Raw genomic sequence first — 54,584 nt, forward strand, 5'->3', positions numbered from 1 at the left:
CTCCACGGCTACCTCGGCGACGTCCCGCCGGCCGAGTTCGAGGAGACGTTCTATGCTGGCCAAACCACCACCGATCAGCTGGTGGGAATCAAATAGCGCGAGTCTCCATCAGACCCAGGGCGCTTCACACCAAGCCAACGAGACGCCTTGGCTCCGTTCACTCGCTGGATGCGGCGACATCGGCTGAGTGCCCTCCGGGTCGAGTTTCGCCCTCACCGGCTCGAGGGCCGGGAGTACGCCTCCGACCACCGGTGGCAGATGGCCCGCAGGTTCCTCGCGTCCCCCGACATGGACGCGAAGACCCGGGTCGCGGGCTTGCTCGTGCTGCTCTACGGTGTGCAGCTGACACGCATCGTCACGATCCGCAGTGCGCAGGTCGACGCGACGTCGCGACCAGTGAAACTGACTATTGGATCCGAGCCGATCGAACTCCCCGATGTGCTCGGCGACGCGGTCCTCGTCCTCGTCGCCGAGGCCGCGAAGTACCGCGAGGGGTGGCTCTTCCCTGGTCGGAACCCCGGCAATCACCTGACGCCGGGGCCGCTGGGCCGCCGACTCCGGGACCAAGGACTTCGGTCAGGCAGCGCTCGCACGACAGCATTGATCGAGCTCAGTCGCCAGATGCACCCGCGGATCGTATCGGACTTGCTCGGGATCACTCCGGCATCCGCCGCCGCATGGTCACGCCTCGCCGGTGGCGATTGGACGGACTATCCCGGCCTCCGCTGATCGTCGATCGATCTGAGGTTGTGATCGCAGCCCGCGGCGTCGAACGCCCTGCTCCTGCAGGTCAGTGCCCCGCGCCGAGTCCGCCGGTGAGGCGGGCGTGGAACGCGGTCGTGTAGTCGTTCATGCCGACGAACTCGACGCTCTTGCCGTGCTGCTCGTACTTTGTCTCGATCGCATCGAGCGCGGCGACCGTAGAGGCATCCCAGACGTGCGATCTGGTCAGATCGATCACCACTCGCTCGGGATCGGCTGCGTACTCGAACAACGTCGTGAGGTCGTTGCTGGACGCGAACAGCAGCTGCCCCTCGACGGTGTACCGGGCGGCGTCGCCGTCTGCGTCCTGGACGATCTCGCGCTTGACGTCGATGAGGTGCGCGACACGGCGGACGAACATCACGGAGGCGACGAACACGCCTACCATGACGCCGATCGCGAGATTGTGGGTCGCGACGACCACGGCAACCGTGGCGACCATGACGAACGTCTCGCTCTTGGGCAGCCGCTTGAGGGTCGAGAGCCGGATGGAGTGCCAGTCGAACGTGCCGACAGAGACCATGATCATCACTGCGACGAGCGCCGCCATCGGGATGATCGCGACGACGTCGCCGAGCGCGACGATGAGAATCAGCAAGAACGCGCCCGCGAGGAACGTCGAGATGCGTGTGCGGGAGCCGGAGGCCTTCACGTTGATCATGGTCTGTCCGATCATCGCGCAGCCGCCCATGCCGCCGAAGAAGCCGGAGGCGATGTTCGCCACGCCCTGCCCCCAGGACTCTCGGGTCTTGTTCGAGTGCGTGTCGGTGACGTCGTCGACGAGCTTCGCCGTCATCAGCGATTCCATGAGCCCAACGAGGGCCATCGCGAACGCGTAGGGGGTGATGATCGTGAGCGTTTCCCAGGTGAGCGGCACGTTCGGGACGAACAGCTCCGGCAGGCTGCGAGGCAGCTCTCCCTGGTCTCCGACGGTCGGCACGTTGATCGCGAAGACCACGACCGCGGCGGTGACGACGACAATCGAGACCAGCGGGGCCGGGATCACCTTCGTGATCTTCGGCATGAAGACCATGATCAGCAGGCCGACGGCCACCAGCGGGTAGACCATCCAGGGCACGTCGATCAGCTGCGGCAGCTGCGCGGTGAAGATGAGGATCGCCAGGGCGTTGACGAAGCCGACCATGACGCTGCGCGGGATGAACCGCATGAGCTTCGCGACGCCGAACACCGCGAGCACGATCTGCAGCACACCGGCCAACATCACGGTGGCGATGAAGTAGTCCATGCCGTACTCGCGGGCCACCGGGGCGATGACCAAGGCGATCGCGCCAGTGGCGGCGGTGATCATCGCGGGCCTGCCGCCGACGAAGGCGATCGTCACGGCCATGATGAAGGACGAGAAGAGCCCGACCTTGGGGTCCACTCCGGCGATGATCGAGAAGCTGATGGCCTCGGGGATCAGGGCGAGGGCCACCACGAGGCCGCCGAGGACCTCGCGGGTGAGGATCTTCGGCGATTTCAGCGCCGTCAGCACCGACGGCTCGGTCCGGTACCTGTTCTTGTCGTCTGTGGTCGCAGGGGCGATCGCCATGCGTGACCTCCATCTATCGGGCGGTGCTCTCAGCGCGAGAGCGGAGAATGTCAGGGGCGCGATTCGCGCGGGCTCGCGATACCTGCGGAGAACCGCGCAGCGAGCGGATGCGTCCACTTCTGGTGGACACAGAAATCAACCCTAACGTAACGTGAGAGTTGGGTCGAACCGAGGAGGAACCCCCGTGCCCGAAGACGGAATGATGCACATCGGCGAGCTGGCAGAGCGAACGGAGCTGTCCCTGAGGACGCTGCGCCACTACGACGAGATTGGATTGCTTGAGCCTTCAGGTCGTTCTGAAGGCGGGTTCCGGCTCTACACCGAGGGCGACTATGAACGACTCATGCTTATCCGCAGGATGAAGCCTCTCGGCTATTCGTTGGAGCAGCTGAGGGATCTGCTGCGCGCGCTGGAGGCGACTCAGGCGGAAAGATACTCGGGAGCTGAGGCGATGCAGCTGCTCACCGAGTTCCTGACGGACGCGGAGCAGCGGCGGGCGAAGCTCGAGAAGCAGCTCGCCGCGGCCGACGAATTCATCGGCCTGCTCGGAGAGCGCATCAGGGCCTGATCACGCCCAGCCGAGGCCGATCCCGGCGACGCCCGCGACGACGCCTGCTGCGGCCCCGGCCAGAACTGCCATCCATGCCGGCAGCTTCCAGACTGTGAGCATGAGGAAGCACCCGAGCGCGATGATCAAGGGCGCAAGTCCGGTCACTCCAGAGGTGATCACCGGCGTCCACAGCGCTGCTGTGAGGATGCCGACGACCGCGGCATTCGCGCCTGTCATCGCTGACCTGACTGTCGGGTTCCCGCGCAGGCGCTCCCAGAACGGGAGCACGCCGACGAGGAGCAGCATGCCGGGCAGGAAGACCGCGACGAGGGCGAGGAGGGCCGCGAGGGGTGCCGCCCATCCGTCCTGCATCTCGAAGCCGAGGTAGGCGGCGAAAGTGAACAGCGGGCCGGGAACGGCCTGCGCCGCAGCGTAGCCGGCGAGGAACTGGTCGTGGCTGACCGCACCTGCGACGGCGGGCTCCGCCTGCAGCAGCGGAAGGACGACGTGTCCGCCTCCGAAGACGAGCGCTCCGGCCCGGGTGAAGGCGTCTGCGATCCCGAACCAGGCGTTGCGCGTCAGCACAGTGACGACGGGCAGCGCAGCGAGCAAGACGACGAGCACGATCAGGCACGAGGCCCCGAGACGCCTCGAGATGCGCACGGCGAGGGGGCCGGACGCCATGACGTCAATCTTCCGGCACCAGATAATCCCCGCGGCCAGGCCTATGAGGATCGCGGCGAGCTGGCCGAGGTTTCCGGGCAGCAGCAGGGCGAGCACCGCCGCGGAGACTCCGATCAGGGCCCGGCGGACGTCGGGCGTGAGGGTACGAGCCATTCCCAGGACGGCGTGCGCGACGACCGCCACGGCGACGGCTTTGAGACCCACGAGAAGACCCGCGCCTACCGGGCCCTCGAAGGTCACCGCGCCGATCGCGAAGAGCACGAGTAGCAGTGCGGACGGCAGTGTGAACGCAGCCCATGCCGCAAGAGCTCCACGGAAGCCTGCGCGCACGAGGCCAAGAGCGAAGCCCACCTGGCTCGACGCTGGCCCCGGGAGGAACTGGCACAAGGCGACGAGCTCGGCGTACTGCGCGTCGCTCACCCACTTCCGCTTGGACACGATCTCCTCGCGGAAGTACCCCAGATGCGCGACCGGTCCGCCGAACGAGGTCACGCCGAGCTTCGCGAACGCCCGGAATACCTCGCCGACGCGACCGCGCTCCGAGGACCGCCCCAGGTCCGCTCCCGCGCTCACTGCCCGAGGATCTCGGCGAGGAGCGCTTCGACGCGGCCCTTGATCTCGTCGCGGATCGGTCGCACCGATTCGATGCCCTGCCCGGCCGGGTCGTCGAGCCTCCAGTCCTCGTAGCGCTTTCCGGGGAAGAAGGGGCAGGCGTCGCCGCAGCCCATCGTGATCACCGCGTCGGATGCCTGCACGGCCTCCGTCGTCAGGATCTTCGGCTGCTCGGCGGTGATGTCGATCCCCACCTCGCGCATCGCCTCGACTGCGACGGGGTTGATCTGCTCGGCGGGGATGGAACCGGCGGAGCGGACCTCGACGCGGTCTCCCGCGAGCTCGCGGACCCAGCCGGCGGCCATCTGGGAGCGGCCAGCGTTGTGGACGCAGACGAAGAGGACGGAGGGCTTCTGGTCAGTCATGGTTGGTTCCTTCGGTCAGGGTGGCGAGGAGCTCGCGGACGCGGCTCTCGATGTCGTCTCGGATCGCGGCGACGCCGTCGGGCGACGCCAGCGCGGGGTCTCCGACGGCCCAGTCCTCGTACCGGACGCCGGGGATGATCGGGCAGACGTCGCCGCAGCCCATCGTCACGACCACGTCGGCAGCACGGACCGCATCGTCGGTCAGTGGCTTCGGGAACGCCGTCTCGGCTTCCTGCTCGCCTTCGATCTCGACGAGCAGGGAGCGGACGTGCGGATGCACGTCCGACGCTGGCGTCGATCCCGCGGAACGGGCGATGACCGTGCCGCCAGCGAGCTGGTTGACGAGCGCGGCGGCGAGCTGGGACCGGCCAGCGTTCGCGACGCAGACGAACAGCACCTGCGGCACGCCCGCACTACGGTCGCGGGTGAGGTCGGCGAGGCGCTGGCGGGCGAAGCGCTCGGTGAGCGGGATCATGTGCTGCGTGAGCTTCGCCGACCGGACGAGACCGGCGTAGGACTCCCGGACGATCGCGGTCACGAGATCCCGGTTCAGGTCCGACAGCTCGTCCGCGAGCTCCTCGGCGAGGTGGGTCACGCGGCCGTCCATGGCCTGCAGCGCTTCGGCGCGTTCGGCGTCGTCCTCGGTCGTGTCCAAGGCCGCTGCGGGGGCGAATGCGTCCAGGAGTGCCGTGACAGCGCCTCGGCGGGCCGGGGCGATCCGGTAGTAGACCCACGTGCCGCGCCGCTCGGAGAGCAGCATGCCCGTCTCCTTCAGCACCTTCAGATGGTGGGAGACCGTCGGCTGCGACACGTCGGCCAGTTCAGCGAGGTCGCACACGCACGCCTCGCCGCGCGGATCCGTGGCGATGGCCGAGAGCATCCGCAGACGCAGCGGGTCCGAGAGCGACTTCAGGGTTCCCGCGACCGCCGTCGCGGCGTCAAGCCCCATGGCGTGGCTCGCGGACGGCGCACAGGCCTCAGAATCGGTGATGAGAGCAGTGTCGGTCATGGCGTCCTCGAATCGGTGGCGTAGGGGTCGGTGCGGAACCAGGCGCGGGCCGCCCAGAGCGAGACGTAGACGAGACCGACAAGCACGGGCACCTCGATGAGCGGGCCGACGACGCCTGCCAGTGCCTGGCCGGACGCCGCGCCGAAGGTGCCGATCGCGACGGCGATGGCGAGCTCGAAGTTGTTGCCCGCGGCGGTGAACGCCAGCGTGGTCGACCGCGCGTAGCCCAGGCCGAGGCCCTTGCCGAGCAGGAGCCCGGCGCACCACATCAGCCCGAAGTAGACCAGCAGCGGTAGCGCGATCCGCGCGACGTCGAGCGGCTTCGCCAGCACCGCGTCGCCCTGGAGGGCGAACAGCAGCACGATCGTGAACAGCAGAGCATAGAGCGCCCACGGTCCGACCGCGGGGAGGAACTTCTCCTCGTACCAGGCGCGGCCGCGGCGCTTCTCGCCGATCCAGCGGGACGCGAAGCCCGCCACCAGCGGCACACCGAGGAACACGAGCACGTTCAGCGCGATCTGCCAGACCGAGACCTCGAGGCCTTGTGAGTCCAGGCCCAGCCATCCCGGCAGCACCGTGAGGTAGAACCAGCCGAGCACGGAGAACATCACGACCTGGAAAACCGAGTTGATCGCAACAAGCACCGCCGTGGCCTCGCGGTCACCGCAGGCCAGATCGTTCCAGATCACCACCATCGCGATGCACCGTGCGAGCCCGACGATGATCAGCCCCGTCCGGTACTCAGGCAGGTCGGGGAGGAAGATCCACGCGAGAGCGAACATCACCGCGGGTCCCACCAGCCAGTTCAGTACGAGGGAAGAGACGAGGAGCTTCTTGTCGCCGGTGACGGCAGCGATCTTGTCGTAACGGACCTTCGCGAGCACCGGGTACATCATCACCAGCAGCCCCAGCCCGATCGGGATCGAGATCCCGCCGACCTCAAGCTTCGCCAGCAGGCCTGACAGCGCCGGGACGAACCTGCCGAGCAACAGGCCCGCGACCATGGCGAGGCCGATCCACAGCGGCAGCCACCTGTCCAGGGTGGAGAGCCTCTTCGGGGAAGTGCGGATCAGGGTGTCCGTCATGCGAGCAGCTCCTCGATCTTCGCGGTGTAGACGGGCTTCGGGTGCGCGCCGATCAGCACATCCACGCGTTCGCCGTTCCGGTAGAAACCGAGGGCGGGGATCGAGGTCACACCGGCCGCGGTCACGGTCTCGGGGTTCTGGTCGGCGTCGACCTTCACGAACGTCACCCGGCCCGCGTACTCGCCGGCGAGCTGGTCCAGGATCGGGGCGATCGCCTTGCACGGGCCGCACCAGGTCGCCCAGATGTCGACGACGACGGGCAGCTCGGACTCGAGTACCTCCGCGCGGAAGCTGGCGTCGGTGACAGGTGTGACGGTGCTCATGCGGAGACCTCCAGAACAGGTACGGAAACGGACGCGGCTGCAAAGTTCGAGAGGTAGTGCTGGGCGTCCTGCGCGGCTGCGCAGCCGGTGCCCGCAGCGGTGATCGCCTGCCGATACGTGTGATCGACGAGATCCCCGGCCGCGAACACCCCAACCAGGTTCGTCCGCGTCGACGGATGATCGACCCGCACGTACCCGTCCACATCGGTATCGACCTGCCCGGTCACGAGCTCGGAGCGCGGGTCATGGCCGATCGCGACGAACACCCCCGTGACGTCAAGCGTGTGCTCCGCCCCGGTGACGCTGTCGCGAAGCGTCAGCCCGGTAACCTGATCGTCGCCGAGGATCGCAGCAACCTCGCTGTTCCAGGCGACCTCGATCTTCGGGTCATCCAGCACCCGCTGCGCCATGATCTTCGACGCACGGAACTCATCCCGGCGATGCACTACCGTCACCTTCGACGCAAACCTCGTGAGGAACAGAGCCTCCTCCATCGCGGAGTCCCCACCGCCGATCACGGCGATCTCCTTGTCGCGGAAGAAGAACCCGTCGCACGTCGCGCACCACGACACCCCATGCCCGGACAAGCGCTCCTCCTCAGGGAGGCCAAGCTTGCGGTACGCAGAACCCATCGTCAAGATCACTGCCCGCGCCCGGTACGTCGCCCCGGCACCGGTCTCGATGGTCTTCACGTCGCCGTCGAGATCAAGTCGGATCGCATCGTCGTAGACGATCTGAGCGCCGAACCGCTCCGCCTGCGCCCGCATCGACTCCATCAGCTCAGGACCCTGCACGCCGTCAACGAAACCCGGGAAGTTCTCCACCTCCGTGGTCGTCATCAATGCACCGCCCGCCGTCACCGAACCGGCGATCACGACCGGCGCAAGACCCGCACGGGCCGCGTAGACAGCTGCCGTGTATCCGGCGGGACCGGACCCGACGATGACCAGTTCGACCTCTTGATTCGACATGCTTCTATATTGACATCCATCAAACCAGCCCGCGAGTCCATGCAGACTTCGTCACCAGATGTTCACTTGCCGCGTTCGGCCAGGGGTCGCTAACACCGTTCACACCTGGCCTCAGCACCGTCGCTCAACCGACGCGAAAAGTGCACTCTTCAACAATCGGACCTACCAGTAGAGGACTTCGCAGGAGGATGCGGCCTCGTCGATCGTCCGGCCGTAGTCGGTTCCCTCTCCGAGCTCGACGATCCGCATGCGGGGGAGTGCCCGGCGCACCGTCGGGAGGATCTTTCCGGCACGCCCCGACCCCGAGGTCGGGTTGATGACGAGGGTCATCCCCGCGCCGTCGGGGCGCGGGGTGCCCGCACGCACGGTCAGATCGTCGAACGCAGGATCGACCCGCTCGGCGGGGACGACGCGCGTCGTCAGCCAGGCGATGGCCTCGCCGAGCGCGAAGCCCGCGACGACGTCGGACGGATAGTGCGCGCCGGTGGCGACCCGCGAGAAGCCGACGAGCCCGGCGAGCGTCCGCAGTGGTACCGAGAGGATCGGCCACTCCGCGCTCACCCCGGCGGCGAACGCCATCGCGCTGGCGGAGTGCCCGCTCGGGAACGAGGTCGAGGTCGGGATGCGATGCGCGAGGCGCTGCTGCGGCACCTGCGTGATCGACGGGCGGGGGCGTCGGTGCAGGCGCTTGGAGACCTGGTTCGCGATGAGGCTCGTGACCGCGATCGAGGCGAGACCCCGCACCGCCCCGCGTCGCGCACGCGGTCGCCCGGTGAGGGCGAGGAGGCCCGCGACGCCGATCCAGAGCATCGAGCGGTCCGCGGCGCGGGTGAGCGGCGGCATCGTGGCATCCAGCAGCGGACTCTGCGTGTGGGCGACGGCATCGAAGACGCTGATGTCGAGGGCGTCGACCTGACGCCGCACGCTCCGCCAGCGGCGTGCGTCCGCCGGATGGGCTCCCGCCCGCTCCGATATTCTCCGCCGCTTCGTCATCGCGCCTCCGTAAGTACTCACACCCATCCTGCCTCGTCGGGCTCGCTCTGCGCACCCGCGGCCCGCATCGCCCGGGGCGCACCTACACTGAGGGCATGACCTCTCCCGGCCAGCTCGCGCGTGTCGTGACAGTGTCCGACCGCTCGGCGGCCGGCGTCCGCGCGGACGTCTCGGGTCCGCGCGCCGCGGAGCTGCTGACTGCCGCGGGATGGCGGGCCGAGGTGGCCGTGGTGCCCGATGATGTCGTCGCGATCCAGGACGCGCTGCGTCGCGCGATCGGCGACGGTGCCCGGCTGATCATCACGACGGGCGGGACCGGTGTGTCTGCGCGCGACGTCACGCCCGAAGCGATGGAGGGCCTCTTCCAGCCCGAGGTCCCCGGCATCGCGGATGCGATCCGGCGAGCAGGGAGCGTGGCCGCGGCGATGCTCTCCCGGGGGCGCGCGGGTATCGTCGATGCCGCCCTCGTCGTCAATCTCGCCGGCTCTCCGGGCGCGGTGGCCGACGGCATCCCCGTCGTCCTGTCGGTCGCGCGCCACGTCCTCGCCCAGCTCGACGGCGAGGACCACGCGTGATCGTGCGGGCCGCCCTCGCCGATGCGCCGCTCGACGTCGCGGCGCACATCGCCGCGGTGGCGGATGCGCATTCGGGCGCCTCGGCCGTGTTCCTCGGCACGGTGCGCGACCACGATCCCGACGCGGACGGCGTCGTCGTGCGCCTCGATTACTCCGCCCACCCCGACGCCGCGCGCATCCTGACGGAGTTGGCGGAGAGCGTGGATGCCGACGGCCTCCGCATCGCGGTCAGCCACCGTGTCGGCTCCCTCGCGGTCGGGGAGACCGCGATCGTGTGCGCCGTCTCCAGCGCGCACCGCGCGGATGCCTTCGAGGTGTCGCGTGCGCTCGTCGAGCGGGTGAAGGCCGAGCTTCCGGTGTGGAAGAAGCAGATCGAGCGCGACGGCTCCGGTCAGGAGTCCGGCCGCTGGGTGGGGCTCGGGACCCTCGCGCGATGAGCATCTTCGACGGGCCTCTCACCGACCGCTTCGGGCGCGTCCATCGCGATCTGCGGATCTCTCTCACCGACAAGTGCAACCTGCGCTGCACCTACTGCATGCCCGCCGAGGGGGTGCCCTGGCTGGCGAAGCAGAATCTGCTGACGACCGACGAGATCGTCCGGGTCGCGGAGGTGCTCGCACGCCTCGGCATCGTCGAGGTGCGGCTCACCGGCGGCGAGCCGCTGCTCCGCCCCGATCTCGTGGATGTCGTCCGCCGGATGGCGGCGATCGAGGGGGTGGACGGACCGCTCCAGGTGTCCCTCACCACCAACGGCATCCGACTCGATCGCATCATGGACGACCTCGTCGCGGCCGGCCTGCAGCGGCTGAACATCAGCATCGACACCCTCGACGCCGCGCGCTTCGCCGAACTGACCCGCCGCGACCGGCTCGAGGACGTCCTGGCGGGGATCGAGGCCGCGCAGCGCAGCGGGCTCCGGCCGCTCAAGCTCAACACCGTCGCGATGCGCGGCGTCAACGATCACGAGCTGCGCGACCTCGTGCGCTTCGCGATCGCCCACGAGGCCGAACTGCGGTTCATCGAGCAGATGCCGCTCGATGCGGGCCACATCTGGTCGCGCGTCGAGATGGTGCGCGGCGAGGAGATCCTCGAGGAGCTCGGCCGGGAGTTCGACCTTCAGCCGTACGGCGAACGCGGGTCCAGCCCGGCGCAGGAGTACCTGGTCGACGGGGGCCCCACCGTCGTCGGGGTGATCGCGTCGGTGACGGCGCCGTTCTGCGGCGCCTGCGACCGCGTGCGGCTCACCGCGGACGGACAGCTCCGCAACTGCCTCTTCGCGCGGGAGGAATCCGACCTCCTCAGCCTCCTGCGCTCCGGGGGCAGCGACGAGGACACCGCCCGCATGCTCCGTAAGAACATCGAGGGCAAGCGCGCCGGCCACGGCATCGACGACCCCGGCTTCCTCCAGCCCGATCGCCCGATGTCCGCCATCGGCGGGTAGCGAGCGCAGGCGACGCGCTCAGCCGCCGGCGAACGGGGGGAGCACATCGACGGTCGCGGATGCCGGGATCGTGGCATCGTCCTCGGCGCGCTTCCCGTCGACCAGCAGGGCGCATCGCGACAGCACGTCCGCGAACTCGGCGCCGAACCGTTCGGCGAGAACCGTGCGCAGCGCACCGGCTGAGCGCGGGGCGGGATCGAGATGCTCGTCTTCGGTGCCGGCGGCATCCGCCGCGCCGGCGAACAGCCGGACCCTCATCCGGCCCACTCGGCGATCGCGGCGCGCGTCAGCTCCGCCGCCTCCTCGGGCGACCGGCCGTTCGCCACGGCGATCCCGAGCAGATAGGTCGTGAGCGGTCCGGCGGGGCGTACGACGCCGTGCGCCGCCTCGCGCGTCAGGTCGAGCAGGAGCGCCGTGGGCACCGATGACGGGTCGAGGTTGAGGCGAGACGCGAGCGTCTGCACCCAGGAATCGAGGACCGCGGGGGAATCCGCGGCGGGAGTGTCTGTCATGATCCCTCCTTCTCGTTTCGACGATAGTCCGCGATGGCGTCCCACGTGTCGAGGTCGAGGGCGGCATCGCCGACCGGCACGGGGGTGAGGCGAAGCGGCGCGAGGAGATCCCGCATCGAGACGCCGTCGAAGGAGCCCCGCGTGGAGAGGGCGCGGCGGAGCGCGGCGATCCGGTAGCGTCCGGCGAGCCACTGCATCCGGCCGTCGCCGTCCGTCGCGACGACGGCATCGGCGTCCCTCGGGATCGGGATGACACCGACAAGCGCCACCAGCTCTCCGGCCCGGGGGAGGTCGCAGGCCAGCAGCCAGGTTTCGGCGTCGGCCGCCGCGTCGGCGGGGAGCGCCGCCACGCCGGCCGCGACCGCTGCCGCGGGGCCGGACCACGGCGGCTCCTCGCGTACCACCCGGAGCCCGGCGCGGGCGAGCGTGGCGGGGCCCACGGCGATCACCGGGTCGCATGGGCGCACCGCGGCGTAGACGCGGTCGACGAGCGGGCCGCCTGCGACCTCCACCGCAGCCTTGTCCGCGCCGTCCAGCCGGCGCGCACGTCCGCCCCCCAGGATGACGGCGGCGGTCACTCCGGGCGCACCCACTCGCCGCTCTTGCCGCCGGTCTTGCGCTGCAGGGCGATCCGTTCGATCGTCACCGACTTGTCGAGGCCCTTCACCATGTCGACCAGGGCGAGCGCGGCGACGCCGACGGCGGTGAACGCCTCCATCTCGACGCCGGTGCGGTCGGCGGTGCGGACGGTCGCCTCGATGTGCACGCCATCGGCGGTGATCTTGAGATCGACCGTCGCGCCGTGCACTCCGATGATGTGGGCGAGGGGGAGGAGCTCGGCCGTGCGCTTGGCGCCCTGGATGCCGGCGATCCGCGCGACCGCGAGCACGTCGCCCTTCGGCACCGACCCGTCGCGGAGCGCGGCGATGACGGGCGGCGAGCACCGCACGAAGCCCGTCGCGGTCGCGGCGCGCACGGTCGGCTGCTTCTCGGTGACATCCACCATCCGGGCGTGTCCCGCCGCGTCGAGGTGGGTGAACCGGTCACTCACGAGAGCATCATCACGGTCACGTGGTCTCCTTCTTCGACCCGCTCGACGTCGGCGGGGATCACGGCGAACGCCTCGGCACGGGCGAGGGATGCCACCAGGTGCGACCCGCTGCCGCCGGCGGCCGACGGGCGGACGCCGCCCCCGTCGATGACGACGGGCAGCACCTGCGTGCGGCCGGGCGGCGTCGTCCAGGACTGACGGGCGGGCAGCGTCAGGCGCCGACGGTCGATCACCGAGAAGCCGGCGAGTCGGCGCAGCGCGGGTCGCACGAACATCTCGAACGACACGGCAACGCTCACGGGGTTCCCGGGCAGGCAGAAGACGAGCGCCCCGTCGGCGCGGGTGCCGAAGCCCTGCGGCTTCCCCGGCTGCATCGCGACGCTGTCGAAGCGGATGCCGTCGGCGCTCAGGACGGCCTTGACGACATCGAACGCGCCGACGCTCGCGCCTCCTGACAGGATCAGCACGTCGGCGTCGATCGTGCCCAGTGCGGCGCGTAGGGCGTCCGGGTCGTCGGGAATGGTCAGGACGGAGGGGACGTGCGCGCCCGCCTCGCGGACGGCGGCCGAGAGCAGCACCGAGTTCGACTCGGGGATCTGGCCGCGACGCGGCGTCGCCGACGGCGCGATGAGCTCGCTGCCGGTCGAGAGGATCGCGACGCGCGCAGGCCGATGCGCCTCGACGCGGTCGTACCCCGCTGAGGCGATCGTCGAGAGGGCGCGGGCATCGAGATCCGCTCCGGGGGCGACGACCTCGGTGCCCTCGGGAGCATCCCCGCCACGGCGGCGCACGTGCGCGCCGGGGGTGGGCGCCGCGAGGACGGTCACCCGCTCGGGGGCGTGCTCGCGCACCTGCGTGCCGAGATCGGTGGCCTCCAGCGGCACGATCGCGTCGGCGTCCGACGGCACGGGCGCGCCGGTCATGATGCGTGCGGATTCGCCGGGGGCGAGAGGCGGGTCCGCGTCGCTCCCGGCCGGGATGTCGGCGACCACCCGCAGGCTCGCGCCGGCGACGGCATCCTGAGCGCGGACGGCGTAGCCGTCCATGGCGGAGTTGTCGAAGAGCGGCACCGGCCAGCGGGTCGCGACCGGAGCCGCGAGCGCCCGGCCGAGCGCGTCGTGCAGCGACACGCTCTCCGACGGCAGAGTCGGAGTGGCGGAGAGGATGCGCTCCCGGTGCGCCTCGACGTCGATCACGTCGCCGTCGCCATGCTCTTCACCCACGCCTCGTAGCCGCCCGCGAGCACGCGGACATCGGCGTCCGGATGCGCTGCGGCGATCGCGCGCGCGGCGGAGCGGGCGCGCGGGCCGCGCTGACAGTAGACGATGACGGCGGCGTCGGCCGCGATCCCCTCGGGCGCGGCGAGGACCTCGGCGAGCGGGATCGTCACGGCGCCCGGGATCGTCCCGCGCACGGTCTCGAGATGCTCGCGGACATCGAGCAGCAGGGCGCCCGGCCCCTGCGCCGCCGACAGCTCTTCCGGCAGGACGACGCGCGCTCGCTCCGCGGCGGACGGGGCGAGCCGGATCTCGCGGGTACGCGCGGTGAGCGCGTCGATCACCAGCAGGCGACCGAGGAGCGGCTGTCCGATCCCGCAGACGAGCTTGGTCGCCTCGGCGACGAGGAGGGCGCCGACCTGACCGCAGAGTGCGCCGAGCACGCCGGCCTCGGCGCACGAGGGCACCGTGCCGGCGGGGGGCGCCTCGGGGAAGACGTCGCGCAGGGAGACGGGCTCGCCCGCGAGGGGGCGCGACCAGAACACGCTCACCTGCGCGTCGAAGCGCAGCACGGATCCCCACACGAGCGGCACGCCCAGCTCGTCGCATGCGTCGGCGACGGCGTAGCGGGTGGTGAAGCTGTCGCTCCCGTCGATCACCAGGTCGTAGTCGGCGAGCAGGTCGCGCGCGTTCGCGGCGGTGAGCCGCACGGTGTGCTCGATCACGTCGGCCGAAGGGGCGAGGGCGCGCACGCGGGTCGCAGCGACGGTGCTCTTCCGGCGCCCGATGTCCGCCGCGGCGAAGATCACCTGCCGCTGCAGGTTGCTCTCCTCGACGATGTCGTCGTCGATGATCGCGATCGTGCCGAACCCTGCGGCGGCGAGGTACAGCAGAACGGGTGAGCCGATCCCGCCCGCGCCGAGGACCGCGACACGCGCCGCGAACAGCCGGCGCTGCCCGACGTCGCCGATCTCGGGGAGCCGCGACTGACGAGCGCGGCGCAGCCGCTCGCTCTCCGGGAGCGCCACCACGGGTTCGACGAGGGGAGGCAGGGCCATGGTCTTACGGTAGCCCGTGACACGCGGAGCATCGCCGAGTCCGCCGTTCCGACCGCGAATGCGGGCTTCGCGACGACAATAGGGCGCAGATGCGGTGCTACCGTGAGGACATGACCGTGTTCCGTATTCGCGAGGCCGCGCGTGTCCTCGGCGTGAGCGACGACACGGTGCGTCGCTGGATCGACAGCGGAGCGCTCCGCTCCGAGCAGGACGGCGCCGGCCGCACCGTCGTCCCGGGCGTCGACCTCGCGGCGCAGCTGCGCGCCGATGCCCCCGAACTGGGCGCCGTCGGTCACGGATCGAGCGCGCGCAACCGCTTCTTCGGCATCGTCACCGCCATCACGGCGGATGCCGTCATGGCGCAGGTGGAGATGCAGTGCGGCCCTTTCCGCGTCGTCTCGCTGATGTCCGCCGAGGCCGTGCGCGAGATGGAGCTCGAGGTCGGATCGGCGGCGACGGCACTCGTGAAAGCCACCATGGTCATCATCGAGACGCCCTGACGGTCATCTCGTCCGTCCCGCTCACCCGCCGAGGAGAAATCATGCGCCCGTCCCGCCGAACGCCCACGATCGCCGCCCTCCTGCTCGTGGCAGCGGCCGCGCTCGCGCTCAGCGCGTGCGCGGGCCCCGCCGCGACCTCGCCGGCCGAGACGGCGGCCCGGACGGAGACGACCGCGCCCCAGGCTCCCCTGAAGATCTTCGCGGCCGCGTCTCTGCAGGCGTCCTTCGACGAACTGGCGGATGCGTTCACGGCGGCGGCGCCGGAGTACGCGGTCGACCCCATCGTGTACGACGGCTCGCAGGCGCTCGCGACCCAGATCCAGGACGGTGCCGACGTCGATGTCGTCGCTTTCGCGAGCGAGGCGAGCATCGCGCCCCTCACGGACGCGACGCTCGTGGGCGCGACGCGTCTGTTCGCGACGAACACCCTCCAGATCGCCGTGCCCGCGGGCAATCCGAAGGGCATCCGGACGCTGGGGGACCTCGCCGACCCGTCGACGAGCGTCGTGCTCTGCGCGGTCGAGGTGCCCTGCGGCGCCGCGTCGCAGAAGCTCCTCGCCGCCGCGGGCGTCGCGGTGACGCCGGTGAGCGAGGAGACGAGCGTCTCCGCGGTCGTCCGTCGCGTCGCGCAGGGTGAGGCGGATGCCGGGCTCGTCTACGCCACCGACATCCACGACTCGGCCGGCGTCCTGGAGGGCATCGAACCCGAGGGCGCGTCCGGTGTCGTCAATCGATACCCGATCGCCGTCGCCACGAACGCGCCGTCGACGGCGGCCGCCCAGGCGTTCGTCGACTTCGTCCTGTCGGATGCCGGGCAGCGGATCCTCGCCGCCCACGGCTTCGGAGCCGCGTGACCCTTCCCATCGGTGTCCGCGTCGCGGCGGGAGCAGGGGTCGCGCTCCTGCTCCTGCCGCTTCTCGGGCTCGTCGCCCGCGTGCACTGGGCGACGTTCTGGGACGATCTGCTCTCACCCGGCGCGCGCGACGCGCTCCTGCTGTCGGTCGTCACCGCGCTGGCGGCCACGATCGTGTGCGTCATCCTCGGCGTCCCCCTCGCGCTCGTGCTCGCCCGCGCGCAGGCGCGCCCCGCAGCGGTGCTGCGGACGCTCGTGCTCATTCCGCTCGTGCTGCCGCCGATGGTCGGAGGCCTCGCCCTCCTGTCGCTGCTCGGGCGATCGGGCCTCATCGGCAAGCCGCTGTTCGAGGCGACCGGCTTCAGCCTGCCCTACACGACCGCCGCGGTCGTCGTCGCGCAGGCGTTCGTCGCGCTGCCGTTCCTCGTCATCACGCTCGAGGGGGCGCTGCGCACGTCGGGCGTCGCGCACGAGCGCGTCGCCGCGAGCCTCGGAGCGAGCCCGTGGCGGGTGGTCACGCGCGTGACGCTGCCGCTGCTGCTGCCGGGTCTCGTCGCCGGGACGGCGCTGTGCTTCGCGCGCGCGATCGGCGAGTTCGGCGCGACCGCGCTGTTCGCCGGGAACGCGGTCGGGGTGACCCGCACCATGCCGCTCGCGATCTACACCGCCTTCAACGGGGTCGGCGTGAGCCAGGATGCCGCGCTGGCGCTGTCGCTCCTGCTGTTGGTGAGCGCCGGCATCCTCATCGCCGGTCTCCGGTCCTGGCGAGAGGACGCGGTCCGATGACCTCGGCCGCGCTGTGCGCCGACATCGAGGTCGCCCGTGGATTCCCCGTGCGTGCGGCCTTCGAGGTCCCCGCCGGCGGCCGTCTCGCGATCCTGGGACCGAACGGGGCGGGCAAGTCGACCGTCCTCGCAGCGCTCGCGGGGAACGCGCGGCTCGCCCGAGGGAGGGTCGAGCTCGGCGGCCGCGTGCTCGATGCACCGGGCGTCCGCGCTGTCCCGCCGCGCGCGCGGCGTGTGACGCTGCTGGATCAGAATCCGCGGCTGTTCCCCCACCTCGACCTCCGTCAGAACATCGCGTTCGGTCCCCGGGCGCGCGGGGTCGGCGCGCAGCGGGCGGCCGAGATCGCCGACGGCTGGCTCGAGCGGTTCGGCCTCGGAGGCCGGGCGGGGGATCGCCCGGAGAAGCTGTCCGGCGGGCAGGCGCAGCGCGTCGCGATCGCGCGGGCCTTCGCCGCGGAGCCCGAGCTGATCCTCCTCGACGAACCGTTCGCCGCGCTCGATGCCGCGGGCGCTCCGGACGTCCGCGGCATCCTCGCCGCGGAGCTGCGACGCACCGGCACCACGAGCGTCCTCGTCACGCACGATCTCGCTGACGCGTGGCAGTGGTCGGATCGGTGTCTCGTCATCGAGGCCGGCGAGATCGTCGCCGACACCTCGCCCGCAGCGATCGCCGAGCATCCGACCCATCCCTTCACGGCCGCGCTCGCGGGTTTCGGCATCGTGCGGGGAGTGTGGACCGGGAGCGGACTCGACGTCGACGGACGGATCCTCGAGGCCACGCCGGAGCGGACGGCGGATACCGCGGCCGCACCGATCGCTCCCGGCGTCAGCGCGTTCGCCGTGGTCGACCCGCGCACGGTGCGGATCGCTGCTCCCGGAGAGACCGGGGCCCTTCCGGGCACGGTGGTCGGCGTGCGCGTGCGCGCGGGCGTCGTGACGCTCTCGCACTCGACGGGCATCATCGCGGAGTACGGCGAATCGGGGATGCCGCAGGTGGGGGCCGAGCTGTGGCTGCGGCCCGCCGCGGTCATCGCACGCCCGGTGGCGGCGCAGCCCCCGGCGGCGCACCGCGGAGGTACGCTCGGGACGCATGGGGCGGATCACGACGCGGCGGCCGGTACTGAGGCTCACCCTCGAGGGTGAGGCGCGGCGGCGCGCCGACACCGTCGCGGTGGAGGAGCCGCTCGAGATCCGCGTCGTCGGCACGCCCCTCGCGGTCACGATGCGCACACCCGGCCACGATGTCGAACTGGCGGCGGGCTTCCTCGTCTCGGAGGGGATCATCGCCTCCCACGACGCGTTCCGATCCGCGATCCACTGCGGAGGCCCCGGGACGGGCGGCGCCGAGAACACCTACAACGTGCTCGATGTCGCGCTCGCACCGGGGGTCCCCGTGCCGGGGCCCGAGAGCGCCCGCGCCTTCTTCACGACGAGCTCCTGCGGCGTCTGCGGCAAGGCGAGCATCGACGCCGTCGAGACCGTGTCGCAGCACGATGTCGCCGCGGACCCGGTGACGGTGCTCGCCGAGGACCTCGCGGAGTATCCCGACCGGCTGCGCGCTCATCAGGAGGGGTTCGAGAAGACGGGGGGCCTGCACGCCGCGGCGCTCTTCGACGCCGCGACCGGCGACCTGCTCGTGGTGCGGGAGGACGTCGGCCGCCACAACGCCGTCGACAAGGTGGTCGGCTGGGCCGTGCTGAACGAGCGTCTCCCGCTGAACGGGACGGTGCTGCAGGTGTCGGGTCGCGCGAGCTTCGAGCTCGTCCAGAAGGCGACGATGGCCGGGATCCCGGTCTTGGCTGCGGTCTCGGCGCCCTCTTCGCTCGCCGTCGACCTCGCCGAGCGGGCGGGGCTCACCCTCATCGGGTTCCTGCGGGGTCGGTCGATGAACGTGTACAGCCGCGCCGACCGCCTCCGCGCGCGCGGGGCGGAGCTCGCCCGCGCGCTTCCCGCGCAGCCCCGCGGCGACACCGCGAGTCCCGTTGCCGACCGGTCCGGTTCGACGGATGATGAGGGTGGGGCCGCCCGCACGGCGGACGCCGCATTCGCAGAGGCGAGACCGGGGCAGGAGCGCGCATGACCAACGTGGAGGCGGCCACCCCGCCCGGAGCGGACCGCTCGCCCGCCGGCGTGGCGCTGGGCATCGTCCCGGAGGGGCGCCAGGGCGGCTACGGGCCCCTGACGGACAGGCCGTGGTCGATGGCGGCGCCGTACCACCACCCCGCCGCAGGGTGGGGCGCGGCGAAGTCCGTGGGCGAGATCCTTCTGCGTCAGCGCCAGCCCGTCGGCGGCACGAAGAGCATGTTCGTCATGAACCACCCCGTGCGCGGATTCGACTGCCCCGGATGCGCGTGGCCCGACGACAAGGGGGTCGCGCTCGACATCTGCGAGAACGGCATCAAGCACGTCACGTGGGAGATGACGGCGAAGCGCGTGGATGCCGCCTTCTTCGCCGCGCACACCGTCGCCGAGCTCGCCGGGTGGACGGACTTCGCCCTGGAGGATCAGGGCCGGCTCACGGAGCCGATGGTCTACGACCCGGAGACCGACACCTACGTGCCGATCTCGTGGGATGCCGCGTTCGCCCTCATCGGCGAGGAGCTGCGCGCGCTCGATCACCCCGACCAGGCCGCCTTCTACACCTCCGGACGGCTCAGCAACGAGGCGTCCTTCCTCTACCAGCTGATGGCCCGCGAGTTCGGCACGAACAACCTGCCGGACTGCTCGAACATGTGCCACGAGGCGTCGGGCCGCGCGCTGAAGGCCTCGATCGCGACCGGCAAGGGCACCGCCGACCTCGAGGACTGGGAGAGCTGCGACGCCCTGTTCGTCATCGGCGTGAACGCCGCCTCCAACGCGCCGCGCATGCTCACGAGCCTCGCCGAGGCCGTCCGCCGCGGCGCGCAGGTGGTGCACGTCAACCCGCTCGTGGAGGCGGGCGCGACCCGCACGATCGTTCCGCACGAGTTCGTGGACATGGCGCTGTTCCGCGCGACCGACACGAGCACCGACAACCTGCAGGTGCGGCCGGGGGGCGACCTCGCCCTCATCCGCGGCATGGCGAAGGTCGTCTTCGAGGCGGCGCAGTCGGATCCGAGCGTGCTCGATCACGAGTTCCTGCGCGCGTACACGAACGGCGCCGACGCCTACCGCGCCCTCGTCGAGGCGACGCCGTGGGCCGACCTCGTCCGGCAGTCGGGGCTCGCTGAGGCGGAGATCCGCCGGGCGGCGCAGATCTACCTCCGCGCCGAGCGCACCGTGATCAGCTGGTGCCTCGGCGTCAGCCAGCACGAGCACGGCGTCGACACGGTGCGTGAGATCGTGAACCTGCTCATGCTGCGGGGCAATATCGGCCGCCCCGGCACCGGCCCGTCACCGGTCCGCGGGCACAGCAACGTGCAGGGCAACCGCACCTGCGGGATCGACCACGACCCCGCAGAGGCATGGCTCGCGCGGCTGGACGAGGTGTGCGGCATCCGCTCGCCCCGCACCCACGGTCTCGACACGGTGCACACGATCGCGGCGATGAGCTCCGGTGCGGTGAGGGTGTTCATCGGAATGGGCGGCAATTTCGTCCGCGCCGCCCCCGACCCTGTGATGACGGCGGAGGGGATGCGGCGGTGCGCCCTCACGGTGCACGTCTCGACGAAGCTCAACCGCAGCCACCTCGTGCACGGACAGCGCGCCCTGATCCTGCCGTGCCTCGGCCGTACCGAGCGCGACGAGCAGGCGTCGGGTCGCCAGGGGATCTCGAGCGAGGACGCGATGAGCTCGGTGCAGCTGTCGATCGGTGTGCGCCGGCCGGCATCGCCGCACCTGCGCAGCGAGCCCGCGATCATCGCGGGGATCGCCCGCGCGACCCTGCCCGCCAGCGCGACGCCATGGGACGAGTACGTCGCCGACTACGACCGCATCCGCGACGTGATGGCGCAGGTGCTCCCGGGCTTCGAGGGGTTCAACGAGCTCGTGCGTCGGCCGTACGGGTTCCGCATCCCGCAGCCCGCGCGCGAGCGCGACTTCCGCACGCCGTCCGGCCGCGCCGAGTTCTCCCACGCACCCCTGCCGGACGTCATCCCCGAGGATGCCGACGTGCTCGTCCTCCAGACGATGCGCTCGCACGACCAGTGGAACACGACGATCTACTCGAACGATGACCGCTACCGCGGCGTGAAGAACATCCGTGAGCTCGTCCTCATGAACCGGAAGGACATGAAGGACCGCGGGCTCGCCGAGGGGGACCGGGTCGACATCGTCGCGACCTCCCGCGACGGCACCGAGCGTTCGCTCCACGGCTTCCGGGCGCTGTCGTACGACATGCCACGGGGGAGCGCCGCCGGGTACATGCCCGAGATGAACGTCCTGATCGGCGCGAAGGACTACAGCACGCAGAGCGATCAGCCGCTCATGAAGTCCATCCGCGTGCGCATCGCGCCGTCGACACGGTGAGGGCCGACCCGATCAGCGCATCGCGTCGCCGATGTACGAGTACTTGACGAACACCTCGCTCGCCCAGCCGGCCTCGTCCAGGACGCCCTGCACGGCGGAGAGCATGTACTTCGAATCCCACCCCATGTAGAGGTAGTGCCCCGGCGCGATCTCGTCCCATTGGCCGTTCCAGGCCATCGCCGGGTAGATCGGGCCCCCGCGCCGCGCGCTGAAGTCGAGGACGCTCTGGCGGGAGTGGTCGGACTCGGTCCAGAGCCTCCGGAAGATGCGGTTGAAGAGGTACCGCACGTCGGGGACCTCCCAGTGCTCCCCGCGGAACTCCACGTAGTCGAATTCGCGCTCCCACCCGCGCGGCCATCCGCGGCGCTTCCTGGCGTCGAGGATCGGGGTGAGGTCGTCGTCATCGATGCCGACGACGACGGGCCGGCGCCACACCTCGAGGAAGAGATCGGTGAGGTCCGCGGTCCGTGCCGAGATCGCCGCCGTGCTCCAGGCATCCGTGCGCGCGATCTCGCTCGTGATCGCGACCGTGCTGCGCCCGTAGGTCTCGCGCGCGAGGGGGAAGGGCGCGTCGAACGCCCGCTCGGCGAGCGCGGGCTCGAGCAGCGTCAGGTTGCCGAGGGTCTGCGTGAGCGCGCGGAAGCTGTTCTGCTCGTCCTCGGAGAGGTCCGCCCAGCGGCGTGCGCCATCGGGGGTCCAGTCGTCCGCGGGGGCGAGCGGCGTGATGTGGTCGAGCTCGAGCTCGGTGGGATCGACGCCCGCGAGCCGGCCGAGGACGTAGTGCGCGTGCGGCAGCTCGGCGTACTTCAGTCCGACGCGCGTGCGCTCGTCGGACGGGGTGATGCGCGCGATCGCGTGCACGAGCGCCGCGCGACCGTCCTCGGCCGCCCGGCACAGCCGTGCCACGAGCCGCTCGGTCGAGATGCCCGCGACGGTGCGCCGCAGGAGCAGCGACTGCAGGTGCTCGAGCGAGGCGATCAGGTCGCCGCGGGCGAGGTCGCCGTCCGCATACTCGCCGTACAGGCGCATCGCGAGGGGGGACATGCCCCGCCCGAAGGTCCCCAGGTACGCGACGTGGCGCGCGATCCCGGCGTCCGGGATGCCCCGCGGGTCCAGCAGCAGGCCGTAGATCTCGGCGAACGCCCGCCAGTGCGCGGCGCGCTCACGCAGAGTGCCGAGGTCGAGGCGGGGGAACTCGGTGCGGAAGGTGTCGTAGACGCCGCGGCCTCCCGCGATCGTGACCTCCCGCCCGGTCAGCATGACGAGGTAGTGGCGCCAGAAGGAGCCGATCTGCTCTCCGGTCGCGCGCTCGATCGGGATCCAGTACTCGTTCTCGATCTCGCTCTGCTGCGCGTGGGTCAGGCCCATCAGCACGTAGTTGTGGATGAGCTCGTGATCGCGCAGCGGCTCGCCGGTGGAGTTCAGACTCTCGAAGGTCTGCTGCGCGTTGGCACCGGGCCCGAGGCTGATCGAGACGTGCTCGAGCTTCGTGAGCCCGCGCCAGATGTCGGCGGCCTCGCCGGGGCGGATCTGGCTGCGGAAGAAGGCGTAGTTGTCGTCGAAGCGGGAGGAGCGGTCCGCGTCGCCGGGGGAGGGGCGTTCCAGGACGACGCTCTCGAAGACCTCCGCCCACGCCCGGTGCGGCCGCAGCTTCGTCCGACGCCCGTCCCCGGGGTGCACGAGCACGTGGCGAAGCTCGCCCGCGAGGGCCGGGTCCTCGTCGCGCAGGGTGTGGTGGAGGGCGGCGACGAGCAGCATGAGGGTCGTCAGGCGCTGCTGTCCGTCGATGAGAACGAGGTGATCGCCGTCCTCGTCCGAGACGGCCGCGGTGGAGAGGATCGAGCCGATGAAGTGGGTGTCGGAGGCATCCGTCCGGGAGACGGCGCGCACGTCGTTCAGCAGCTGCTCGCAGGCGCCGATGTCCCAGCGGTACTGGCGCTGATAGACCGGGACGACGATGGTCGTGTCGGATGCCGCGAGCCAGCCGATCGTGCCGACGGCGATGGCTTCGACGTTCGCTGCGGTGACGCGACTGGCAATGCTCATACTCTTCGAAAACGCTCCTCGTAGCCCTCCGACGAGTCTATTCGCGTCCTCAGGAGCGCTCGGTAGGCTGGATCGGTCGGGACTGTAAAAACTTCGCTGGACCGACAGAAAGGGCATGATCCGCCATGGCATACATCAAGAGCGCCGCTCTCGAGGAGACCGGCTACGTCGTCCTCGACCGCTACGGCAAGCAGATCGATCCGAAGGAATGGATGGACCTGGAGTACGTCGACTGGAAGAGCTCCGGCGACACGCGTTTCGCCCCGCTGGCCTCGGCCAAGGGTGAGATCGAGTGCAACGGCTTCTGGAATCACAAGCCGCCGCGCACCGACAAGGACGGCGTCTGGATCGACGCGCAGACGGCCATCGCTCCGACCCTCACCGAGCGCGCGCTCGAGCCGGGCGCGAACGTCGGCCGCTGCCGCATCATCGAGCTGCAGCCGACCACGTACGCGGAGTGCCTCTACAACCTCCACCAGGACGACAACAACCGCCTGAACCCGGACGGGACCGGCTGGGTCGTGCGCTCGTTCTTCAACCTCACGGACGACAAGGACAGCTTCTTCGTGCTGCGGGAGAACCGCACCGACCCGAGCGAGGAGACGCGCATCGCGCTCCCCGCCGGTGCCCAGCTCGTCATCGACACCCAGCGGCTGTGGCACGCGGCGACCCACCTCGGCACCGAGCCGCGGTACTGCCTCATCACGTCGTGGGAGTCGGGTCCCGAGCTCGACGCCTACATCGCGAAGTACAACGGGGTCGGCACGGTCGACTCGGTCGAGGTCGACCAGGAGATCCTCGATGCCGGGCAGGCTGAGCAGACGCGCCGCATCGCCGCGCGCGCGGCCGCGCTGGCGGCCCGCGGTCAGCGCGAGGTCAACGCCATGAGCGAGGCCTGAGCCTCCCTCCCCCCCGCGAAGAGCCCCGGCCGTCATGGCCGGGGCTCTTCGTCGCTTATTTCCGGCCCCGATCCTTGTTACGTCTGTGTTTGTGTTGTAATCTGTGGATGTCTGAGGGAGGACACAGATGTACGCGACGGAGCGGCAGCAGCTCATCGAGAACCTGATCGTGACCGAGGGTCGCGTCGTGGTCGTCGAGCTCGCCCGTCGCTTCGGTGTCACGACCGAGACGGTGCGTCGCGATCTGGACCAGCTCGAAACCTCCGGACTCGTCCGTCGCGTGCACGGCGGCGCCGTCTCCCGATCACGCGTGAGCACCGCGGAGAGCTCCCTCGCCGAGCGCACCACGCGCCGCGGCGATGCCAAGATCGCCATCGCCCGTCGCGCCATGGACGCCATGCCCGCCGACTTCGAAGGCTCGGTCTACCTCGACGCCGGCACGACCACCGCGGAGGTCGCGACGCTGTTCGCGCAGCGCCCCGCGAGCCTCGTGCCGGTGGAGGTCGTCACGCACTCGATGACGATCGCGCACATGCTCGCCGGCGCCCCCGGCCTCAGCCTCACGGCGATCGGCGGGCGCGTCCGGGGCCTCACCGCCGCGGCGGTGGGCGCCCAGACCGTCGATGCGATCTCGCGCCTGCGCCCGGACCTCGCCTTCATCGGTGCGAACGGAATCTCCGCCTCGTTCGGGTTGAGCACCCCGGATCCGGATGAGGCCGCCGTCAAGCGCGCCGTCATCGCCGCTGCACGCCGCACCGTCGTCGTGTCCGATGCGGAGAAATTCGACGCGGAACTCCTCGTCTCCTTCGGCGCGCTCGACGATGTGGACATCGTCGTCGCCGATGCCCCGCCCCGCGGGCTGCTCGCCACCGCTTTCACCGATGCAGAAGTCGAGGTGTGGACGCCATGATCGTCACGCTGACCGCCAACCCGTCCCTCGACCGGACCGTCACACTGCAGGGCACGCTGCGCCTGGGCGCCGTCCAGACGGCATCCGATGTCCGCGAGGATGCCGGGGGCAAGGGCATCAACGTCACCCGCGTCCTCCGCGGCTCCGGCGTCGAGAGCCGGGCCGTCCTGCCGCTGGACCCCGAGGACCCGTTCGCCGTCGCCCTCCGCGCGGCGGGGGTCACCGCCGCTCCCGTCGCCGTGCACGGCGCGGCGCGCGCCAACCTCACCATCGCCGACCCCGAAGGGGTCACCACCAAGATCAACCTGCCCGGCGTCACCCGGACCGCCGAGGATGCGGCCGCGCTCATCGACGCGGTCGTCGCGGCCTGCGCGGGTGCGCGCTGGCTCGTGCTCGCCGGTTCCATCCCCCCGGGCCTGTCCGAGAGCTTCTACGTGGATGTCATCCGCGCGGTCCGCGCCGCGGGCGCGCCCGCCCCGCGCATCGCGGTGGACACCTCGGGGGCTGCTCTGCGCGCGGCCGTCGAGTCGGGCGCACCGGATCTCATCAAGCCCAACGAGGACGAGCTCGCCGAGCTCGCGGGCGTCACCCTGGACCCCGGTGCGCCACTGCCCGAGCAGGTGGCGGCGATCGCCACGCGACTCGTGCCCGCCCGCGTGGGCAGCGCCTTCGTGACCCTCGGCGGCGACGGCGCCGTCCTCGTCACCGCAGACGGCGCCTGGCACGGCACCCCGCCGCCCACGCGCGTGCGCAGCACCGTCGGCGCGGGCGACAGCTCCCTCGCCGGCTTCCTGATCGCCGAAGAGCGGGGGGCGGGCCCCGAGGAGTGCCTGCGCAGCGGCATCCGCTACGGCTCCGCGGCCGCCGCGCTCCCGGGCACCCAGGCTCCCACTCCCACCGATCTCCTCCCCGGCGACGTGCCGGTGAGGGCCCTCGACCACCCCTAACCCCGATCCGAGACAGACCACTGGAGGTCACCGTGTCCGACATCATCACGCCGGCGCTCGTCAGTCTCGACGAGCCGCTCGGCACAGACAAGAGAGCGGTCATCGACGCTCTCGCCGCACGCGTGACCGCCGCCGGTCGCGCGACGGACTCCGCTGCCCTGGCCGCCGACGCCTGGAAGCGCGAGCAGACCGACGAGACGGGACTGCCCGGCGGCATCGCCATCCCGCACGCCAAGAGCCCGGCGGTGACGCAGGCGACGCTGGCCTTCGCGCGGCTGAAGCCCGGTGTGGACTTCGGCGCCGACGACGGCCCCGCCGACCTGGTGTTCCTCATCGCCGCGCCTGCGACGGCCGCCGAAGAGCACCTCGCCGTCCTGTCGCGCCTCGCGCGCGCGTTCATCCGTGAGGACTTCACCGCCGGGCTCCGCGCCGCCGCCACGCCGGAGGAGATCGTCGCGCTCGTGAACGACGCCGTCTCCGACGCGCCCCGGGCCGCCGCCCCGGCGCCCGCGGCCGCCGCCGCGGCATCCGCGACGGACCTCGTCGTCGACGGCCGCCCCGCGCGGATCGTCGCCGTGACCGCCTGCGCCACCGGCATCGCCCACACCTTCATGGCCGCCGACGCGCTCACCGCCGCGGGCAAGAAGGCGGGCATCGACCTCATCGTCGAGCCGCAGGGGTCCTCGGGATACAAGGCCCTCCCGCAGCAGATCATCGACGATGCGGATGCCGTGATCTTCGCGGTCGACGTCGACGTCCGCGACCAGCAGCGCTTCGCGGGCAAGCCGGTCGTCCGGGTTCCCGTCAAGAAGGGCATCGAGCAGCCGGCGGTCCTGATCGACGAAGCCGTCGCCGCGGTGGGCAACCCGCTCGCACCCCGTGTCAGCGGCAACGCCGACACGGCCGCCGCCGAGCGCTCGGAGTCCGGCGGCGGTTCGGTCGGCAGCGCTGTGAAGCGCTCTCTCCTCACCGGCGTCAGCTACATGATCCCCTTCGTCGCCGGCGGTGGTCTCCTGATCGCCCTCGGCTTCCTCTTCGGCGGCTACGAGATCGCCTTCAACGTCGACAAGGTGCTCGCGGCATCCACCATCTGGAACCTCGGCGACACTCCGCTGAACATCTACATCGGCGCCGTCCTGTTCAAGATCGGCGGGCTGTCGTTCGGCTTCCTCGTTCCTGCTCTGGCCGGATACATCGCCTACGGCCTCGCGGACCGCCCCGGTATCGCGCCCGGTTTCGTGGCGGGTGCCGTGGCATCCTTCATGGGCGCCGGCTTCCTCGGCGGCATCGTCGGCGGTCTGCTGGCCGGTCTCGCCGCGTGGTGGATCAACACCTGGGACGTGCCGCGCTGGCTGCGGGGTCTCATGCCCGTCGTGATCATCCCGCTCCTCGGCTCGATCTTCGCCTCCGGTCTCATGATCCTCGTGCTGGGCGGCCCGATCGCGTGGCTGACCCAGGCCCTGAACAACTGGCTCGCCGGGCTCACGGGCGCGGGCGTCATCATCCTCGGGATCATCCTCGGCCTCATGATGTGCTTCGACCTGGGCGGACCGGTCAACAAGGTGGCCTACGCCTTCGCGACCGCGAACCTCGCCGCGGGGATCGCCGGCGACGAGCGCTACCTGCAGATCATGGCCGCGGTCATGGCCGCGGGAATGGTGCCCCCGCTCGCGATGGCCCTGGCATCCACCGTCCTCGGACGGAACCTGTTCACGGAGCCGGAGCGCGAGAACGGCAAGGCGGCGTGGCTCCTCGGCGCGGCGTTCATCACCGAGGGCGCGATCCCGTTCGCCGCCGCCGACGTCTTCCGCGTCGTGCCCGCGATGATGGTGGGCGGTGCCGTCACCGGCGCGCTCTCGATGGCGTTCTCGGTGACGAGCAAGGCGCCGCACGGCGGCGTGTTCGTCTTCTTCGCGATCGACAGCTTCTGGCTGTGGCTGATCGCGATCGCCGCCGGCGTCGTCGTCTCCGCGTTCTCCGTCGTCGCGCTGAAGAAGTTCGCGCACCGGCGGCCCGTGGATGCCGTTACCTCCGGCTCGGAAGGTGTTCCGGAGGCGGTCGCGACCGCCTAGTCTCGGAAAGACGATCCATCCACGACACAGGAGGACCCCATGGCAGAACGCCAGGCCACCGTCGCCAGCAGCTCGGGCCTGCATGCCCGCCCCGCGAAGCTCTTCGTGCAGGCGGTGCAGCAGACCGGCATCCCCGTCACGATCGCGGCGGAGGGCGGCCCGGACCTCAACGCCGGCAGCATCCTCACCCTCATGGGTCTGGGTGCGACCCAGGGCACGGTCGTCACCCTGAAGGCTGAGGGCGACGGCGCCGACGCGGCGCTCGACGGCCTCGTGACCTTCCTGGAGACGGATCACGACGCCGAGGCCTGAGCCTCGACAGATGACGGATGCCGCGGCCCCTTCTCGGGGTCGCGGCATCCGTCGTCTCACATCTCGTACGACTCGCCGGGATCGAGCGTCAGGAACTCCCCGCCACCCTGCTCCGTCGCCCAGGTCAGGCGGGCGCGGTGCATCTCCAGACCCGCGCGCGACAGCGTCATGTCGTGGGTGCCGAACGCGCGCCGGGGCTTCACCGCGAGCACGAAGTCCATCGCGTCGCCGATCTTCAGCCACGGGGCGCCGATCGGGGCCGCGAGCATCTCGACGTCGGCGTGCGCGGGGACGGCGTAGGAGTCTCCGGGGTAGTAGAACGCGTCGTTGACGAGGACCCCGACGTTCTCCACGACGGGGATCGACGAGTGGATGACGCTGTGCCGGCCGCCGTGGAAGGTCATCGTGAACGGGCCCGCCGTCACGGTGTCGCCCGGAGCGACGACGATGACGTCCGCCCCGGCGGCGGCGACGCCGGCGGGGCCGTAGACGGGGACGCCGGGCGCATCGCGACGGAGTCGCTCGAGGTGCTCGGGCGTCCAGTGGTCGGGGTGCTCATGGGTGAGCACCACGGCGGCCAGGCCGTGCAGGTCGGTCTGCGGCAGCGTGAACGAGCCGGGATCGATCACGAGCTGGTGCCCGTCGAGCTCGAGACGGAGGCAGGCATGTTCGTGCTTGGTGATGCGCATGCCCCCAGTCAACGCCGGGGAAGGGATGCGGGCAAGCCCCGGCGCAGGGGCGGGGCGCGATTTGTCCCACGCCCGTGGAGCATGGCATAATCGAACGGTTGCCTGATCCGCGAAGGAGACGGCGACGACGGTGAGGCCCCATCGTATAGCGGCCTAGTACGCCGCCCTCTCACGGCGGTAACGCGGGTTCGAATCCCGCTGGGGTCACCGAAGAACGAAAGCCCGGTCCGATCGGACCGGGCTTTCGTCGTTCGTGCGTCGTGGCGCTACTCCTCCGTGTGCTCCGAGCGCGCTCCGCGCCGCCGCACCAGGCCCCGCACGCCCCATCCGAGGAGCCCGATCACGGCGAGGACGGCGACCCAGGGGATCAGGAATCCGACGGCGACGACGAGACCGCCGAGCGTCGCGACGAGACCGTTCCACCCCGCGGCGAGACCATCGCCGAATCCGCGCGGGTTCAGCGCCTCCGGCGGGGCGGGCTCGGACACCGACACGGTGAGACTCGACATCTGCACCTGACCGTCGAGCCACGTCAGCTGCTGACGCAGCGAGTCGAGCTCGCCCTGACGCTCCGCGAGCGCCGACTCGGCGGCGATGAGGTCGCTCGTCGACGCGGACTGCGCGAGCAGGTCCTGCAGGCGCGCGACGGAGGTCTCGAGCGACGCCACGCGCGCGCGCAGGTCGACCGTCTCGGTCGTCACGTCGCGACGGTCGACCCGCGTGTCCGTGACCTCGCCCAGATCGGAAAGGCCCGCGATCGTCGCGGTGAGCGTGTCGGCGGGGATGCGCACCGTGATCCACGCGGTGCCCGCACCCTCGCCGAGGCTCACCGACTCGACGTACCCGCCCGCTGACTCCGCCTCGGCCGTGAGACGGTCGATCGCCGCCCGCAGGTCGTCCGCGACGACGCTTGCCGACCCGGTGGCGACGACCTCGCGGCTCTGATCGGTCGAGGAGCCTGAGACATCCGCCGAGCCGCCGGCGTCCGCGCCGCCGAAGGAGCGTCCATCGAGCGTGACGGCGTCGCCCTCCAGGCTCGGCGGCTGCGCGGATGCGGGCTGATCGGCCGTGACGACCGATGACGTCGATGCCGCGCCGCCGGCCAGCTGGGGCGCGATGACCGCGGCGACCGCGACGAACGCCGCGGCGGCCGCGGCGCCCATCCAGACCCGCCCGCGCCGGACGGCGCGCGCACGGGCTCGCTCGGCATCCTGCGCCGCCGTCTGTGCAGCGGCGACCGCCGCGTCGGTGCGCTCCACGGCGATCCGCGCGAACAGCGTCGTCTCGATCTCCTCGAGTCGGTCGTCGCCGATCTCCGGCAGCGTGACGTCCCTGGTGTCCATGACCGTTCAGGCCCTCTCTGCGGCGATGGAGCCGCGCAGTCGTGTGCGGATGCGGGACAGACGGTTGCGGACGACCGCGTGCGAGACGCCGAGCTCCGCCGCCGCCGCGGCGTAGGCGTAGCCCTGCTCGGCGCACAGGCGGAAGATGTCCTGGTCGAGGGGCGACAGGGTCCCCACCTCGGCGATGACCCGCTCCACCAATGCGGCATCCATGACCTGCTGCTCCACGTCGACCGTCGCCGGCAGCGCCTCGTCGACGGCGGCGGCGGTATGCGTGCGGTCGCGCTGCTGACGTCGGATGCGATTCGCGCACTGGAAGCGGCAGATCGTCACGAGCCACGGCAGGAGCGAGTCCCCGGCCAGCTCGAGACCCGGGAGCTTCCGCCACGCGGCCAGGAAGGTCTCCTGCAGGACGTCCTCCGCGTCGGCCGCGCTTCCGACGAGGGAGTGGGCGAGCCAGTACACGGGGCGGGCGTAGGCGCGGTAGAGCGTGCGGAACGCCGCATCGCTTCCGCCGGCCGCGGCCGCGACGAGCTCCGCGTCGCGCGGGGATGGTCGATCGGTCATGGTCTCCTCATCTGTTCCCACCCTGTCAGTGTCGGAGGCGGGGCGTGCGTCTCAGATCGGCATCGATCACGCCGGTGCGCCACCCGCGGTGCCTGTAATGTGGAGCGAGCGAGAGGGAGTATCCCGCCTCGCGTGTCCCGTCAATACGGGCTCCGTCGGTGGGGCCCCGGGCGCGCGCCGCACCCGACCGAGAGCACCGGTCCGGCGCGGGGGAGAGACTTTCGACGTCATCCGTCCCCTCCGAAAGGCCCGCATGGAGCTTCCCGTCTGGTTCGAAGTCGGCTCACTCGTCGTCCTCGTCCTCATCCTCGTCGGCGATCTGCTGCTCATCCTCAAGCGACCGCACATCCCGTCCACGCGTGAGTCGACGCTGTGGGTCGTCTTCTACGTGACGCTCGCGCTCATCTTCGCAGGGCTCCTCTGGGCGTTCGCGGGTCAGGAATTCGCCGGCCAGTTCATCGCCGGGTGGCTGACGGAGTACAGCCTCTCGATCGACAACCTCTTCGTCTTCGTGCTGATCATGGCGCAGTTCGCCGTTCCGCGCCGGTACCAGCAGGAAGTCCTCATGGTGGGGATCATCATCGCGCTGGTCCTGCGCGGGCTGTTCATCCTCGCCGGGGCGGCGATCATCGAACAGTTCAGCTTCGTCTTCTACCTCTTCGGCGCATTCCTCATCTGGACCGCGTGGCGCCAGGCCTTCCCGGGGGGCGACCACGACGACGACGTGAAGCAGGAGTCGTTCATCGTGCGGACGCTGCGCCGCATGGTCGACATCAGCGACCACTACGACGGCGCCAAGGTGCGCACGGTCGTGAACGGCAAGAAGATCTTCACGCCGATGATCATCGTCTTCGCCGCGATCGGCGTGACCGATCTGCTGTTCGCGATCGACTCGATCCCCGCCATCTTCGGGATCACCCAGAGCCCGTTCATCGTCTTCACCGCGAACCTGTTCGCCCTCATGGGGCTCCGGCAGCTCTACTTCCTGCTCGGCGATCTGCTCGAGCGCCTGAAGTACCTCCACTACGGCATCGCCTTCATCCTCGCCTTCATCGGCGTGAAGCTCTTCCTCCACGCCATGCACGTGAACGAGCTTCCGTTCATCAACGGCGGCGAGCACATCGACTGGGCTCCGGAGATCTCGACGTGGGCCTCGCTCGGCGTCATCATCGTCTCGATGGTCGTGGCGACGGTCGCGAGTCTGCTCGCCTCATCGCGGGAGCGCCGCGCCGCCCCCGTCACCGACCACGGCGAGACCCCTGTCGCGGCGGCCGACGCCGTCGCGGAGGAGAAGGGGACGCCGCCGAGCGTCGACGGACCCGACGCGCGCTGACCGGCGCGCCGGAGCGGCGCCCGGGGGAGCGATGGGACAGCGGTGGTAGGCTCACCCCGTGCGGATCGCTCGCCTCCTCCTTAGCGGCCGCGACGAGACCTCGTTCTGAGCCCTCTCTCGTCGCGGAGTCCGTGCTGGGCCTCACCCGCTAGCTGGAGAACGAGACAGACATGACCACTTCGATTCCGGATCGCCCGCGTACCCTCGCCGAGAAGCTCTGGGACGACCATCTCGTCGTCAAGGGCGAGAACGGCGAACCCGACCTCATCTACATCGACCTTCACCTCGTGCACGAGGTCACCTCCCCGCAGGCGTTCGACGGCCTGCGCGCCGAGGGACGCCCCGTCCGGCGTCTCGACCTGACGATCGCGACGGAGGACCACAACACGCCGACGCTCGAGATCGACAAGCCGATCGCCGACCTCACGAGCCGGACGCAGATCGAGACCCTGCGTCGCAACGCCGCCGAGTTCGGCGTGCGCCTGCACTCCCTCGGCGACAAGGAGCAGGGCATCGTGCACGTCGTCGGTCCGCAGCTGGGGCTCACGATGCCCGGGATCACCGTCGTCTGCGGCGACTCCCACACCTCCACGCACGGTGCGTTCGGGTCGATGGCGTTCGGCATCGGCACGAGCGAGGTCGAGCACGTCCTCGCGACGCAGACCCTGCCGCTCAAGCCCTTCAAGACGATGGCGATCACCGTCGAGGGCGAGCTGAAGCCGGGCGTCACCGCGAAGGACGTCGTGCTCGCGATCATCGCGAAGATCGGCGCCAACGGCGGCCAGGGCTACGTGCTCGAGTTCCGCGGCAGCGCGATCCGCTCCCTCTCGATGGAGGGGCGCATGACGATGTGCAACATGTCGATCGAAGCGGGCGCCCGCGCCGGAATGGTCGCGCCCGACGACATCACGTTCGACTATGTCAAGGGCCGGCCGCACGCGCCCACCGGTCAGGACTGGGAGGATGCCGTCACGTACTGGCGCACGCTTCCCTCCGACGAAGGCGCGGTCTACGACGCCGAGGTGTTCCTCGACGCCGCCGAGCTCGAGCCGTTCGTCACGTGGGGCACGAACCCCGGGCAGGGTGTCTCGCTGAGCGATGTCGTGCCCGACCCGGCATCCTTCCCCGACGCCAACGATCGGGCCGCCGCCGAGCGCGCCCTCGAGTACATGGACCTCGTCGCCGGCACGCCGATGAAGGACGTGCCCGTGGATGCCGTGTTCATGGGCTCGTGCACCAACAGCCGTATCGAGGACCTCCGCGCCTTCGCCTCCGTGATCGAAGGCCGTCAGAAGGCGGACAGCGTCCGGGTGATGGTCGTCCCGGGCTCGGCGCGCGTGCGCCTGGAAGCCGAGGCGGAGGGCCTCGACCGGGTGTTCACTGATTTCGGTGCCGAGTGGCGGTTCGCCGGGTGCTCGATGTGCCTCGGCATGAATCCCGACCAGCTGGCTCCCGGCGAGCGGTGCGCGTCGACGAGCAACCGCAACTTCGAGGGTCGTCAGGGCAAGGGCGGCCGCACGCACCTGGTCTCGCCGCTGGTCGCCGCCGCCACCGCCGTCCTCGGGCGCCTCGCGAGCCCGAGCGATCTGCCCGCACGAGTGGAGGCCTGATCATGGACAAGTTCACGACGCACACGGGTGTCGCCGCGCCGCTGACACGGTCGGCGGTCGACACCGACCAGATCATCCCCGCCGTCTACCTCAAGCGGGTGACCAAGACCGGGTTCGAGGACGCGCTGTTCGCGAACTGGCGTCAGGACCCCGAGTTCGTGCTCAACCGGCCGGCCTACGCCGGGGCATCCGTCCTCGTCGCCGGCCCCGACTTCGGCACCGGCTCGAGTCGCGAGCACGCCGTGTGGGCGCTCCGCGACTACGGCTTCCGCGTCGTCCTCAGCCCGAAGTTCGCGGACATCTTCCGCGGGAACGCGGGCAAGCAGGGCCTGGTGACGGGGGTCGTCTCCGAGGATGACGTCGAAGCGCTGTGGGCGGCGATCCAGGCGCAGCCCGGGGTCGAGATGACCGTCGATCTCGTCGAGCGCACGGCGCAGCTGGGGGATCTCCGCGTCTCGTTCGACATCGACGATTACACTAGGTGGCGGCTTCTCGAAGGGCTCGACGACATCGGGCTCACCCTGCGCAGCGCTGATGCCATCGCGCAGTTCGAGGCCCGCCGAGAGGCGTGGCGGCCACGGACGCTCCCCGTCCGCTAGCCGAGCCCGGTCGCCCCGCACCCGGGGACAGGACCGGCCCGCCCTCGATCGACAAGTGAGGTCCCACCCCATGAACACCCTCCTCAGCGACGCCTCAGCATCGCGGCCCGGCGGCGACGGCGAGCCGACGAACCCCACCCTCGTCATCCGTGGCGGGCGGCCCCTTCAGGGACGTGTGGAGGTCAAGGGGGCGAAGAACCTCGCCACCAAGGCGATGGTCGCAGCCCTTCTGGGCGAGACGGTGAGCGTGCTGCGGGATGTCCCGGACATCAGCGACGTCCAGGTCGTGCGCTCGCTGCTCGAGGTGCACGGTGTCACGGTGGACGACGACGGCGAGGGGGTGCTGCGACTGGACCCGAGCGGCGCGGTCTCGGCGCACATGGAGGAGATCGACGCGCACGCCGGCGCCTCGCGCATCCCGATCCTCTTCTGCGGCCCGCTCCTGCACCTGCTCGGCCAGGCGTTCATCCCGGACCTCGGCGGATGCCGCATCGGCGACCGTCCCATCGATTTCCACCTCGACGCGCTGCGCGCCTTCGGGGCGACGGTCGACAAGCTGCCGAGCGGCATCCGCCTCTCCGCGCCGAACGGTCTGCACGGCGCCGACATCACCCTGCCCTACCCGAGCGTCGGCGCGACGGAGCAGGTCCTGCTCACCGCGGTCCGTGCGAAGGGCACGACGGAGCTGCGGGGAGCGGCGATCGAGCCCGAGATCATGGATCTCATCGCCGTCCTGCAGAAGATGGGCGCGATCATCTCCTACGAGCCGAACCGCGTCATCTTCATCGAGGGCGTCGACAGCCTGCGCGGCTACGACCACCGCTGCATCTTCGACCGCAACGAGGCCGCCTCCTGGGCCTGCGCGGCGCTCGCGACGGACGGCGACATCTTCGTCGGCGGCGCGAAGCAGCCGGAGATGCTGACCTTCCTCAACGTCTTCCGCAAGGCGGGCGGCGACTTCGACATCGCCGAGGACGGCATCCGCTTCCGCCGGGGTGGGGCGCTGCGGCCCGTGATGGTGGAGACCGACGTGCATCCCGGGTTCATGACCGACTGGCAGCAGCCGCTCATCGTCGCCCTCACCCAGGCCGAGGGCGTCTCGACCGTCCACGAGACCGTCTACGAGAACCGTCTCGGCTTCACCCAGGCGCTCAACAAGATGGGCGCCGACATCGTCGTGCACTCGGAAGGACTCGCCAGCCCCGACCGGCGGGTGCCGCGTCGGGCGCTGGAGCAGGCCGCCGTCATCACCGGACCCACGCCGCTGCACGGCGCGGACGTCGTGGTGCCCGACCTCCGCGGAGGCTACAGCTACGTCATCGCGGCGCTGGCCGCCGAAGGCACCTCCCACGTGCGCGGCGTCGAGATCATCCGCCGCGGCTACGAGAAGTTCTTCGACAAGCTCATCGCGGTGGGCGCCGACTTCGACGTCGTGGCCTGAGGGGTGCCGGTGCCACCGCGTCGTCGCGCCTCCGCCGAGAAGAGCCGACCGAGCGTCTTCTGGCCGGCTGCGGCGATCGTCGTGCCGCTGACGGGTCTCATCGCGAAGATCGAGATCGTCGGCGGGGAGAACCTTCCGGCCGAAGGGGCCTACGTCCTCGCCCCGAACCACTACAGCGAGTTCGATCCGATCATCGTCGCGGTCGCGACGTGGCGGCTCGGCCGTGCGCCGCGGTTCATGGCCAAGGAGAGCCTGTTCCGCGTCCCGGTGCTGGGCGCGCTCCTGCGCGCGACGGGGATGATCCCGGTGGCGCGCGCGTCCACGGCATCCGCCGCGAAGCAGACGATCGTGCAGGCCGAGGATCTCGCCGCCCACGGCCGCGGCGTCATCGTCTACCCGGAGGGCTCGCTCACCCGCGACCCGGGCCTGTGGCCCATGCGCGGCAAGACCGGCGCCGTCCGCCTCGCCCTCGCCGGCGACCTTCCCGTCATCCCGATGGCCACCTGGGGTGTCCAGCGGATCCTGCCGCGCTACGGCAAGCTCAGCCTGTGGCCGCCGCGCAAGCGGGTCCGCGTGGCCGTCGGCCCCGCCGTCGATCTCGACGCCTTCCGTGGCGGGCCGCGCACCAACACCAACCTCACCGCCGCGACGGACGTCGTGATGGCGGACATCGCCGGTCTTCTCTCGGACCTGCGCACCGAGCCCGCGCCGGCTGCGCGCTGGGACCCCGCCATCCACGGACAGAAGGAGACGGGGCGCCTTGAGTCCGAGAACTGACGGACGCCGCGTCGACCCGGGGATGCCGCGCATCGCCGTGATCGGCGCCGGGAGCTGGGGGACCACCTTCGGCAAGGTGCTCGCCGACGGCGGCGCCCACGTGGTGATGTGGGCGCGCCGGGCCGAGCTCGCGCAGGAGATCCAGGAGGGGCACCGCAACAGCGAGTATCTGCCCGGTGTGAACCTGCCCCGCAGCATGTCGGCCACGTCGCACCTCTCCGAAGCGCTCGAGGGCGCCTCCCAGGTGTACCTCGCGATCTCCAGCCAGGCGCTCCGGCAGAACCTCAAGGCGGTGCGCCCGCTCCTCGCGCACGGGGAGGTCCCGGTGGTCTCCCTCATGAAGGGCGTCGAGAAGCGTTCCGGTCTGCGCATGAGCCAGGTCATCGAGCAGGAGCTGCACTGCGACCCCGCGCGGATCGCCGTGGCATCCGGGCCGAACCTCGCGCTCGAGATCGCGCGGGAGCAGCCGACGGCGGCGGTCATCTCCTCGATCAGTCGCGACACCGCCGACGCCGTCGCTCGGCGCGCGCGCAACGGCTACTTCCGGACATTCGTCAACACGGACGTGATCGGCACCGAGTTCGGGGGCGTGCTGAAGAACCTGATCGCCGTCGCGATCGGCATCGTCGACGGTGTCGGCTATGGCGAGAACACGAAGGCGTCCATCATCACGCGCGGCCTCGTTGAGATGACGGACTTCGCGGTGGCGCAGGGCGCGCAGCCCGAGACGCTGCAGGGTCTGGCCGGCCTCGGCGACCTCATCGCGACATGCCAGTCGCCTCTCAGCCGCAACAACACCGCCGGGCGTCTGCTCGGCCAGGGGTACAGCTTCCAGGACGTCGTGAAACAGATGAACCAGACGGCGGAGGGGCTCGCATCCGTCGCGCCCGTGCTGCAGCTGGCCCGCGCGGCGGGAGTGCAGATGCCGATCGTCGAGCAGGTCAAGATGGTGCTCGACGGCACGATGAATCCGCGCGACATCGCCCCGCACCTGACGACGGACGACGACAAGCCCACGGGCGAGAGGACCGAGAATGGACAAGACGGTGGTGGCGGTGCTCTTCGGCGGTCGCTCAAGCGAGCATTCGATCAGCTCCGCAACGGCCGGGGGAGTGCTGCGGGCGATTGACCGCGAGCGCTTCGACGTCCTGCCGATCGGGATCACCCGCGACGGTGCGTTCGTTCTCGAGGACGACGATCCGGACAAGTTCGCGCTCGACCCCGGTCACCTCCCCGAGGTCGTCGACAACGGCACGAGGATCCTCTGGCCCGATTCGGCCACGACCCGGGAGCTGCGCGTGTCGGATGCGGACGGCATCCGTTCGCTCGGCGAGATCGACGTGGTCTTCCCGATCCTCCACGGCCGGTTCGGCGAGGACGGGACGGTGCAGGGGTTCCTCGAGCTCCTCGACCTGCCCTATGTCGGCGCGGGGCTGCTCATGTCGGCGATCGGCATGGACAAGCACACGACCAAGCAGGTGCTGAAGGCGGCGGGCGTGCCCGTCGTGCCGTGGGTGACCCTCACCCGGCGAGACCTCGATCGGGACCGTGCGTTCGCGGAGCGCCGGGTCCGCTCGCTGGGGCTCCCCGTGTTCGTCAAGCCCGCCCGCGCGGGATCGAGCGTCGGCGTCTCCAAGGTGTCCGAGTGGGACGATCTGGATGCCGCGCTCGACGTCGCGTTCGCCGAGGACGGCACCGTCCTCGTCGAACAGGCCGTCAGCGGCCGCGAGGTCGAATGCGGGGTGCTGCAGGGGCGGGGCGGCGCCGCACCGCGCGTGAGCGTCGCGGGCGAGATCGTCATCACCGGGCGCGACTTCTACGACTTCGAGGCGAAGTACCTCGGCGCGCCGGGCATCGACCTGGTCTGCCCCGCCGACCTCGGCGCGGGCGAGCTCGCGGAGATGCAGCGCATCGCCGCGCGCGCGTTCGAGGCCGTCGGAGGTCAGGGACTCTCCCGCGTGGACTTCTTCTTCACCGGCACCGAGTTCTTCGTCAACGAGGTCAACACGATGCCCGGGTTCACGCCCATCTCGATGTTCCCGACGTGCTGGATCGCCTCGGGGATGAGCTACCCCGCCCTCATCACCGAGCTCATCGAGCTCGCGCGGGAGGACTGAGCGGCCGGAGGGGCGTCGGGGCTCCTCGCCCTCAGGAGGCGGGGCGCTCCGTGCACACCGCGCCTGTCGTCGGCAGCTGGCCGACGGCGGTCCCGATGTCGGTGAGCACCTGCGATCCGCTGACCGCGTCGTAGTCGAGGTACACCTCGAGAGCAGGCGTGCGCCCGTACGTCGTGAAGCGGTACTTCGGGGCATCTGTGTCGTCGATGATCCAATCGACGCCGGCACGGGTGTCGCACGGCAGCGTGGAGGGACCCGGCTCGGCGACGCCGCAGGTGAGCAGGACGGTGCTCGGGTCGCCCCAGGCTGCCGTCGCCTGCGCGTCGGTCCATCGACGCTGCTGCCCGTCCACGGCATCGGGGAGCCGCACGGTGACGGCGGCGCAGGCAGGGTCGTTCGCGCCCTTGGCGGGCGTCATCGACACCGTGCCAGAGCAGCCGGTCAGAAGGCCCGCCGTCCCGACGGCCGCAAGGACCAGGATCGTGAGCGCGGATGCGGAGCGGCGCGGGCGGAACACCCCACCAGGCTACCGTGGAGGGATGGACGGTGGACGCAGGGACGAGGGCGACGCGAGCACTGTCGGCGAGCTCGGCGAGCGGGCCGTGCTGAGTCGCATCCTGCGCGTGCTCGGCGGCACCTCTCGGGCAGAGGTCGGCCCCGGCGACGACGCCGCGGTGCTCGCCGCGCCGGGCGGGCGGGTGGTGGTCTCCACCGACACGCTCGTGCACGGGCCCGATTTCCGCCTCGCCTGGTCGAGCGGCGCGGATCTCGGCTGGAAGGCGGCGGCGGTGAACCTCGCCGACATCGCAGCGATGGGGGCGCGACCGGTCGCATTGTTCGTGGCGCTCGCCCTTCCCGACGACACCGAGGCACGGTTCGTCGACGAGCTCGCCCAGGGGCTCCGGGACGCCTGCGACGCGCTCGCCCCCGGGTGCGCCGTCGAGGGGGGAGACCTGACGGCATCCGACACGCTCACGATCGCGGTCACCGTGCTGGGCGTCCTCGACGGTGGGGACCCCGTGCTCCGGTCGGGGGCGCGCCCCGGCGATGTCGTCGCCGTCTCCGGCGAGCTGGGCGGCGCCGCGCGCGGTGTGGCGCTCCTCTTCGAGCGGTTCCGGGATGCCTCGGGAGTTCCGACGGCGATCGATGCGCACGCGCTCACCGAGGCCGAGCGAGCCGACGTCACCGCGCAGCTGCGGCCGACCCCGCCCGTCCGGCGCGGGGTGGAGGCCGCGCGGGCCGGGGCGACCGCGATGATGGATGTCTCGGACGGGCTGCTGCTGGATGCCACGCGGCTCGCGGATGCCTCCGGGGTGACCATCGATCTCGACGCCGGTCTCGACGACGACGCGCTGCGCGGGGGAGAAGACCACGGGCTTCTCGCGTGCTTCCCGCCGGGCGCCGTTCTGCCGGAGTCGTTCGTCCTCCGTGGGCACGTGCGCGAGCGGGGCGCCGCACCCGTGACGATCGCGGGCACGCCGGTCACGGGGCGACTCGGCTGGGACCCGCACCGCGACTGGGATGCGGGTCGCGGCTGACGCGGCCGCTCAGTCCTCCGGGGCGAGCGGACCGACCCACCACAGGGTCGTGTCGCCGTACCGCTTCGCCCGGTCGATCGTGAGCCCCGGCGGAAGCGCCGGCTCTCCCGAGCGGGTCGACCGCTCGATGATGACCGTGGCCGCGGGGCTCAGCCGCGGCGCGAGCAGCGTGAGGGTGTCCCCGAGTGTGGCGTCGTCGAGGTCGTAGGGCGGATCGACGAAGACGAGGTCGAAGCTCCGGGCGTTCGCGCGCAGGTAGGCGTCCGCGGCGGCACGGTGCACGCGGGCGGGCGGCGCCGACATCGCGGTGCCGACCGACCGTGCGTTGCGTTCGGCGACGGAGGCGGCGCGCGGCGCCTTCTCGACGAGGTCGGCGGATGCCGCACCCCGGCTGAGCGCTTCGAGCCCCAGTGCGCCCGACCCGGCGAAGAGATCGAGGACCACGGCTCCCTGGATCAGATCGCTCGACTCCAGCGCCCCGAAGAGCGACTCGCGCACGCGGTCGCTCGTCGGGCGGGTGCCGGCATCCGGCACGGCGAGGGTCAGAGAACCGGCGATGCCGGCGATGATGCGCGTCACCCGCTCACCCTATCGACGCCCGGGCAGCACCCGGCCGGGATCCGGTCAGGACCCGGCTGACGTCTCGCTCTGCAGACGCGGCTCGGTGCGCCGCTCCGGGCGCAGGCCCGCCTTGTCGGCGTAGAAGGCGCGGATGCGGTCCATGTCGGCCGCGACATCCCCGGTGAGGCTCATGGTCGGTCCGAGCCCGGTCGTCATCGTCGTGCGATCGACGTACCCGAGGGTCACCGGCATCCCCGTCTCTCGCGCGATGCGGTAGAAGCCGCTCTTCCAGAACACGGCTTCGCTTCGCGGGCCGCGGGTGCCGCGCGTGCCGTCGGGAGTGACGACGAGGCCGAACACCTCGCCGTCGCGGACGCGCCCGACGACCTCGTCGACGACCCGACTCGCGTCGTCGCGCTGGACCGGGATGCCGCCGAGCGCACGCATGATCGGCCCGCGCCACCCGGCGAACAGGCTCGCCTTGCCGAGCCACCGGATCGGGATGCCGAGGCGCCACGCGATCGCGAGCATGAGGACGAAGTCCCAGTTCGACGTGTGCGGGGCGCCGATGAGCACGGTGGGCCGCGTGGGCGCCGGCTCGGAGCGCAGCGTCCAGCGGCTGAAGAACCAGTAGACACGGGCGAGGAGGCGACGGATCACGTGAGAACTGTACGCGGCGGCGCATACCCGGCGGGAAGTATGCCGTCCGTCCCCCTGCCTAGACTTCTCGCATGGCCTCGCTCACGCTCGACTCGTCGCTCGTCGACGCGCTGGGCTCGAAGACGGCCGGCGTCTTCGAGCGGGCATTCGGGGCCCTGACGGTGGCGGATCTGCTGAACCACTATCCGCGCCGATACGCGCGTCGCGGCGAGCTCACCCCGATCGCGTCGCTCCCGCTCGGCGAGCAGGTGACGATCGTCGCCGAAGTGCGCTCGGTCACCTCCCGACCCATGCGTCAGCGCAGCGGATCGATCGTCGAAGTCGTGATCAGCGACGGCGTCGGCGCGCTCACCCTCACCTTCTTCAACCAGAAATGGCGTGCCGACCAGCTCCGCGTCGGCCGGCAGGGGATCTTCTCCGGCAAGGTCGGCCAGTTCAAGGGGCACCAGCAGCTCGCCCACCCCGATTACGAGCTGTTCGACGACGAGGATGCCGCACGGCTGAACGCACAGGCGCAGCAGCACACGCCGATCCCGATCTATCCCGCGACGAGCACGGTGGCCAGCTGGCAGGTGCAGAAGGCCGTGGCCGACATCCTCGAGCGCCTCGCGCCCATCGCCGACCCGCTGCCCGAGGACTTCCGGCGCACCCACGACCTCTCGGACGCCGACACGGCGCTGCGTCGTCTGCACGCGCCCCAGGAGTTCGAGGACATCGAGCCGGCGCGTGCCGCGCTGCGCATGCAGGAGGCATTCGTCCTGCAGACCGGACTCCTCCAGCAGCGCCAGGCCGTCCGGGACATGTCGGCGACGGCGCGGGCGCCGGGCGACCTGCTCACCCGATTCGATGCGCGGCTGCCCTTCGAGCGCACCGACGATCAGGTCGCGGTCGGCGACGTGATCGCGCGCGATCTCGAGGGCGCGTGGCCGATGAACCGCCTCGTCCAGGGCGAGGTCGGCTCGGGCAAGACCCTCGTCGCCCTCCGCGCCATGCTGCAGGTCGCGCAGTCCGGGGGGCAGTCGGCGCTCATCGCCCCGACCGAGGTGCTCGCCGCGCAGCACGTGCGCTCCATCGCGAAGATGCTCGGACCGGATCTCGCGCCCGAGCTCATGCCGACCCTGCTGACCGGCCAGCTCTCCGCCGCCGAGCGCCGCAAGGCGGCCCTGCGCGCCGCGTCCGGTCAGGCGCGGATCGTCGTCGGCACCCACGCCCTCCTGAGCGCCTCCACCACCTTCGCCGATCTGGGTCTCGTCGTCGTCGACGAGCAGCACCGGTTCGGCGTCGAGCAGCGCGAGACGCTGCGCGCGAAGGGCACGGCGCCTCATGTGCTCGTCCTCACGGCGACCCCCATCCCGCGCACCGTCGCGATGACGGTGTTCGGCGACCTCGACGTCTCCACGATCCGCACGCTGCCCACCGGACGCGCCGGGATCACGACGCACGTCGCGCCCCTCGCGGAGAAGCCCGGCTGGTTCGGGCGGGTGTGGGAGCGCGCGGCCGAGGAGGTCGCGCTCGGCCGGCAGGTCTTCGTCGTCTGCGCGGCGATCGACGCCGAGGCCTCCGGCAAGGCGCAGGACGAGCCCGAGGCGGCGCCCGTCCTCGAGGGGGAGCAGCCCCGCACCCGCTGGGGCGTCGTCCAGGTGGCGGAGCTCCTCGCCTCCCTGCCGCCCTACGCCGGCATCCGTGTGGAGATCCTGCACGGCAAGATGCCGGGGGAGCAGAAGGATGCCGTGATGCAGGCCTTCGCCCGCGGCGAGATCGACGTCCTCGTCGCGACCACCGTCGTGGAAGTCGGCGTGGACGTGCCGAACGCGTCGACCATGATCATCCTCGAGGCCGACCGGTTCGGGGTCTCGCAGCTCCACCAGCTCCGCGGTCGCGTCGGACGGGGCGCCGTTCCGGGGCTGTGCCTCCTCGTCACGGAGGCGCCGGAGGGGACACCTGCCCGCTCGCGGGTGGACGCGGTGGCCTCGACGACCGACGGATTCGCTCTCGCGGAGGTCGACCTCGAGCTCCGTGGTGAGGGCGACGTGCTCGGCGACGCGCAGTCGGGCGCCCGGTCGTCCCTCCGGCTCCTGCGCGTCGTGGCCGACGCCGACATCATCGCCCTCGCCCGGCAGGCGGCCGAGGACCTCCTCGAGACCGACCCGGCGCTGCACGCCCACCCCGGCCTGGATGACGCGCTGCGGCGGCGGCTGGGCACGCAGGAGCGCGCCGCTCTCGCGAAGAACTGACGGATAGGCTGGACGCATGAACAACCGCATCGCGGTCGTCCCGGGCTCCTTCGACCCGCCGACGCTGGGTCATCTCGACGTCATCCGCCGGGCCGCGACCCTCTACGACGAGGTGCACGTGCTCGTCGTGCACAATCCGGGCAAAGAGGCGATGCTTCCGATCGCGCAGCGCCTGACGCTCCTTGAGCAGTCCATCGCCGAGGAGGACGTGCCCGGCCGCATCATCATCGCCGCGTGGAGCATGGGGCTTCTCGTCGACTACGCGCAGGACGTGGATGCCGGTGTGCTCGTCAAAGGCATCCGCTCTCAGGTGGACGTCGCGTACGAGACGCCGATGGCGATCGTGAACCGCCACCTCGCGGGCATCGAGACCGTCTTCCTCCTGCCCGATCCCGCGCACGCGCTCGTGTCCAGCTCGCTCGTCCGGCAGGTCGCAGCCCTCGGCGGCGACGTGTCCCCGTTCGTCCCCGGTCCCGTCGCGCGGTTCCTCGACACCGGCGCACGCGAGCTCTGAGCTCCGGCCTCGGAGGCGGGGCGCCGGGGCCCCGGACCCATCCGCGCCGGTACCATGGACACGTGGTCAGAAAGCATGTGAACGGACCGTTGGTCTTCCCGGTGCGCGACATCCTGCACCGTTCGGGTGAGATGCGCGAGTTCGAAGTCGAGATCCCCGCGCCCGAGAAGTGGGGAGAGGGGCTCGTCTCCATCGCCGAAGGTGAACCGGTCGCGGTCGATGTCCGTCTCGAGGCGGTGCACGAGGGCATCCTGGTCACCGCGGATATCCGATCGCGCTACACGGGCGTCTGCGGCCGATGCCTGACGGAGCTGGCCGAGCCCGTCGAAGTCGAGTTTCAGGAGCTCTTCGGCTATCCTGGAGATGAAGCGACCGACTTCGAGGTTCAAGACGACCACGTGGATCTTGAAACTCCGGTCAGGGATTCGGTCGTCCTGTCGCTTCCGTTCCAACCGGTGTGCCAGCCGGATTGCCCCGGTCTTGATCCGGTCACGGGCGACAAGCTGGCGGAAGGCACCACCCTGGAGCCTCCGATCGACGACCGATGGATCGCGCTGGCCGCGCTGAAGGCCGACACCCCAGACCACGACGACGACGCACTGCGCGACGGCGTCTCCCACACAGAGAAGAGCTAGCCATGGCAGGTAACCCCCCGAAGCGGAAGGTCTCCCGCTCCAACACTCGTTCGCGTCGCGCGCAGTGGAAGGCCGAGCCGACCCCCCTCGTCAAGACCGTCGAGAACGGCAAGGTCGTCTACAGCCGCCCGCACCAGGCGAAGGTCGTCACCGACTCGCAGGGCACCGAGCTGTTCCTCGAGTACAAGGGCCGCAAGGTCGCCGACGTCTGATCGTCGCGCCCTGATGGACGCGCAGATCGAGCAGCAGCTGCTCACCGACAAGCTCGGGGTCGATATCGACCCCGAGCTTCTGTCGCTCGCCCTCACACACCGCTCGTTCGCCTACGAGAACGGCGGGGTTCCGCACAACGAGCGCCTGGAGTTCCTCGGCGACTCGATCTTGGGCCAGGCCGTGACGGTGCACCTCTACACGACGCATCCTGAGCTCGAGGAGGGCGCCCTCGCGAAGCGCCGCGCGAGCGTCGTGTCGACGGTCGCCCTGGCGGAGGTCGCGCGTGCGATCGGTCTCGGTGCGCACATCCGCCTCGGCCGCGGTGAGGACCAGACCGGGGGCCGCGACAAGGATTCGATCCTCGCCGACACGACGGAGGCCGTGATCGGTGCCACGTTCCTCTCCGCCGGACCCGAAGCCGCGACCGATCTGGTGCTGCGCCTCGTCGCGCCGCTCATGGCCGACCCCGACCGCTACGGCGCGGCGATGGACCCGAAGACCAGCCTGCAGGAACTCGCCGCACGCCTCGGCCTCGAGCCGCCACGCTACGTCGTGGAGGCGGAGGGGCCCGATCACAATCGGGTCTTCACAGCCACCGTCACCGTCGGCGGCGCCTCGCGCACGGGTCGCGGGACCAGCAAGAAGCACGCCGAGATGGCCGGCGCCCTCGCCGTATGGCACGCCCTCAGTGATCGCGTCTGAGCACGCATGCCCGAACTCCCCGAGGTCGAGGTCGTCCGCGCGGGTCTCGCGCCGGCGGTGATCGGTGCGCGTATCGATGCGGTCACGGTGCCCGATGTGCGGGCCCTGACGCGCCACACCGGCGATGCGGCATCCTTCGAGGCCGCACTCACGGGCCGCACGATCACGGCCGCCGCGCGTCGCGGGAAGTTCCTGTGGCTGCCGCTGGCGGATGCCGCGGGTGCCGGGCCCGCGGCGATCCGGCAGGGCGAAGCCATCATCGCGCACCTGGGCATGAGCGGTCAGCTCCTCCTCCGCCCCACCGGCGCGCCCCCCGAGCGGCACGAGCGGATCCGGCTCGACATCGCCCACCCGCGGCACGGCGACCTCGCGGTGGTCTTCGCCGACCAGCGCACCTTCGGGTCGCTCGCGCTCGACCACCTGGTCCCCACTCCCGACGGGTCCCCGGCGGGATGGGGCACGGACGCCGCGGCGGTGCCCTCGCAGGTTGCGCACATCGCGCGGGATCCGCTGGACCCCGCGTTCTCCGACAGCCGCTTCAGCGCCACGGTGCGCGCCAAGCGATCGGCGATCAAGCGCGTGCTCCTCGACCAGACGGTGCTCAGCGGGGTGGGCAACATCTACGCGGACGAATCGCTGTGGGCGTCGCGCATCCATCCCGAGACGCCCGGAGCCGCCCTGTCCGCGCGGGCCGTGGCACGGCTCCTCGCCGAGATCCGCACCGTGCTGCACAGGGCCCTGGCCGAAGGCGGGACGAGCTTCGACGCGCAGTACGTCAATGTGAACGGGCAGGCCGGCTACTTCGCGCACTCGCTGAACGCGTACGGTCGCGCCGGCCAGCCCTGCCCGCGCTGCGGCCGCCCGATCGTCCGGGCGGCGTTCATGAACCGGTCGAGCCATTTCTGCCCGTACTGCCAGCGACTCCGTCTCTGAAGCACGCGGCACCGCTCAGTCCAGGCGCTTCTCCCACGCCCCGCCGACCGTGAGCGGGGTGAACCCGATCGCCTCGTTGACGTCGAGCATCGGACGGTTCTCCTCGGCGTTGAACGTCGAGATGAACGGCGAGGTCGGCACGAGCTCGTGCCACCGGAGGATGTTCGCGCACTTCACGATCGTGCCGAGGCGGTGGCCGCGGTGCTCGCGCGCGACGAGCGTGCCCCACTGGTGGGTGGGCCGCGTGCGGTCCGCGCCGATCGCGAGGTCGTTGTAGGCGACGATGCGGTCGGTGGGCACGTGCAGGATGGCCGCGACGGAGACGAGCAGCCCCGATCGCGCGATCCGCTCGTCGCGGACGGCGACGCGCGCGGCATCCCACACCTCCTCCGTCACGGTGAGAGCGCCCAGCGGCACGTCCGTCGACATCCGCGACAGGACGAACGCGAGACTCTCGCGCAGCTCCGTGGGTGTGGGCGGCGAGAAGGTGAGGAGCCGGTAGTCCGGTCCGGCGAACGCCACGGCATCCTCGCACATCCTCCGCACCGCATCGAGCGACCCCGTGAGGTCGAACGCGCTGTTGCGATCGACCTGCGCCAGGGCGAACCCCGCGTCGAGGTAGGTGCGCGCCGTCGCATCCAGCGGCACGCCCCCGTAGCCCGAGGGGGAGGGGACCGCCCGGGCGCTCTCATCGATCCGGTGCGCGGTGTAGGTCTGCAGCGCGCTCCGGCCGAGGGACCGCGCCTCCTCCTCCAGCCGTGCGAACAGGGCGCTCTCGACGTCTCCGCCGCGCGCATCCGGGAGGACGCCGAGCTCGAACTCCATCTCCGTCGCGCCCTCCTCCTTCGGCGCGCTGAACGTCAGCGATCCGACTGCGCGTCCGCCGGCATCGTGGGCGAGGAACCCGCGGCGGAGGTGGTACGTCTGGTCCTGCCAGCCCGGCAGGACCTCAGCCGGGTCGGCGTCCAGGTGGTCGAGGCCGACGTCGTGCCGCAGGGCCTCGTTCGTCACCGTGATCATCGCGACGAACGGCTCGGCCGCGGACTCATCCAGGCGCGCCGGGACCACGACGGGGGTGATCGTCGTCATGTCAGGACCTTCTTCCAGGCACCGTTGTACGCGATCGGCACGAACCCGATCGCCTCGTTGATGTCGAGCATCGGGCGGTTCTCCTCCGCGTTGTACGTGATGACACGGGGGGAGTGGGGCGCGATGCGGGAGTGCCAGGTCTGAAGCCCGGCGCACTTGACGAGCATCCCGAGCCGGTGCCCGCGGTGCTCGCGCAGGACGAGCGTGTCCTCCTGGTGCGAGGCGCCCGTGGCGTCCGACCCGATGACCAGCTCGTTGAAGGCGACGAGGTCGCCGGTGTCGATGTGCTGAGCCGCGGTCACCAGCATCGTGCGCCCGCCACTCGTGGCCTTGAGGTCGTGACGCTCGACACGTGCGGCATCCCACACCTCCTCATCGAACTCGAGGGCGCCCATCGGGGTGTCCGTCGACATGCGCGACTTCATCCAGGCGTACCCGGCGACGTGTTCGGAAGGTGTCGGCACCTGCCACTGCACGACGCGGTAGCCGGTCGCCGCAGCCGTGGCATCCGCGAGCAGACGCGCGACGGTGGCACCGGATGCCTCGCCGTCGACGGCCTCGTCGTCCGATCCGCGGAGCTCGAAGGCGCTCTCGCGCTCGATCTGCTCGAGGGTGTAGCCATTGCGGAGGTAGAAGCGGGCGACGCGATCCTCCGGGATCGACCCGAACCCGGTCGGCGGGGTGAGCCTCGGGCCGGGAGCGTCCGGATGCTGCGCCCACGACTGCAGCACGGTCCGGCCGTGGCTGCGCGCCGTCTCTTCGACGAGGGCGTAGGCCGCCGTCCCGATGCCGCGCCCCTGGACGGCTTCGAGAAGCTCGATCAGCCAGAAGACGCCGCGAGACCCTTCCTCGAGCGGGATGTCGACGCCGACGCGGCCGACGATGCGTCCGTCCACGAGTACGACCCAGATGTGGCGGATCTCCTCGGGGGTCGGCTGGTAGAAGGGCAGGAGCTCCTCGGGCGTCAGCGCGTCGTTGTCGCTGCCGGAGATCTCGCGGTACACCGCGTTGCGGACGCGGGTGAACTCGCGGAACTCCTCCGCGTCGGGACCCTTCATCGAAGACGGGAGGGAGAGAGGTCGGAACTGGGCGCCGTGCGGAGCGGTCATGTCGATCCTTCGAGGGGCGGGTGGAGTGGGAATGGTGGATGGATGCCGTGGTGGGGCTCCGAAGCGGGAGCCCCACCGATCGGGATCACAGGAACGGGCGGAGCTGCAGGAGCCGCTGCCAGTCGTGCTCGCGTTGGAGCCGGTCGCGCTGAGCGAGCCGGAGCCGACGCTGTTCGTGGTCGGACGAGTCGTGATACGACGAGGACGTGCGCATGATGATGTGCTTTCGGTGCGGATGAGCGGGATGCTCGACAGTCGCCACGGTCGATGCCCGGGTGGGCGGACGGGGCGGGGAAGAGAGAAGCCGAAGAGACGGCGGGAACGCGTTCAGGACGCGGGAGAGGCGGGGCACCGGAGCGGTGCGGATCGCGCGGACGTGCTCGGAGAGCACGGGCCGGGGCCTCGAGGCGGAGTTCTCCGGGGTGTCCGGTCAGCCGGCGGCCGGGACGGCGACGCCGAAGGAGCGGGTCCCCGAGAACGTGATCGCGGGAGTGTGCACTCCGGCGGCGGTGGTGATGTTGATCATCATGTCAGGGACCTCCTTTCTCTACTTCTGACGCGATCTAGGACACTAGCGGGCCGAAGTGGCGCGCGTCAAGGCCGCCTCCGGGGCCGCGTCCGCTAGCGTGGGTCCGACACTCATCGGCGGAGGACGACGCATGCACCTGAAGAGCCTGACGCTCAAGGGATTCAAGTCCTTCGCCCAGCCGACGACCTTTGCCCTCGAACCGGGGGTCACCTGCATCGTGGGGCCCAACGGATCGGGCAAGTCGAACGTCGTCGACGCCCTTGCCTGGGTCATGGGCGAACAAGGTGCGAAGACCCTCCGCGGCGGCAAGATGGAAGACGTCATCTTCGCCGGAACGTCCACCCGCGGCCCGCTCGGCCGTGCCGAGGTGCAGCTCACGATCGACAACGGCGACGGCGCGCTCCCGATCGACTACAGCGAGGTGACGATCAGCCGCACCCTCTTCCGGAACGGGACGAGCGAGTACGCCATCAACGGGCAGAGCGCGAGGCTGCTGGATGTGCAGGAGCTCCTGAGCGACTCGGGACTCGGCCGCGAGATGCACGTGATCGTCGGTCAGGGCCGGCTCGACAGCGTCCTCCAGGCATCTCCCGAGGATCGGCGCGGGTTCATCGAGGAGGCCGCGGGCATCCTCAAGCACCGCCGTCGCAAGGAGAAGACGCTCCGCAAGCTCGATGCGATGCAGGCCAACCTCACGCGCTTGAGCGATCTGGCCGGCGAGCTGCGCCGCCAGCTGAAGCCCCTCGGCAAGCAGGCCGAGATCGCCCGCGAGGCGGCCACGATCGCCGCCGTCGTCCGTGACGCCAAGGCGCGTCTGTACGCCGCTGAACTGGTCGCGCTTCGCACTCAGCTGGCCGATCACGCGCACAGCGAGCAGGAGCGCCACGCGGAGCGGATGGTGCTGCAGGACCAGGCCGAGCAGCTGAAACTGCGGATCGATGCGGTCGAGTCCCAGCAGCGATCGGAGGCCGTGGACGCCGCGCGCGGCGTCGCGTTCGCGCTCGAGCGCGTCCAGGAGCGACTGCGGAGCCTGTACTCCCTCGCCGGCCAGCGGCTCGCGCTCCTCGAGGACGATGGCACGCTGGCGCTCGAGGTCGCCACGGTGAGCCAGGCGGCGATCGATGAGGCACGCACGGAGACCGACGAGATCGCGGCGGGCCTCGGCGACGCGCGCGATGCGGCTGCTGCCGCCGGTCGGGACGTGATCCGGGCCCGCGCCGAACTCGACGCACTCGACGCCGACATCGCCGCGCAGAGCGCGCTCGTCTCCGCCCATGACATGCGGATCACGAAGCTGCGGGGCGCCGCCGACGCGGCTGGGTCCCGCCTCGAGGCGGTGCGCGCCGCGACCGCGCGGCAGCAGAAGGCGCTGGATGCCGCGTTGGCCCGCCGCGCCGAGGCCGAGGAGGCGCTCGCGGAGGTCGATCCTGAATCCGCACCGGAGGGCTCGACGGGCGAGCACACGGCCGAGTACGAACGCGCCCAGCGCGACGCCGCGGCCGCTGAGGCCGAGGTCTCGGCTCTCCGCGACCGTCTGCATGCCGCCGAGCGCGAGACCGAGTCGCTGACCGCGCAGTCGGCCGCCCTCGGGCGGGCCCTGGATGTGCGCAACGCCGCGGCGGCGCTCATCGATCGCGGAGCGCACGGCGTGCGCGGCCTCGTGGGAGATGCCGTCAAAGTGACCCCGGGCTTCGAGGCGGCGATCGCCGCCGCCCTCGGGTCTCTCGCCGAGGGCGTCCTCGTCGACGACGTGGATGCCGCGCTCGCCCTCGCGCGTGCTGCGACGGCGGACGACCTCGGACGCGTCGACATCGCGATCGCGCAGGCGCAGGCCATGACCCCCCAGCTGGCGGGCCTCGCGGGCGTCACGCCGGCCGTCGACGTGGTGACGGCGCCCGAAGGCATCCGCGGCCTGCTCGCGTTCTCCGCCATCGTCGAGGACCTGGAGGCCGCGCATGCGGCCGGAGCGGAGCTCGCCCGTCGCGACGTGGGCGGCGCCGTGACGATCATCACGCGTTCCGGCGAGGTCGTGACCGAGTACACCGTCCGGGCCGGCTCGGGTGGCGGCCGTTCCCGGCTCGAGCTGAGTGCCGAGCGCGACGCCGCCGTGGCCCGGCTCGCGGAGATCCGGGTGGTCGCCGATTCGCTCCGCGAAGCGCTCGGCGACGCGCAGCGCACCTGGGACGCCGCCCGCGCGCACACCCGGGAGTCGCTCCAGCGACTGCGCGACCACGACGCCGCCCTCGCCGCGCACACCGAACGCCTCAACCGAGCGACGGTGCGCCATGAGGCCGCCGTCGCGGAATGCGAGCGTCTCGAGGCGGGGCTCGCGCAGGTGCAGGGCACGGTCGCGGACGCCGAGAAGGCGGCGCGCGTGGCGACCGACGCGCTAACCGTCGCGCAGGAGGCGCCGCGGCCGATCCTCGACGCGTCCTCGCGCGAGGAGATGCTCGCCGCCCTCGAGGCGTCCCGCGACGCGGAGATGCGTGCTCGGCTGGACGTCGAGACCCGCAAGGAGCGCGTGCGCGCCGGTGAGGCCCGTGTCGACCAGCTCGTCCGCCAGCGTGAGCGCGAGCGGTCAGCGGCGGAGGAAGCGGCACGCCGCGCCGTCATCCGCCGCGCGCAGCGCGAGATCGCGGCCGAGGTGACGGACACGCTCCCGCCGCTCCTCGATTCCGTCGACCGCTCCGTGACGCAGGCGCGGGTCGAGCTCCAGTTGGCAGAGCAGGCGCGCACGGCGCTGACGGCGGAGCTGACGGAGCTGCGAGCGAAGGACGCGACCGTGCGCGAGCGCCTCGCGGGGCTGACCGAGAGCGTGCACGGACTCGAGCTCCAGATGCACGAGAAGCGCCTTCACGTCACGAGTCTCCTCGAGCGCGTGTCGTCGGAACTGGCGCTCGACGAGCATATTCTCATTTCGGAATACGGCCCCGACCAGCCCGTTCCCCCGGGGGCGGGGGAGACGGCCGAGAACGAGGTCGAGCGCCCGTTCGACCCGGCATCCGAACGCCGCCGTCTGCAGGACGCGGAGCGCAAGCTCGCGCAGCTGGGGCGGGTGAACCCGCTCGCCCTCGAGGAGTTCGCGGCTCTCGAGCAGCGTCACGCCTTCCTCACCGAGCAGCTGGCCGACCTCGTCCAGACCCGCAAGGACCTCGAGACGATCATCGGCGAGCTCGACGAGCGCATGCAGACGATCTTCCTCGCGGCCTTCGAGGACACGAAGGCGGCGTTCGGCGAGGTCTTCCCGATTCTGTTCCCCGGTGGCACCGGCAGCATCTCGCTGACCGACCCCGACAATCCGCTCACGACCGGCATCGAGGTGTCCGTCCGGCCCGTCGGAAAGAAGATCGAGCGACTCTCGCTCCTGTCCGGAGGTGAGCGGTCACTCGCAGCGGTGGCGCTGCTCACCGCGATCTTCAAGGCGCGACCGAGCCCGTTCTACATCCTCGACGAGGTCGAGGCGGCCCTCGACGATGCCAACCTCGGGCGTCTTCTCGGCGTCTTCGAACAGCTGCGCGCGTCCAGTCAGCTCATCGTCATCACCCACCAGAAGCGCACGATGGAGATCGCCGACGCGCTCTACGGGGTGTCGATGCGGCAGGACGGGGTCTCCGCCGTCATCGGGCAGCGGGTGCGGGAGCGCGAAGCGGTCTGAGCCCGGCCGTCTAGGCTGGACCTATGGCGGAGAATTCCTGGTCGCTCGGCCGCGCACTGCGCGGCATGTTCGTCAAACCCACGATCGATGAGACGACCTGGGACGACCTCGAGACGGCGCTGCTCACGGCCGACTTCGGCCCCGACATCACCGAGCGCATCGTGGACGAGCTGCGCGAGAAGGTCGATCGGTACCGCACGACCGATCCGCGCGACCTGCAGCGGATGCTGAAGGAGACCCTCGAGGAGCACTTCGCGAAATTCGACACGACGCTGCGCCTCACGGAGCGGCCCGCCGTCGTGCTCGTCGTCGGCGTCAACGGCGTCGGCAAGACGACCACGATCGGCAAATTCGCCAAGTTCCTCCAGCGCTACGGCCGGTCCGTGGTGGTCGGCGCGGCCGACACCTTCCGCGCCGCGGCCGTCGACCAGCTCGCGACCTGGGCCGAGCGCGGGGGCGCGACGATCGTGCGTCCCCAGCACGAGGGGCAGGACCCGGCATCCGTCGCATACCAGACGATCGACTACGCGAAGCAGACCGGCACCGAGATCGTGCTCGTCGACACGGCCGGGCGCCTTCACACCAAGGGCGGGCTCATGGACGAGCTCACCAAGATCCGCCGTGTGATCGAGAAGCAGGCGCCGATCAGCGAGGTGCTGCTGGTGCTGGATGCCACGACCGGCCAGAACGGGGTCATGCAGGCCGAGGCCTTCCTCGAGCACGCCGGCGTCACCGGTCTGGTGCTCACGAAGCTCGACGGATCCGCCAAGGGCGGCTTCGTCCTCGCGGTGCAGGAGCGCACCGGCATCCCGGTGAAACTGCTCGGCCAGGGCGAGGGGATCGGCGACCTCACCGGCTTCACTCCGCACGTGTTCGCCGCCGCTCTGGTGGACTGATGCGCGCGGCGCTGGTGGACTGAGGGCCGCGACGGTGGTTGCATAGGGACATGGCGATCGAGCACGACTACTTCGGACTCCTCGAGTCCGGGCCCGACGGATCGATCTTCTGGTCCGAGACGGTCGACTTCGCGGATCAGCGCGTGACGGTCGACCTCACCGCGCCCGACCAGGACGACGTGTCCCAGGACGCGCTGGATGTCGCGGCGGCCATGATCTCCTCGCTCGAGGACATCGACCTCACGGCGCGGAACGCGATGGTCTCCGAACTCGACGACCGGACGAGCGAGGTCACGGAGTACCTCCTGCA

General features: G+C 70.9%; 57 protein-coding genes and 1 tRNA gene (1 of these 58 running past the window's edge). 34 read left to right on the forward strand and 24 right to left on the reverse strand.

Annotated elements, in window-relative coordinates; translation table 11 throughout:
* Positions 1–288: 288 nt before the first annotated feature.
* Positions 289–729 (forward strand): hypothetical protein, encoded by a 441-nt coding sequence (locus tag J0P97_RS11770; RefSeq protein WP_246540352.1) that lies wholly within the window; start codon positions 289–291, stop codon positions 727–729.
* Between the two features lie 61 nt (positions 730–790).
* On the opposite strand, the gene J0P97_RS11775 is transcribed toward J0P97_RS11770, so the two are convergent.
* Complete coding sequence (locus J0P97_RS11775; RefSeq protein WP_215487986.1) at positions 791–2,314, reverse strand: SulP family inorganic anion transporter; 1,524 nt, start codon at positions 2,312–2,314, stop codon at positions 791–793.
* Between the two features lie 184 nt (positions 2,315–2,498).
* On the opposite strand from J0P97_RS11775, the gene J0P97_RS11780 reads away from it, so the two are divergent.
* Positions 2,499–2,882: a MerR family transcriptional regulator gene (locus tag J0P97_RS11780; protein WP_215487987.1), complete on the forward strand. Its 384-nt coding sequence runs from the start codon at positions 2,499–2,501 to the stop codon at positions 2,880–2,882.
* Here J0P97_RS11780 and chrA read toward each other — a convergent pair whose 3' ends face one another.
* The 7 genes from chrA to J0P97_RS11815 all read right to left on the reverse strand — a co-directional run bounded on the left by chrA (position 2,883) and on the right by J0P97_RS11815 (position 8,927).
* Entirely contained in the window at positions 2,883–4,121 is a 1,239-nt protein-coding gene (chrA, locus tag J0P97_RS11785) for a chromate efflux transporter (RefSeq protein ID WP_282838116.1), read from the reverse strand.
* Positions 4,118–4,525, reverse strand: a complete 408-nt coding sequence (locus J0P97_RS11790) for an arsenate reductase ArsC (RefSeq protein WP_215487988.1) — start codon at positions 4,523–4,525, stop codon at positions 4,118–4,120. The genes chrA and J0P97_RS11790 overlap by 4 nt, the downstream gene beginning before the upstream one ends.
* Complete coding sequence (locus J0P97_RS11795; protein ID WP_215487989.1) at positions 4,518–5,534, reverse strand: metalloregulator ArsR/SmtB family transcription factor; 1,017 nt, start codon at positions 5,532–5,534, stop codon at positions 4,518–4,520. Before J0P97_RS11795 ends, J0P97_RS11790 begins: the two co-directional genes overlap by 8 nt.
* Positions 5,531–6,619, reverse strand: coding sequence for an ACR3 family arsenite efflux transporter (gene arsB / locus J0P97_RS11800; RefSeq protein WP_215487990.1), 1,089 nt, complete (start codon positions 6,617–6,619; stop codon positions 5,531–5,533). Before arsB ends, J0P97_RS11795 begins: the two co-directional genes overlap by 4 nt.
* The gene (trxA, locus tag J0P97_RS11805; RefSeq protein WP_215487991.1) at positions 6,616–6,942 is read right to left on the reverse strand and encodes a thioredoxin; all 327 of its coding nucleotides are present in this window, start codon (positions 6,940–6,942) and stop codon (positions 6,616–6,618) included. Before trxA ends, arsB begins: the two co-directional genes overlap by 4 nt.
* A complete protein-coding gene (gene trxB / locus J0P97_RS11810) occupies positions 6,939–7,913 on the reverse strand; it encodes a thioredoxin-disulfide reductase (RefSeq protein WP_215487992.1) in 975 nt (324 codons plus the stop codon). The genes trxA and trxB overlap by 4 nt, the downstream gene beginning before the upstream one ends.
* A gap of 162 nt (positions 7,914–8,075) precedes the next feature.
* Positions 8,076–8,927, reverse strand: coding sequence for a phosphatase PAP2 family protein (locus tag J0P97_RS11815; protein WP_308163554.1), 852 nt, complete (start codon positions 8,925–8,927; stop codon positions 8,076–8,078).
* A gap of 74 nt (positions 8,928–9,001) precedes the next feature.
* On the opposite strand from J0P97_RS11815, the gene J0P97_RS11820 reads away from it, so the two are divergent.
* Genes J0P97_RS11820 through moaA form a run of 3 tightly spaced genes read left to right on the forward strand, consistent with a single transcriptional unit; the run spans position 9,002 to position 10,922 of the window.
* Positions 9,002–9,481, forward strand: coding sequence for a MogA/MoaB family molybdenum cofactor biosynthesis protein (locus J0P97_RS11820; RefSeq protein WP_215487993.1), 480 nt, complete (start codon positions 9,002–9,004; stop codon positions 9,479–9,481).
* Positions 9,478–9,918 carry a molybdenum cofactor biosynthesis protein MoaE gene (locus J0P97_RS11825; RefSeq protein ID WP_215487994.1) on the forward strand — a complete coding sequence of 147 codons (441 nt, stop codon included), beginning with the start codon at positions 9,478–9,480 and terminating at the stop codon, positions 9,916–9,918. Before J0P97_RS11820 ends, J0P97_RS11825 begins: the two co-directional genes overlap by 4 nt.
* Positions 9,915–10,922 carry a GTP 3',8-cyclase MoaA gene (gene moaA / locus J0P97_RS11830; RefSeq protein WP_215487995.1) on the forward strand — a complete coding sequence of 336 codons (1,008 nt, stop codon included), beginning with the start codon at positions 9,915–9,917 and terminating at the stop codon, positions 10,920–10,922. Before J0P97_RS11825 ends, moaA begins: the two co-directional genes overlap by 4 nt.
* 18 nt (positions 10,923–10,940) lie before the next feature.
* On the opposite strand, the gene J0P97_RS11835 is transcribed toward moaA, so the two are convergent.
* Genes J0P97_RS11835 through J0P97_RS11860 form a run of 6 tightly spaced genes read right to left on the reverse strand, consistent with a single transcriptional unit; the run spans position 10,941 to position 14,760 of the window.
* Complete coding sequence (locus J0P97_RS11835; protein ID WP_215487996.1) at positions 10,941–11,180, reverse strand: MoaD/ThiS family protein; 240 nt, start codon at positions 11,178–11,180, stop codon at positions 10,941–10,943.
* Complete coding sequence (locus tag J0P97_RS11840) at positions 11,177–11,434, reverse strand: DUF6457 domain-containing protein (RefSeq protein ID WP_215487997.1); 258 nt, start codon at positions 11,432–11,434, stop codon at positions 11,177–11,179. The genes J0P97_RS11835 and J0P97_RS11840 overlap by 4 nt, the downstream gene beginning before the upstream one ends.
* Positions 11,431–12,027, reverse strand: coding sequence for a molybdenum cofactor guanylyltransferase (gene mobA / locus J0P97_RS11845; protein WP_308163556.1), 597 nt, complete (start codon positions 12,025–12,027; stop codon positions 11,431–11,433). Before mobA ends, J0P97_RS11840 begins: the two co-directional genes overlap by 4 nt.
* Positions 12,009–12,485: a cyclic pyranopterin monophosphate synthase MoaC gene (moaC, locus tag J0P97_RS11850; RefSeq protein WP_215487998.1), complete on the reverse strand. Its 477-nt coding sequence runs from the start codon at positions 12,483–12,485 to the stop codon at positions 12,009–12,011. Before moaC ends, mobA begins: the two co-directional genes overlap by 19 nt.
* Entirely contained in the window at positions 12,482–13,708 is a 1,227-nt protein-coding gene (locus tag J0P97_RS11855) for a molybdopterin molybdotransferase MoeA (RefSeq protein ID WP_282838035.1), read from the reverse strand. The genes moaC and J0P97_RS11855 overlap by 4 nt, the downstream gene beginning before the upstream one ends.
* On the reverse strand, positions 13,678–14,760 hold the full coding sequence (locus J0P97_RS11860) for a ThiF family adenylyltransferase (RefSeq protein ID WP_215487999.1): 1,083 nt from the start codon (positions 14,758–14,760) through the stop codon (positions 13,678–13,680). Before J0P97_RS11860 ends, J0P97_RS11855 begins: the two co-directional genes overlap by 31 nt.
* Before the next feature lie 110 nt (positions 14,761–14,870).
* On the opposite strand from J0P97_RS11860, the gene J0P97_RS11865 reads away from it, so the two are divergent.
* Genes J0P97_RS11865 through J0P97_RS11890 form a run of 6 tightly spaced genes read left to right on the forward strand, consistent with a single transcriptional unit; the run spans position 14,871 to position 21,344 of the window.
* Positions 14,871–15,260, forward strand: a complete 390-nt coding sequence (locus J0P97_RS11865) for a TOBE domain-containing protein (RefSeq protein ID WP_215488000.1) — start codon at positions 14,871–14,873, stop codon at positions 15,258–15,260.
* 41 nt (positions 15,261–15,301) lie between these two features.
* Entirely contained in the window at positions 15,302–16,114 is an 813-nt protein-coding gene (modA, locus tag J0P97_RS11870) for a molybdate ABC transporter substrate-binding protein (RefSeq protein ID WP_215488001.1), read from the forward strand.
* On the forward strand, positions 16,111–16,899 hold the full coding sequence (locus J0P97_RS11875; protein WP_215488002.1) for an ABC transporter permease: 789 nt from the start codon (positions 16,111–16,113) through the stop codon (positions 16,897–16,899). The genes modA and J0P97_RS11875 overlap by 4 nt, the downstream gene beginning before the upstream one ends.
* The gene (locus J0P97_RS11880; protein ID WP_215488003.1) at positions 16,896–18,041 is read left to right on the forward strand and encodes an ABC transporter ATP-binding protein; all 1,146 of its coding nucleotides are present in this window, start codon (positions 16,896–16,898) and stop codon (positions 18,039–18,041) included. The genes J0P97_RS11875 and J0P97_RS11880 overlap by 4 nt, the downstream gene beginning before the upstream one ends.
* Positions 17,989–18,978: a formate dehydrogenase accessory sulfurtransferase FdhD gene (gene fdhD / locus J0P97_RS11885; protein ID WP_215488004.1), complete on the forward strand. Its 990-nt coding sequence runs from the start codon at positions 17,989–17,991 to the stop codon at positions 18,976–18,978. The genes J0P97_RS11880 and fdhD overlap by 53 nt, the downstream gene beginning before the upstream one ends.
* On the forward strand, positions 18,975–21,344 hold the full coding sequence (locus J0P97_RS11890) for an FdhF/YdeP family oxidoreductase (RefSeq protein ID WP_215488005.1): 2,370 nt from the start codon (positions 18,975–18,977) through the stop codon (positions 21,342–21,344). Before fdhD ends, J0P97_RS11890 begins: the two co-directional genes overlap by 4 nt.
* A gap of 12 nt (positions 21,345–21,356) precedes the next feature.
* On the opposite strand, the gene J0P97_RS11895 is transcribed toward J0P97_RS11890, so the two are convergent.
* Entirely contained in the window at positions 21,357–23,390 is a 2,034-nt protein-coding gene (locus J0P97_RS11895; RefSeq protein ID WP_215488006.1) for a DUF262 domain-containing protein, read from the reverse strand.
* Positions 23,391–23,515: 125 nt separating this feature from the next.
* Between J0P97_RS11895 and J0P97_RS11900 the strand changes: the two genes are divergently transcribed.
* The 5 genes from J0P97_RS11900 (at position 23,516) to J0P97_RS11920 (ending at position 28,530) form a co-directional block, all read left to right on the forward strand.
* A complete protein-coding gene (locus tag J0P97_RS11900) occupies positions 23,516–24,289 on the forward strand; it encodes a hypothetical protein (RefSeq protein WP_215488007.1) in 774 nt (257 codons plus the stop codon).
* Positions 24,290–24,416: 127 nt separating this feature from the next.
* Positions 24,417–25,199, forward strand: coding sequence for a DeoR/GlpR family DNA-binding transcription regulator (locus J0P97_RS11905; RefSeq protein WP_215488008.1), 783 nt, complete (start codon positions 24,417–24,419; stop codon positions 25,197–25,199).
* Entirely contained in the window at positions 25,196–26,146 is a 951-nt protein-coding gene (locus tag J0P97_RS11910; protein ID WP_215488110.1) for a 1-phosphofructokinase family hexose kinase, read from the forward strand. Before J0P97_RS11905 ends, J0P97_RS11910 begins: the two co-directional genes overlap by 4 nt.
* A gap of 32 nt (positions 26,147–26,178) precedes the next feature.
* Entirely contained in the window at positions 26,179–28,218 is a 2,040-nt protein-coding gene (locus tag J0P97_RS11915) for a PTS fructose transporter subunit IIABC (protein ID WP_215488009.1), read from the forward strand.
* Between the two features lie 39 nt (positions 28,219–28,257).
* Positions 28,258–28,530, forward strand: coding sequence for an HPr family phosphocarrier protein (locus J0P97_RS11920; RefSeq protein ID WP_215488010.1), 273 nt, complete (start codon positions 28,258–28,260; stop codon positions 28,528–28,530).
* A gap of 56 nt (positions 28,531–28,586) precedes the next feature.
* On the opposite strand, the gene J0P97_RS11925 is transcribed toward J0P97_RS11920, so the two are convergent.
* Complete coding sequence (locus J0P97_RS11925) at positions 28,587–29,219, reverse strand: MBL fold metallo-hydrolase (RefSeq protein ID WP_215488011.1); 633 nt, start codon at positions 29,217–29,219, stop codon at positions 28,587–28,589.
* A gap of 134 nt (positions 29,220–29,353) precedes the next feature.
* Between J0P97_RS11925 and J0P97_RS11930 the strand changes: the two genes are divergently transcribed.
* A tRNA-Glu gene (locus J0P97_RS11930) sits at positions 29,354–29,426 on the forward strand.
* Between the two features lie 59 nt (positions 29,427–29,485).
* On the opposite strand, the gene J0P97_RS11935 is transcribed toward J0P97_RS11930, so the two are convergent.
* Together J0P97_RS11935 and J0P97_RS11940 are read right to left on the reverse strand one after the other, a co-directional pair.
* Positions 29,486–30,562, reverse strand: a complete 1,077-nt coding sequence (locus J0P97_RS11935; protein ID WP_215488012.1) for a DUF4349 domain-containing protein — start codon at positions 30,560–30,562, stop codon at positions 29,486–29,488.
* 6 nt (positions 30,563–30,568) lie between these two features.
* On the reverse strand, positions 30,569–31,129 hold the full coding sequence (locus J0P97_RS11940) for an RNA polymerase sigma factor (protein WP_215488013.1): 561 nt from the start codon (positions 31,127–31,129) through the stop codon (positions 30,569–30,571).
* 253 nt (positions 31,130–31,382) lie between these two features.
* Between J0P97_RS11940 and J0P97_RS11945 the strand changes: the two genes are divergently transcribed.
* The 7 genes from J0P97_RS11945 (at position 31,383) to J0P97_RS11975 (ending at position 39,006) form a co-directional block, all read left to right on the forward strand.
* Positions 31,383–32,462 carry a TerC family protein gene (locus J0P97_RS11945; protein WP_215488014.1) on the forward strand — a complete coding sequence of 360 codons (1,080 nt, stop codon included), beginning with the start codon at positions 31,383–31,385 and terminating at the stop codon, positions 32,460–32,462.
* Positions 32,463–32,632: 170 nt separating this feature from the next.
* Complete coding sequence (gene leuC, locus J0P97_RS11950) at positions 32,633–34,072, forward strand: 3-isopropylmalate dehydratase large subunit (protein ID WP_215488015.1); 1,440 nt, start codon at positions 32,633–32,635, stop codon at positions 34,070–34,072.
* 2 nt (positions 34,073–34,074) lie between these two features.
* A complete protein-coding gene (leuD, locus tag J0P97_RS11955) occupies positions 34,075–34,671 on the forward strand; it encodes a 3-isopropylmalate dehydratase small subunit (protein WP_215488016.1) in 597 nt (198 codons plus the stop codon).
* 70 nt (positions 34,672–34,741) lie between these two features.
* Complete coding sequence (murA, locus tag J0P97_RS11960) at positions 34,742–36,112, forward strand: UDP-N-acetylglucosamine 1-carboxyvinyltransferase (protein WP_215488017.1); 1,371 nt, start codon at positions 34,742–34,744, stop codon at positions 36,110–36,112.
* Between the two features lie 3 nt (positions 36,113–36,115).
* Positions 36,116–36,889, forward strand: coding sequence for a lysophospholipid acyltransferase family protein (locus J0P97_RS11965; protein WP_372449709.1), 774 nt, complete (start codon positions 36,116–36,118; stop codon positions 36,887–36,889).
* 22 nt (positions 36,890–36,911) lie between these two features.
* The gene (locus J0P97_RS11970; protein ID WP_215488111.1) at positions 36,912–38,018 is read left to right on the forward strand and encodes an NAD(P)H-dependent glycerol-3-phosphate dehydrogenase; all 1,107 of its coding nucleotides are present in this window, start codon (positions 36,912–36,914) and stop codon (positions 38,016–38,018) included.
* Positions 37,924–39,006: a D-alanine--D-alanine ligase family protein gene (locus J0P97_RS11975; protein WP_215488019.1), complete on the forward strand. Its 1,083-nt coding sequence runs from the start codon at positions 37,924–37,926 to the stop codon at positions 39,004–39,006. The genes J0P97_RS11970 and J0P97_RS11975 overlap by 95 nt, the downstream gene beginning before the upstream one ends.
* Before the next feature lie 31 nt (positions 39,007–39,037).
* On the opposite strand, the gene J0P97_RS11980 is transcribed toward J0P97_RS11975, so the two are convergent.
* Positions 39,038–39,523: a DUF3515 family protein gene (locus tag J0P97_RS11980; protein ID WP_308163558.1), complete on the reverse strand. Its 486-nt coding sequence runs from the start codon at positions 39,521–39,523 to the stop codon at positions 39,038–39,040.
* Positions 39,524–39,545: 22 nt separating this feature from the next.
* Here J0P97_RS11980 and thiL point away from each other — a divergent pair, with 22 nt between their 5' ends.
* A complete protein-coding gene (thiL, locus tag J0P97_RS11985; protein ID WP_215488020.1) occupies positions 39,546–40,544 on the forward strand; it encodes a thiamine-phosphate kinase in 999 nt (332 codons plus the stop codon).
* A gap of 9 nt (positions 40,545–40,553) precedes the next feature.
* On the opposite strand, the gene rsmD is transcribed toward thiL, so the two are convergent.
* Both rsmD and J0P97_RS11995 read right to left on the reverse strand, forming a co-directional pair.
* Positions 40,554–41,123: a 16S rRNA (guanine(966)-N(2))-methyltransferase RsmD gene (rsmD, locus tag J0P97_RS11990; RefSeq protein ID WP_215488021.1), complete on the reverse strand. Its 570-nt coding sequence runs from the start codon at positions 41,121–41,123 to the stop codon at positions 40,554–40,556.
* Between the two features lie 45 nt (positions 41,124–41,168).
* The gene (locus J0P97_RS11995) at positions 41,169–41,765 is read right to left on the reverse strand and encodes a 1-acyl-sn-glycerol-3-phosphate acyltransferase (protein WP_215488022.1); all 597 of its coding nucleotides are present in this window, start codon (positions 41,763–41,765) and stop codon (positions 41,169–41,171) included.
* A gap of 71 nt (positions 41,766–41,836) precedes the next feature.
* Here J0P97_RS11995 and J0P97_RS12000 point away from each other — a divergent pair, with 71 nt between their 5' ends.
* The 6 genes from J0P97_RS12000 to mutM all read left to right on the forward strand — a co-directional run bounded on the left by J0P97_RS12000 (position 41,837) and on the right by mutM (position 46,996).
* Complete coding sequence (locus tag J0P97_RS12000; protein ID WP_215488023.1) at positions 41,837–43,999, forward strand: ATP-dependent DNA helicase RecG; 2,163 nt, start codon at positions 41,837–41,839, stop codon at positions 43,997–43,999.
* A gap of 16 nt (positions 44,000–44,015) precedes the next feature.
* Positions 44,016–44,513: a pantetheine-phosphate adenylyltransferase gene (gene coaD / locus J0P97_RS12005; RefSeq protein WP_215488024.1), complete on the forward strand. Its 498-nt coding sequence runs from the start codon at positions 44,016–44,018 to the stop codon at positions 44,511–44,513.
* A gap of 77 nt (positions 44,514–44,590) precedes the next feature.
* Positions 44,591–45,148 carry a YceD family protein gene (locus tag J0P97_RS12010; RefSeq protein WP_372449713.1) on the forward strand — a complete coding sequence of 186 codons (558 nt, stop codon included), beginning with the start codon at positions 44,591–44,593 and terminating at the stop codon, positions 45,146–45,148.
* A 2-nt stretch (positions 45,149–45,150) separates the two neighbouring features.
* Positions 45,151–45,360 (forward strand): 50S ribosomal protein L32, encoded by a 210-nt coding sequence (gene rpmF, locus J0P97_RS12015; protein WP_127095660.1) that lies wholly within the window; start codon positions 45,151–45,153, stop codon positions 45,358–45,360.
* A gap of 13 nt (positions 45,361–45,373) precedes the next feature.
* Entirely contained in the window at positions 45,374–46,063 is a 690-nt protein-coding gene (rnc, locus tag J0P97_RS12020; protein ID WP_215488025.1) for a ribonuclease III, read from the forward strand.
* Between the two features lie 6 nt (positions 46,064–46,069).
* Positions 46,070–46,996: a bifunctional DNA-formamidopyrimidine glycosylase/DNA-(apurinic or apyrimidinic site) lyase gene (gene mutM / locus J0P97_RS12025; RefSeq protein WP_215488026.1), complete on the forward strand. Its 927-nt coding sequence runs from the start codon at positions 46,070–46,072 to the stop codon at positions 46,994–46,996.
* A 15-nt stretch (positions 46,997–47,011) separates the two neighbouring features.
* Here mutM and J0P97_RS12030 read toward each other — a convergent pair whose 3' ends face one another.
* From J0P97_RS12030 to J0P97_RS15815, 3 genes are all read right to left on the reverse strand, one after another.
* Complete coding sequence (locus J0P97_RS12030) at positions 47,012–48,085, reverse strand: GNAT family N-acetyltransferase (protein ID WP_215488027.1); 1,074 nt, start codon at positions 48,083–48,085, stop codon at positions 47,012–47,014.
* A complete protein-coding gene (locus tag J0P97_RS12035) occupies positions 48,082–49,194 on the reverse strand; it encodes a GNAT family N-acetyltransferase (RefSeq protein ID WP_215488028.1) in 1,113 nt (370 codons plus the stop codon). The genes J0P97_RS12030 and J0P97_RS12035 overlap by 4 nt, the downstream gene beginning before the upstream one ends.
* A gap of 85 nt (positions 49,195–49,279) precedes the next feature.
* Positions 49,280–49,408: a hypothetical protein gene (locus J0P97_RS15815; protein ID WP_281423683.1), complete on the reverse strand. Its 129-nt coding sequence runs from the start codon at positions 49,406–49,408 to the stop codon at positions 49,280–49,282.
* Between the two features lie 445 nt (positions 49,409–49,853).
* Here J0P97_RS15815 and smc point away from each other — a divergent pair, with 445 nt between their 5' ends.
* The 3 genes in view from smc to J0P97_RS12050 are tightly spaced (at most 50 nt apart) and all read left to right on the forward strand, a layout consistent with a single transcriptional unit that may run on beyond the window.
* The gene (smc, locus tag J0P97_RS12040) at positions 49,854–53,378 is read left to right on the forward strand and encodes a chromosome segregation protein SMC (RefSeq protein ID WP_215488029.1); all 3,525 of its coding nucleotides are present in this window, start codon (positions 49,854–49,856) and stop codon (positions 53,376–53,378) included.
* 23 nt (positions 53,379–53,401) lie between these two features.
* Positions 53,402–54,274, forward strand: coding sequence for a signal recognition particle-docking protein FtsY (gene ftsY / locus J0P97_RS12045; RefSeq protein ID WP_215488030.1), 873 nt, complete (start codon positions 53,402–53,404; stop codon positions 54,272–54,274).
* A 50-nt stretch (positions 54,275–54,324) separates the two neighbouring features.
* Positions 54,325–54,584 carry the 5' portion of a DUF2004 domain-containing protein gene (locus J0P97_RS12050; protein WP_215488031.1) on the forward strand. 241 nt of this gene lie beyond the right edge of the window, so only the first 260 of its 501 coding nucleotides appear in the window; it begins with the start codon at positions 54,325–54,327; its stop codon lies off the right edge, out of view.

The organism is Microbacterium flavum (genome assembly GCF_018717645.1).
GTDB classification, from domain to species: domain Bacteria; phylum Actinomycetota; class Actinomycetes; order Actinomycetales; family Microbacteriaceae; genus Microbacterium; species Microbacterium flavum.

What these genes read in the sequence shown, in the direction of transcription:
- J0P97_RS11770 (WP_246540352.1), top strand. Translation starts at nt 289, where the DNA reads ATGGACGCGAAGACCCGGGTCGCGGGCTTGCTCGTGCTGCTCTACGGT.
- J0P97_RS11775 (WP_215487986.1), bottom strand. Translation starts at nt 2,314, where the DNA reads ATGGCGATCGCCCCTGCGACCACAGACGACAAGAACAGGTACCGGACC.
- J0P97_RS11790 (WP_215487988.1), bottom strand. Translation starts at nt 4,525, where the DNA reads ATGACTGACCAGAAGCCCTCCGTCCTCTTCGTCTGCGTCCACAACGCT.
- J0P97_RS11795 (WP_215487989.1), bottom strand. Translation starts at nt 5,534, where the DNA reads ATGACCGACACTGCTCTCATCACCGATTCTGAGGCCTGTGCGCCGTCC.
- arsB (WP_215487990.1), bottom strand. Translation starts at nt 6,619, where the DNA reads ATGACGGACACCCTGATCCGCACTTCCCCGAAGAGGCTCTCCACCCTG.
- trxA (WP_215487991.1), bottom strand. Translation starts at nt 6,942, where the DNA reads ATGAGCACCGTCACACCTGTCACCGACGCCAGCTTCCGCGCGGAGGTA.
- trxB (WP_215487992.1), bottom strand. Translation starts at nt 7,913, where the DNA reads ATGTCGAATCAAGAGGTCGAACTGGTCATCGTCGGGTCCGGTCCCGCC.
- J0P97_RS11820 (WP_215487993.1), top strand. Translation starts at nt 9,002, where the DNA reads ATGACCTCTCCCGGCCAGCTCGCGCGTGTCGTGACAGTGTCCGACCGC.
- moaA (WP_215487995.1), top strand. Translation starts at nt 9,915, where the DNA reads ATGAGCATCTTCGACGGGCCTCTCACCGACCGCTTCGGGCGCGTCCAT.
- J0P97_RS11835 (WP_215487996.1), bottom strand. Translation starts at nt 11,180, where the DNA reads ATGAGGGTCCGGCTGTTCGCCGGCGCGGCGGATGCCGCCGGCACCGAA.
- J0P97_RS11840 (WP_215487997.1), bottom strand. Translation starts at nt 11,434, where the DNA reads ATGACAGACACTCCCGCCGCGGATTCCCCCGCGGTCCTCGATTCCTGG.
- J0P97_RS11860 (WP_215487999.1), bottom strand. Translation starts at nt 14,760, where the DNA reads ATGGCCCTGCCTCCCCTCGTCGAACCCGTGGTGGCGCTCCCGGAGAGC.
- J0P97_RS11865 (WP_215488000.1), top strand. Translation starts at nt 14,871, where the DNA reads ATGACCGTGTTCCGTATTCGCGAGGCCGCGCGTGTCCTCGGCGTGAGC.
- modA (WP_215488001.1), top strand. Translation starts at nt 15,302, where the DNA reads ATGCGCCCGTCCCGCCGAACGCCCACGATCGCCGCCCTCCTGCTCGTG.
- J0P97_RS11880 (WP_215488003.1), top strand. Translation starts at nt 16,896, where the DNA reads ATGACCTCGGCCGCGCTGTGCGCCGACATCGAGGTCGCCCGTGGATTC.
- fdhD (WP_215488004.1), top strand. Translation starts at nt 17,989, where the DNA reads ATGGGGCGGATCACGACGCGGCGGCCGGTACTGAGGCTCACCCTCGAG.
- J0P97_RS11890 (WP_215488005.1), top strand. Translation starts at nt 18,975, where the DNA reads ATGACCAACGTGGAGGCGGCCACCCCGCCCGGAGCGGACCGCTCGCCC.
- J0P97_RS11895 (WP_215488006.1), bottom strand. Translation starts at nt 23,390, where the DNA reads ATGAGCATTGCCAGTCGCGTCACCGCAGCGAACGTCGAAGCCATCGCC.
- J0P97_RS11900 (WP_215488007.1), top strand. Translation starts at nt 23,516, where the DNA reads ATGGCATACATCAAGAGCGCCGCTCTCGAGGAGACCGGCTACGTCGTC.
- J0P97_RS11905 (WP_215488008.1), top strand. Translation starts at nt 24,417, where the DNA reads ATGTACGCGACGGAGCGGCAGCAGCTCATCGAGAACCTGATCGTGACC.
- J0P97_RS11910 (WP_215488110.1), top strand. Translation starts at nt 25,196, where the DNA reads ATGATCGTCACGCTGACCGCCAACCCGTCCCTCGACCGGACCGTCACA.
- J0P97_RS11920 (WP_215488010.1), top strand. Translation starts at nt 28,258, where the DNA reads ATGGCAGAACGCCAGGCCACCGTCGCCAGCAGCTCGGGCCTGCATGCC.
- J0P97_RS11925 (WP_215488011.1), bottom strand. Translation starts at nt 29,219, where the DNA reads ATGCGCATCACCAAGCACGAACATGCCTGCCTCCGTCTCGAGCTCGAC.
- J0P97_RS11935 (WP_215488012.1), bottom strand. Translation starts at nt 30,562, where the DNA reads ATGGACACCAGGGACGTCACGCTGCCGGAGATCGGCGACGACCGACTC.
- J0P97_RS11940 (WP_215488013.1), bottom strand. Translation starts at nt 31,129, where the DNA reads ATGACCGATCGACCATCCCCGCGCGACGCGGAGCTCGTCGCGGCCGCG.
- J0P97_RS11945 (WP_215488014.1), top strand. Translation starts at nt 31,383, where the DNA reads ATGGAGCTTCCCGTCTGGTTCGAAGTCGGCTCACTCGTCGTCCTCGTC.
- leuC (WP_215488015.1), top strand. Translation starts at nt 32,633, where the DNA reads ATGACCACTTCGATTCCGGATCGCCCGCGTACCCTCGCCGAGAAGCTC.
- leuD (WP_215488016.1), top strand. Translation starts at nt 34,075, where the DNA reads ATGGACAAGTTCACGACGCACACGGGTGTCGCCGCGCCGCTGACACGG.
- murA (WP_215488017.1), top strand. Translation starts at nt 34,742, where the DNA reads ATGAACACCCTCCTCAGCGACGCCTCAGCATCGCGGCCCGGCGGCGAC.
- J0P97_RS11970 (WP_215488111.1), top strand. Translation starts at nt 36,912, where the DNA reads ATGCCGCGCATCGCCGTGATCGGCGCCGGGAGCTGGGGGACCACCTTC.
- J0P97_RS11975 (WP_215488019.1), top strand. Translation starts at nt 37,924, where the DNA reads ATGGACAAGACGGTGGTGGCGGTGCTCTTCGGCGGTCGCTCAAGCGAG.
- thiL (WP_215488020.1), top strand. Translation starts at nt 39,546, where the DNA reads ATGGACGGTGGACGCAGGGACGAGGGCGACGCGAGCACTGTCGGCGAG.
- J0P97_RS12000 (WP_215488023.1), top strand. Translation starts at nt 41,837, where the DNA reads ATGGCCTCGCTCACGCTCGACTCGTCGCTCGTCGACGCGCTGGGCTCG.
- coaD (WP_215488024.1), top strand. Translation starts at nt 44,016, where the DNA reads ATGAACAACCGCATCGCGGTCGTCCCGGGCTCCTTCGACCCGCCGACG.
- rpmF (WP_127095660.1), top strand. Translation starts at nt 45,151, where the DNA reads ATGGCAGGTAACCCCCCGAAGCGGAAGGTCTCCCGCTCCAACACTCGT.
- rnc (WP_215488025.1), top strand. Translation starts at nt 45,374, where the DNA reads ATGGACGCGCAGATCGAGCAGCAGCTGCTCACCGACAAGCTCGGGGTC.
- mutM (WP_215488026.1), top strand. Translation starts at nt 46,070, where the DNA reads ATGCCCGAACTCCCCGAGGTCGAGGTCGTCCGCGCGGGTCTCGCGCCG.
- J0P97_RS12030 (WP_215488027.1), bottom strand. Translation starts at nt 48,085, where the DNA reads ATGACGACGATCACCCCCGTCGTGGTCCCGGCGCGCCTGGATGAGTCC.
- J0P97_RS12035 (WP_215488028.1), bottom strand. Translation starts at nt 49,194, where the DNA reads ATGACCGCTCCGCACGGCGCCCAGTTCCGACCTCTCTCCCTCCCGTCT.
- J0P97_RS15815 (WP_281423683.1), bottom strand. Translation starts at nt 49,408, where the DNA reads ATGCGCACGTCCTCGTCGTATCACGACTCGTCCGACCACGAACAGCGT.
- smc (WP_215488029.1), top strand. Translation starts at nt 49,854, where the DNA reads ATGCACCTGAAGAGCCTGACGCTCAAGGGATTCAAGTCCTTCGCCCAG.
- ftsY (WP_215488030.1), top strand. Translation starts at nt 53,402, where the DNA reads ATGGCGGAGAATTCCTGGTCGCTCGGCCGCGCACTGCGCGGCATGTTC.